We start from the raw sequence: 57,671 nt of genomic DNA on the forward strand, positions 1-57,671 counted from the left end.
ACTTTACGACTGCTGCGCAGCCGGACGCAGGCTTCGCCAGTTGCTACGGGGTATGTGTTGCTGCTGAATTTGCTTAACTGATCGGCATTATTCATTGCTGGAGCTCATTAATCGGATTCCAGATTGCTTACGAACGCCACGACGTTCGGCTGGTGGAAAGTTTGGGGGAGCGCCCTTGCTTGAACACATAAACATTCATTATCTGCTCGCCACTTATGGCTACTGGGCGGTGTTCTTTGGCTGTTTGCTGGAAGGTGAAACCATACTGATCCTGGGCGGCATGGCCGCTCACCAGCACCTGTTGCATTTATGGCCGGTGATTGCCTGGGCCAGTTTGGGAGGGATGTTGGGCGATCAATTGTTGTTCTGGAGCGGACGGTATTTCGGCGGACGACTATTGCCGCGGCTGAGTAAAAATCAAGCTGCCATCGATCGCGTGACAAGACTGATAGCGCGCTACCCGTCGACCGCGATTTTTGCGGTGCGTTTTCTGTATGGCATGCGCTTGGTGGGACCGGTGGTGATTGGAGCCAGCGGCCTGTCGCCGCTACGGTTCACGGTGTTGAATGCCTTGGGCGCGGTGGTTTGGGCGACACTGTTTGCCAGCGCTGGTTACTGGGTCGGCCAGGCGCTTGAAAGTTTGCTGGGGAACCTGAAACCTTATCGTTTGCCAATTGCGCTGGCGGTTTTGGTGTTAGGCGTAACGGTTGCGTTAATCCGGCATTTTCGCGCCAAAGCCAAAGCACGTTGAGGGTAAGTAGATGGCAGGAACAACCCGCTGGTTGAGAGCGCACTATCGCGATAGGCCGATGGGGGTCACAACGCACAAGATCTGTGGGGACGGGATAGAAAAACTTGGAGGCAGAGAGATGGCATGAGTATCGGATTGGGACTACATCAGTCACGGAAACGTCTCGACGAACCTTCACCGATACTCAGTACAAACGCAGATGCACCGTCTGCGTAACGACCATTCGTAGGTATCGCCTTGTCATCCTGTACTCATTTCTGTACGTTCTTTGCATCGAGCGAGGACTACAACATGCAAACCATTAACTACACCACCGCACGCGCACACCTTGCCGAAACCATGGATCGGGTCAATGAAGACCGCGCTCCATTGTTGGTCACTCGCCAGAAAGGCGAACCCGTGGTGATGATGTCGCTGGCGGAGTACAACGCCCTCGAAGAGACTGCCTACCTACTCCGCTCACCCGCCAATGCTGAACGGCTGATCAAATCGATCAGCCATTTGCGGGCAGGGAAAACCAAATCCAGGCAACTCATCGAAGAATGAATATCGAGTTCACTCCTGAAGGTTGGGAAGACTATTTGTGGTTCCAACAAAACGATAAGGCCGGGCTCAAACGAATCAATCTGCTTATTAAATCCATCCAGCGTGAACCGTTCGGCGGACTCGGAAAGCCAGAACCGCTCAAACACAACTTGAGCGGCTTCTGGTCACGTCGAGTGACCGGCGAGCATCGGTTGGTCTATGCAGTTGAGGACGATGAGATACGCGTCGTGATGTGTAGATATCATTACTGAGTAAACACTCAGGCCGCACTCACCGCCCGACAAACCCCTCTGACAATCATTGCCACCTCCCGCTCATCGATGGTCAGCGGTGGCAGCAACCGGACGGTTTTGCCCCGGGTCACGTTGATCAGCAAGCCGTGATCCCTTGCAGCGATCAAGGTCAGGTCGCGAATCGCTTGCTTGAGTTCGATGCCGATCATTAACCCCTGCCCGCGGATCGCCAATACGTTCGGATGGTCCGCCAACTCCGTGCGCAATCTGGCGAGCAGGCGTTCGCCCTGGAGCCTGGCGTTGTCCAGCAGGCCTTGTTCTTCGATGATCTCCAGCACGGTGCAACCGACCCGGCAGGCCAGTGGATTACCACCGAAGGTGCTGCCGTGGCTGCCGGGTGTAAACAGGCCCGCTGCTTTGCCCCGCGCCAGGCAGGCGCCGATGGGGATGCCGTTGCCCAGGCCTTTGGCCAGGGTCATGACGTCCGGGACGATGCCTTCGTGCTGGAACGCAAACCAATGTCCGGTGCGGCCGATGCCGGTCTGGATTTCGTCGAGCATCAGCAACCATGCGCGCCGGTTGCACAGTTCACGGACAGCGTTGAGGTAACCGGACGGCGCCAGGTGTACGCCGCTTTCGCCCTGAATCGGCTCCATCAGGATTGCCACGATCCGTGGGCCGTGAGCCTGCTGGACCTTGTCCAGAGCCTTGAGGTCGCCGAACGGTACTTTGACGAAATCCCCCGGCAGCTCATTGAAACCCAGGCGTACCGCCGGGCCATCGCTGGCGGACAACGTACCGAGCGTCCGGCCATGGAAAGCGCCCTCCATGACCACCACCAACGGTTGCTCAATGCCTTTGTGCCAGCCGTAAAGCCGCGCCAGTTTCAGTGCAGTCTCATTGGCCTCGGCGCCGGAGTTGTTGAAAAACGCCCGCTCCATGCCCGCCAACTGCGTCAGTTTCTGCGCCAGCCTTTGCTGCCAGTCGATGCTGTAAAGGTTGGAGGTGTGCAACAGCAACCCGGCCTGTTCGCTGATGGCCGAGACGATTTTAGGATGGGAGTGACCGACGTTGGTCACGGCCACGCCCGCCACCGCGTCCAGGTATTCGCGACCGTCCTGATCCCACAGACGCGTGCCCAGGCCTTTGCTGAAACTCAGGGCCAGTGGTTGGTAAGTGCTCATCAGGCAGGCGGCGGTCATGACATCAAGCTCCATCAATTGTCGGTGTTTTTGCAGTATGGTTAGCCATCTGAACTGGATAAACACGGCAACACTTCAATCATTTTAAAGCTGGGCTTGATAATGGATTTGTTCCAGGCAATGACTGTGTACGTCAAAGTGGTAGAGGCTGGCAGCATGACCGCGGCGGCTCTTCAATGCGAAATGTCCACCACCATGGTGGGTAATCACTTGCGGGCGCTGGAGCAACGGCTGGGTGTGCGCTTGCTCAACCGAACGACGCGGCGCCAGCGACTGACGGAATTCGGTAGCGCGTACTATCAACGCTGTCTCGAAGTCCTGGGGTTGGTGGCCGATTCCGAACGCTTGGCCGAACAGGTACTCGACGAGCCGAGCGGCACCTTGCGCATCACCGCACCGCTGACGTTCGGCACGGAAAAACTGGCGCCGGCGCTGAGTGAATTTGCCCTGCTGTGTCCGCGAGTCAAACTGGACGTGGTCCTCACCAATCGGCGCCCGGACCTGCTGGAAAACGGTTTCGACGTGGCGTTTCGCTTGGGCAATACCGAGGAGCCCAACCTGATCGCCCGCCCCCTCGTCACCTACACCCTGACCATGTGCGCATCGCGTGAGTATTTGCTTCGCCGGGGCACCCCGCTAATACCGGCAGATCTGCAACACCACGACTGCCTGTCTTTTGCCTATCCGGCAGGAGATGACTGGCAGTCAGTGGAAAAGGCATGGCGCCTGACCGGGCCCGACGGCGAAGTGGCTGTCGCGGTCAGTGGACCGATGTTGATCAACAGCTCTGCGGCATTGCATCAAGCGGCACGAACCGGCATGGGCATTGTTTTGTTGCCCGATGCGTTGGTAGAGCAAGACCTCAAGGACGCAAAATTGCTGGCCTTGATGCCGGATTATCTACCGCCGAGCCGGCCGATGAACCTGATGTACGCCCAGGATCGCTACCGCCTGCCAAAATTACGCAGCTTCGTCGACTTCGCCCTGCAAATGTGGGGCAAACACTAGCCGGCCCAATACGCCATCGACTAATCTGCGCGACAAGCAGGTCACTTTGATTCAGGGCGAGTTCATCATGATTCTGCCCGATACCCCACTGGACGATGCCCGAACCCTCGCCGGGAATATCCGCGCCGGCCTCTCAAGCTTGCTGCCGGTAGGGGACTTTCAAGTGACCATGAGTTTTGGCGTGGTTCAGCGCTTCGACGAAGAACAGCAGACCGGACTGCTGGCCAGGGCCGACCGAGCGCTGTATCGGTTGAAGATCGCGGGCAAGAACGTGATTTCGGGGTGAGAGCCATGCCCTCCCCGCCGGCTCACGTCCCCGCCTTCACCAATACCGGTTTCTCCTGATACCGATCCGGATACAGCTGTTTCAGCTGCGCGACTTTCGGTAGATCGTTGATCACGATGTACGGATAAGTCGGATGCTCGGTCAGAAAGTCCTGATGTTCCTCCTCCGCCGGGTAGAAGCCGTTGTAGGTTTCCAGCTTGGTCACAATCGGTTTTTTGAACGAATGCGCGGCGTCGAGCTGGGCTATGTAGGCCTGAGCGACACGTTTCTGTTCGTTGTTTTCCGGAAAAATCGCCGAGCGATACTGAGTGCCGCTGTCAGGGCCCTGGCGGTTGAGTTCGGTAGGGTTATGGGCCACCGAGAAGTAAATTTGCAGCAACGTGCCGTAGCTGACTTGCGTGGGATCGAACGTGACTTCGACAGACTCGGCATGACCGGTATCGCCCTCGCTGACCCGTTCATATTGAGCGGTGTTGGCCGCGCCACCGGCATAACCGGACACCGCTTTCTTCACGCCTTTTACATGTTGGAACACCCCTTGTACGCCCCAGAAACAACCACCGGCAAAGACTGCGGTTTCGCTGTGGGCCTGGGTGGTTTCGTCGAGGGCGGGCGGCGCGATCGCAACCGCCTCTTCGGCGCCGAAAGAGAACGCCGAACAGTGGCCTATAACGCTGGCGGCAGCCAGGCCCAGCAGGGTACGGCGCCAGGTGAACGGGGTTTTCATGGGGCTGACTCCTTGGACAATGAGATGATTTTCAACCAAAGGTAAAGGCATACGCCGACACGCCCGGATCGAGAAACTCGATGCTGAACGTGCGGTCCGTGACATCGCCGGACTGGCGCACCAACTGATACAAGCGTTGTTCGGTCACGCGGCCACTGCCGTCGGGGGCCACGTCGGTACCGTGGTTATCGCCGGGAGCTTTTCCGTCAAGCAGCACTTTGAAACGCACCGGTTTACCATCAGCACCCGGTCCCAGGACCAGATGCAGATCGCGAGCGTGGAAGCGGTAGACGATACGACTGGCGGGGGCGTTTGCCGTCGCCCGCTCCGAGCCGACAGTCCACTGCCCGCCGAGGCTCCAGTCGTTGAGTGCCAAGTGCGTCGGCGAGTTGTAGGCCGATACCTTGTCCGGCACCAGGCCGGTTTCAGGGACGAAATGCTCCGCGCGCTGGTAGCCGACGTAGGTTTCCGGCGATTGCACCTCGTTCATGTCCGGTGCGAGTTGAACGCCCTCGGCGCTGGCATTGATCAGGCCGTCCGCCACCTTCGCGGCACCCGCTTCACGCAGCAGTTGCTGAATCACCCGTTCCGATTCGGCGTATTCACCCTCGCCAAAGTGGTGATAGCGAATCCGACCTTGAGCGTCGGCAAAATAGTGGGCCGGCCAGTATTCGTTGTTGAAGGCACGCCAGATCTTGAAGTCGTTATCGATGGCCACCGGGTAATTGATGCCCAGGTCTTTCATGGCTTTGGTGACATTGCCCACGTTCCGTTCGAAGGCAAACTCGGGCGCATGGACGCCGATCACCACCAGCCCCTGATCGCGATATTTCTCGGCCCAGGCTTTTACATACGGCAGCGTGCGCAGGCAGTTGATGCAGGAGTAGGTCCAGAAATCCACCAGCACGACTTTGCCTTTCAACGCCTGGGCATCGAGTGGCGGTGAGTTAAGCCATTGCACGGCGCCGTCCAGCGCGGGAAGGTTGCCCTCGACCGGTAGCGTGGCCGATGGTTTGTCAGCGACCTTCACTGCACTGTCGGAGACGGGGTTCTGCGCCATCATCGTTGCGCTGCCGCTTGGTGATTTACCCGCCAGTCGCCCGACAAGGGCCTGCTCAATGCCACCGGTAGACGCCGTCGAAAACCGCGCCAGAATTCCGGTGTCCAGCCCCAGGGCAATCGCTGCCACACCGGCCAGCATCGCCGCGCCCAGGCCGCGACGGACCCACTCGCCAGCACCGATGGAACGCTTCATCGCCGCAAAGACTTTTCCGCCCAGCAGCAGCGCCACGGCAAGCGACGTTGCGGCACCCGCCGCGTAGGCCAGCAGCAACAATGTGGTGGCGATACTCGCCCCTTGCAGCGCTGCACCGGTCAGCAACAGCCCCAAAATGGGCCCGGCACATGGCGCCCAGAGCAGGCCCGTGGCGACACCGATCAGGAAAGAGGCGCCGGGACGCGGCCGGGCATCGGCACCTGCCACTTCCGACAACCGACTGCCAGCCGCCACCAGCGGGCGGGTCAGACGCTCCGCCAATCGCGGCAACAACAGCGTCAACCCGAACAGTGCGACAAACACCAACGCGAGCCAGCGACCGTACTGATTGAGTTGCACCACCCAACCGCCACCGACGGCCGCCAACGTGGCGACGAGCGCGAAGGTCATGGCCATGCCCACCAGCAGCGGCAGGCCGCTCTTGATGAACGGCTGGCCGGTGCGGGCAAAGACGAAGGGCAGTACCGGCAGAATGCACGGGCTGACAATCGTCAGCACACCACCGAGATAAGCGAGTACCAGAAGCCACATAACGTCGACCTGCAAAAAAGTGAGGGAAAGGATCAGGCCGCCAGCGGCTTGAATGTCATGGCCAGACCATTCATGCAGTAGCGCAGACCGGTGGGTTTGGGCCCATCGTCGAACACATGGCCCAAATGACCGCCACAGCGTCGGCAATGAACCTCTTCACGCACCACCCCGAAAGACCGGTCCTGACGCGTGGCCACTGCCTTATCCAGCGGTGCCCAGAAGCTCGGCCAACCGGTATGGCTATCGAACTTGGTGGCGGACGAAAACAGCGGCAGGGCGCAACCGGCACAGGCGAACGTGCCGTTGCGGTGCTCGTTGTTCAGTGCGCTGCTGTAGGCCCGTTCGGTGCCCTCCTCACGGAGGATGTCGTACTGCTCGTCGCTGAGCAGGGCATGCCATTCGCTGTCGCTGTGAGTCACCTCGAACACCTCCGCCGCGCTGGCCTCACTGACCAATGCCGCACTCGTCGAAAATTTTGGCAATACACCGATCACCAGGGCTGCAGCCCCCAGCCCACCGCTTGCGAAAAGAAATTGTCGCCGTGAAAACATGGCCGTCTCCAAAAAACCAGGGTGCCTTTCATGGAACACAGCCTAGGCTTTGGTTGATCGCCAAATCCTCACGGAGAATTAAACAATTCGTGATAACTCAGCCCCCGGAAAACCCGCACAATGCGCTCATTGCATTGAAGGATTGAGCTTGATGGAACAGACCAAACGCGTCCTCGTGGTCGAAGACGATCTGCATATCGCCGACCTTATCTGCCTGCATCTGCGCGACGAACAGTTCGAGGTGGTGCATTGCGCCGATGGCGATGAAGGCATGCGACTGCTGCAGCAAGGCACCTGGGACGCACTGATCCTCGACCTGATGCTGCCGGGCGTCGACGGCCTGGAAATCTGCCGTCGCGCCCGTGCCATGGCTCGCTATACACCGATCATCATCACCAGTGCGCGCTCCAGCGAAATGCACCGGATTGTCGGGCTTGAACTCGGCGCCGACGATTACCTGGCCAAACCGTTTTCCATGCTCGAGCTCGTGGCCCGGGTCAAAGCACTGCTGCGCCGGGTCGACGCCATGGCCCGCAACCTGAAAATGGACGCTGGCAGCCTGCTCTCGGACGGCCTCTCCATCGACCCGATCACCCGCGACGTGTCCCTCGATGGTCGCCGCCTGGACCTCACGCCACGGGAATTCGACCTGTTGTATTTCTTCGCCCGCCAGCCCGGCAAAGTGTTCTCGCGCATGGACCTCCTGAACGCCGTGTGGGGTTACAGCCACGAAGGCTACGAACACACGGTCAATACCCACATCAACCGTCTGCGGGCGAAGATCGAGACCGACCCGGCACAACCGGTGCGCATCCTCACGGTGTGGGGTCGAGGCTACAAATTCGCGGCCAAGGAGGAGCAGCCATGAGGTTGACCCTGACCCAGCGCCTGTCCCTGGTTTTCGCCGTGCTACTGCTGGTGTGTTGCGGCACCTCGGCGTGGCTGCAGGTGCGCTCCAACCAGATGCATGAGCAAGAAGTGGTGCAAGGGTTGTCGCGGGATCTGGCGCAACACATCGCCCACGACACGGTGCTGATGGACAGCAAAGGCCTGATGCCCAATGCGGTGCGCGATCTGTTCAGCCAACTGATGCTGGTCAACCCCAGCGTCGAGGTCTACCTGCTCGACGTCGAGGGCAAGATTGTCGGGAGCGCCGCGCCTGAGGGCCGGATTCACCGGGAACGGGTTGACCTGGCGCCGATCCAGCGCCTGCTCAAGGGCGATGCGTTGCCGATTCTCGGCGACGACCCACGCAGCGTCGATGCCCGCAAAGTCTTCAGCGCCGCGCCGTTGAAGGTCGACGGCAAACCGGCAGGCTATCTCTATGTGGTATTGCTCGGTGAAGACCACGACCGCTTCGCCGAACGCGGTGCCACCAGCGCCGCCCTCAATACCGCCCTGTGGTCCATCGGTCTGGTCGCGATGCTGTGCCTGATCGCCGGTCTCACGGCATTTGCCCTGATCACCCGCCCGTTGCGCCGCTTGACCGATACCGTCAGCCACTTCGACATTGACGGTGTCCCGGTCACGCCGCCGCCACCAGTTCCGGCAGAAAAAGCCGCCAGCCACGATGAAATCGCCGTACTCGACGCCACCTTCCGGCAGATGCAGGCGCGCCTCGGTGAACAGTGGCGCTCGTTGACCCGCCAGGATCAGGAACGCCGTGAGCTGGTGGCCAATATTTCCCACGACCTGCGCACCCCGCTGGCTTCGCTGCACGGCTATCTGGAAACCCTGTCGCTCAAGGACGCTACGCTGTCCCCCGCCGACCGTCGCCGCTACTTGGGCATCGCGCTGGATCAAAGCCGCAAGGTCGGCGGCCTGGCGCAATCGCTTTTGGAACTGGTGCGGCTGGAACACGGCTTCGTGCAACCGGTGCTGGAGCGCTTCTCCCTGACCGATCTGGTGCAGGACATCTTCCAGAAATTCGAGCTGACGGCCGAGGCACGGCACGTACAACTCAGGGCCCACTTCGCGCCAACGGTATCCGCTGTGTACGCCGACCTTGGCCTGATCGAGCGCGTGCTGACCAACCTCTTTGACAACGCCTTGCGTCACACCCCGCAGGGCGGAGCCATTGATATCAGCCTGGTGCCGCAAGGCCGGTTCGTCGAGATCATCGTCAGTGACAGCGGCCCGGGCATCGCCGCCGAACTGCGTGACGGCTTGTTCCTGCGCCCGTTCAACATTGGCGGCGCACGGCGCGACGGCGGACTGGGGCTGCGCATCGTGCATCGAATCCTGCAGCTGCATGGCCGCGAGATCCGCCTGGTGGATGTGCCGGGGCAAGGTGCAACGTTCAGCTTTTCGCTGCCTGTGGATGAAGGCACGGCGACGGCCCTGGCCGAGCGATCAATGAACCTGAACACACCGGGGCAAGCCTGATAGACCGCGGCGCTTGCTTCGCGAGCAGGCTCGCTCCCACATTGGATCTGCGACTCACCGCAAATCACCTGCGGGAGCGAGCTTGCTCGCGAAGAGGCCAGCCCACTCACAGAAAAATCTGGATCAATCCCGGTAGCCCGGAGCGACGCGGCCAACTCATCACGTAACCATTAAGTCCGGGCGTCCTCGCTCACCTTGCAGGCGTCCAACCCTCGCCCCAATGCTTCCCAGCCGTCGAAGCCACGACCCGCAATGAACACCAGCCGTGTCGCGTTAGCCTGTGCTTCATCGGTGGCGGGCAGAAACTGACTGCGGGTGCCGACGTGTTGCAGCCAGTGCGCCTTGCCGCTCTGTGCCAGCACCACCAAACCCTTGACCCGGAATACCTCGCTGGGCAGTGCCTGCAGCCAGCTACGCAAACGTTCGACGTCAAGCGCGGCAGTGGTCCGCCACAGCCAACTGCTGAACATTTCACTGTGATCGTCGGTCGACACTCGAGTCATTGGTTTCAGCGCGCGTGGCTCAAGGTCCAGCTCCGAATCCAGCCAAAGGGCATCCGGCAGCTGCGCCTGCACACTGGCGTGAACGCGAGTCCTGGCGCCCAGCGCCTCGCGCAGCGTCTGCAACTGCGGGTCGTCGACCAGATCGGTTTTGTTCAACAGCAATAAATCCGCCGCGGCCACCTGGGCCCTTGCCAGTCGAGCGTATTCACCCTCGAGCTGCAGATGCCGGGTGGCGTCGACCACGGTGATTACCATGTCCAATTGCATCTGGCTGCGCAGTTGCGGGTAAGCCAGGGTTTGCACGATCCGCTGCGGATCGGACACGCCACTGCATTCAATGACGATGCGTTCAAGCCTGGGTTGCAGCTGCGCCATACTGGTCAGTTGCGCCAACAGGTCTTCTTGCACCGTGCAGCAAATGCAACCGTTTTGCAGGCTGACCACCGCGTCCGTGACTTCGGAAACGATGGCCGCATCGATATTCAGCTCGCCGAAATCGTTGACAATCACCGCGAGTCGCCGGCCTTCCGCACGGCGCACCATGCGGTTGAGCAAGGTGGTTTTACCGGCACCGAGAAACCCTGAAACAACGGTCACTGCGATCCGTGAGGTGGTCATTTCGCCTTACCTTCCAGCACCGGTGGTTCACCCTGCCAAACCGCGTTCAAGCCGGCCGCCGCCAGCGTTGAATGTCGGTCGTAGACCAACTGCCCTTCGACAAAGGTCAGCAGCACGTTGGTGCGATGGATGTAGTTGCGCGCAGGTTCGGCAAACAGGTCGCGGTCGATGACGATCAAGTCCGCCGACTTGCCGACTTCCAGGCTACCGGTGCTCTGTTCCAGGCCCATGGCCACGGCACCGTTGCGCGTGACCACGTTCAGCGCCTGTTCGAGGCTGATCGGCTCGCCGAAGCAGGCCGGATCGTCGTTCCACGGGTTCTGGCGGGTGACCATGGTTTCCAGCGCCAGCCACGGGTCAATCGATGCCACCGGCCAGTCAGTGCCCATGACCGCGGTGCCACCGGCTTCGAGCACGCCTTTGAAATCGTAGATGCGCTTGAGTCGTTCCTGACCGTAGCCCGAACGTGCACCACTGGCGAACGGTGTCGGGTACCAGGCGGCCGGGGAAAATTCGGCGATGACGTTCAGTTCCTTGAAGCGCGGCAGGTTGCCCGGATGCAGCAACGTGCTGTGGGCGCACTGGTGGCGTACACCACTGAAACCGTTACGACGACGGGCTTCGGCCACGGCATCGAGGAACACGTCGGACGCGCCGTCACCGGTGCAATGAGCGATTACGCGGATGCCTTTGCTGTCCATGTCCACCACCATGTCGGTGATGTGCTCGGGCGTCAGGTTGAGCTTGCCGCGCCAGCTCGACTCTTGCGGCCATGGCGTCAGCAAGTACGAAGACTTGGGCTCGACCGTGCCGTCAAAGTGAAACTTCACCGCGTTGGCACTCAGGCGTGCGCTGCGGTAGTAATGACGTTCACCACTGAGCAATTCCCAACGACGGCGTACCGGGAAAATATCGTCCTGCCAACTGATGGCGGCTTCGATTCGAACGGTCAGTTCACCGCTGTCGTCGAGTTCTTTCAACGCCTGCAAGCGTTGTTCGCAGACGTGCACGTATTTGCTCGCGGTTACGCCACGGGAGCTCTGAAAGTGCACGCCATCGCGGTAGGCGCGACGCAGTACGCTGACCGGGGTGGGTGGCATGGCGGCATGGATCATCGCGTAGGCGCCGTCGATCATCAGGCCGTTGGGCTCGCCCGTCAGTTCATCACGCTCCAGATAGCCGTTACGCGGGTCTGCAGTGTGACGATCGATGCCGGCCAGTTCCAAGGCCTTGGAGTTGACCATCATCGTGCCCCACATCCGGTCGAGCAGCGCCACCGGGCGGTCCGGCATGACGCTGTCGAGCCACGCCCGCCCCGGCGTCAATCCGGCTTCGCGGAAGGTGTAACGCACCCAATACTGCCCATAAATCCAGCCGTCGCCCGGGTGGGAATCGGCGTAGGCGAGGATGCTGTCGCGCAGTTGCTCCGGCGTCGGGTCTTCGATGCCGACATCCAGGTCATCGCTGTAGCGTGGCGCCAGTGCCAGGTCGGGGTGCGTGTGCATATCGTGCAGGCCCGGCATGCAGAACGCGCCTTGCAGATCATGCAGCACGGTGTTCGGGCCCTTGAACGCTTCAAGCGCGCTCAGGCTGGCGACACCGATCAACTTGCCGCCGCGGATCGCCACGGCCTCGGCCCACGGATTCAAAGGATCCTGGGTATAGATGCGACCGTTAGCGAGGATCAGATCGGCGTAGGTTCCTTGCGCGGAATGGGTCGAGGAAAAGTTGTCGGACTCAGCCATGTAAGCCACCTTTTGAGTTCAGTTCGATAGGAAGGTCCACCGCGCGTCTTGCGCTTCGGCGACCTGGAAATTTTTATTGTTGTAACCCGCGACCCGGTGCTTACACCGCTAGAAAAGCCCCGGCGTCCAGTTCGAGCATCACCGGTGTCTCCGTGCTGCCGAGCTGGCCCAGCAGCTCGCGCAAGTTGTGTAGATTGCTCACCCGGTGATGAGGCACGTGGCAGCTTTGCGCCAGCGCGGCGAAGTCCGGCGTGAGGATGTCGACACCCAGCAACGGCACCGCTTTGGCATTCATGTAATCGCGAATCTCGGCGTAGCTTGAGTTATTCCAGAGCAGCAGAATCACCCCGGCACCGGCCTCTTTGGCAGCGATCAGTTCGGCGCTGGAAAACTGCAAGCCACCGTCCCCCACCAACGCCACCACCGGTCGCAGCGGCTGTGCGAGTTTGGCGCCGATGGCCGCCGGCAATGCGTAGCCGAGGGTTCCGTATCCGGTGCCGGCGTTGAACCAACTGTTGGGTGTAGGTGCCCGATAACCCAAGGCGCCCTGGTACACCGGTTGGGTCGAATCACCGACGATCAGCGGTTGCGGCAAGGTGTCACGAACCGTATCGAGCACCTCCTGCAAGCGACACTGTTTGGGGTTCCAGCCGGCGTGTTCGAGTGCATTGACCTGCATCACCCGGACACTGGCCCAGGTTTGATCGGCCTGGCGTTGCGGCAGTTGTGCCAACAGCGCACGCATCCCCTGCTCGGCGTCCCCCAACAAACCGACCTCGGCCGGTTGAGCGCCCAGCACTTGCATTGGATCGATGTCCAGACGAATCAATGGCGCGGTGAACGCCAAAGGCCCCAAACCGAAAAAGTCGTAGTCGGTTTCGCCCAGCTCGGTGCCGATGGCCAGCACCACATCGGCCTCGGCAAACAGCTCACGACCGTGAGCCGACGACTGCACGCCATCGAGCAACAGCGGATGTTCGGGCGGGAGCAAGCCTCGGGCATTGGTGGTCAGTGCGACCGGTGCCTGCAAACGTTCAGCGAGTAAGGTCAGGGCCTCACTGGCTCGACGCGCGCCGCCACCGGCCAGGATCAATGGGCGCTGCGCGTTATTGATCAACCTGACGGCGGCGTCTATCGCAACGGCCGCCGGTGCAGGTGCCACCGGCAAGGTGCGCGGGCGTACGTCGAGACCGGCCGCTGACATCTCCAGCACATCCAGCGGAATTTCGATGTGCACTGGTCGAGGTCGCGTACAGCCAAACACGGCAAAGGCTCGTGCCAGCACTTCCGGCAATTGATCCGGGTGCTGCACGGTATGGCTGAACGCGCAGACGCCGGCGACCATGGCGCGCTGGTCAGGCAGTTCATGCAGGTGACCATGGCCCAGGCGCAGGTGTTCGCGGCGGTTGCAGGTGGAGATCACCAGCATCGGCACTGAGTCCGCATAGGCTTGGCCCATCGCGGTGAGAATATTGGTCATGCCAGGGCCGGTAATGATGAAACAGACTCCGGGCTTGCCGCTGGCGCGGGCATAACCGTCGGCCATGAACCCGGCCCCCTGCTCATGGCGCGGGCTGACGTGCTTCAGGCGACTGCCATGCAAGCCCCGATAAAGCTCCACGGTGTGCACGCCGGGAATGCCGAAGACGGTTTCAACGCCATAGCCTTCCAGCAACTGAACGAGCGCCTGGGCACAACGGGTCATGCAGCACCTCTTTGATGGTGGGCCAGCAGGGCCCGATGACGAGTTACGCTAGTATTGTTGAACCAACCGATACAACAATCGATTTTTTTTGGCCTGACTGTTCAATTTACGTCACCATAAGTAGTCAGTCATGAACAGGATTAGCGTTCGATCAAAGACTGCACGCGGCCCTGTTCTTCCAATTTTTCAGCGGGATGATTTATGCGTTTTCCATCGATGACCGCCCTTCGTGCCCTCGACGCCGTCGCCCGCCTGGGCAGCGTGTCGGTCGCCGCCCGTGAACTGAACCTGACCCGCAGCGCCATCAGCCACCAGATCAGCAAGCTGGAGGAATGTGTCGGTTTCGCACTCACCGAGCGAATGGGTCGGGGCATCGGCCTGACGTATCAAGGCGAGCGCTATGCGCGTGAGGTGCACGGGATTCTGTTGAACTTGCTGGACGCGGGTCAGTTGGTCGACGACCAAGAGATCTCTGGCCGGCTGTGCGTCAGTTGCGCGCCGGGGTTTGCCACGTATTGGTTGTGCCACCACATCGGGGCGTTCTTGCGTCAGTACCCGCAAGTGCAATTGCAGTTGATGTCCCCCAAGGCACCGGACGACATCAATACCCCGAACGTCGACCTGTTCATCACCTACGGCATTGGCGACTGGCCGGATAGGGTCGTCGAGGAGCTTGTTGCACTGCGCTTTTTCCCGGTGTGCAGCCCGCGCCTGATCAACGCGTTGGGCGGCCTGAAAAACCCGCAGGAACTCAGTAGCTATCCATTGCTGCACATGACAGACCACTCGGACTGGCGCGTCTGGCTGACCGCCGCCGGTGCGTCGGGCGTCAATGCAGCGAGCGGCATTCTGTTCTCCGATGCGCATTGCGCGCAGTCGGCGTGCATTGCCGGACAGGGCATCGCCATCGGCGACAACCTGATCAGCGGCGATGCCTTGTCCAAAGGCTTATTGGTGCGCCCGTTCGATATCACCGTCGACCTGCATCGCGGGTATTACCTGGCTGCCGACCCGCAAAAAGCCGAACGCGCGGTGGTCCAGGCCTTCAGCAACTGGGTCAAGACCCAACTCCAGTCGTCCCGCCAAACCTGGCAAGACCCCCTCTGACCCGCCATTAGCTCGCGCCTACATGCACATTGGAATTGACTCGAGTGAATCGACTGGCCGCCAGTTTCAGCCTCGGCATCTGGTGCCGCTGGCGCTGGCCATTCCACCGGTGATCTCGGCGCTGGTGCTGTACTTCAATGCGGCTATTATCCCCGCACCCTTTTCGGCACGGACGCTACGCGATGCTCAACATTCTGCAAAACACCCCGCTGTGGGTTTACGCGGTCTTTCTGCTGCTCTGCTATTTCGGCGTCAAAGCCCTCTCCCCTACCCGCGAAAGCAAAACCTCATTACTGGTCATACCACCCATTTGGCTGGGCTGGTCGCTGTATTCGCTGAACCTGACGCTCAATCCACCGCTGACCATGGGTTGCTGGCTGGCGGCCGTGATGTTCGGCGGCGTCGTCGCGCTGATGATTTTTTCGCGCAAGGGTGTGGAACGGGATGAAGCAGGAACCGGACTGATCGTGCCGGGTACGATTAAGACGTTGGCGCTCTATTTGCTGTTTTTTGCCATTAATTACTACTTTGGCTATCAGGCCGAGGTTGCCCCGGAGCACTCGGCGGGGTTGCCGATGGTCTTGCTCAAAGCGTGTGCATCAGGCTTTGCCAGTGGTTTGTTTTGCGGACGTTCGCTCAGCTTTTACCAGATGTTCCGCTCCCTGAAGACCGCCCCCCTGTAGGAGCGAGCTTGCTCGCGATGGCCTTGAAAGCAACGCGTTCATTCAGGACGAACGCGTTATCGTTAACGTCCTTCGCGAGCAAGCTCGCTCCCACAAGGAATCAAGGTAGATCTTTCGCCCGTTGGCCCGTTGGGCCGTGACAACGCTGCCTCGGTCCAATAGATTAGGCGGCCTGAAAAAGCCCTGTGCTTTCTCGCCTCAATTCAAGTTAAAAGAAGTAGTGAAATTTCAATGTCCGATTCCAATACCGCTGAATCCGTAGCCACCTTGTCGTCCAAAGCGGAATACGAAAACTCCATCAATCTTTCACAGCACGTGCCACAGGCCAAGACCATTAGCGAGATGGTCCTGGACGCTTTTCAATCCACCCGGGAAAGCGACCAGATCCGCGAGCTGCGCGCCGCGATTCGCCAGGCTCACGACAGTTTCGATGATGATAAAGCCTACGAACTGATGGGCGAACTCAAGCAACTCAAGGATGCCGAGGCTGCTGATATTGCGGCCCTCGAGGACCTGAGCAGCAAATTCCCGATCAGCCGCATTCTCTCCAGTTTCAAGGATGATCCGGCGTTTCAGGAATTGGTTTATGGGTTGGCGTTGAAGGTGTTGAACCAGACCCATCAAGCCATCAGCAATCCAAGCAGTGGCAAGAGCAAGGCTGCACGGGTCAAGAAAGACGTTGAGGTGTTTACCATTAGCAAGGATGGCATGAGTGTCACGCTGCCGCTGCGTACTCCGCGTTCGCGCCTGAATGTTGACCGTGAAGCGCTGGAGTTTCTGGGCTTTACCTTTGTTGGTGAAGGCGAGGAAGCGGAGCTGGACGGTGAGACGTTCCTGGACAATGCCGGGGTTGAGCTGGCGATTAATCGTAAGAACATTATTACTGCGCTTCAGCAGCAGACTGCGTTTGATGGTTACAGCATCGCCGCTCAGTAACGCTGCCTTCCTGCGGGGCTCGCTAGGCTTTGATTCGGTGCATATCCATTTCTTTGGTAGCGGCGGCTAGCGGTTCCGCCCTTACGGCGGGTCACTTTGAAAAGCGCAAAGTAACCAAACGCTTCTGCCCCTTTCGTTCGGTGCCTCGCTTAGGCTCGGCATGCCCTCGCTCCGGTCCTGCTCCGTGGGCCCGCCGCCATCGGCCATCCATGGCCGGGGGCGGCTAACCCGGCATCCATGCCGGGTTGCCCACTGCGCAGAACCTCCACTCGGCCTCTCGAGGGGGCGGTGCGTCAAGATCAAAAGCTGAAGGCGAGCTAACGCTCGGCCTGATGAGTGGTGAGAATCAAAAGCCATACGCCGAGCCATTGTGGGGGGGTGAAAAACAATTGCTGTACACCGATCCAATGTGTGCGAGCCTGCTCGCGAAGCTGTTGATCTTGCCGTTGCTTTGCTTCGGCTCCAGATCTGCCGCCCCTTTCCCAGAGGCCGAACGCAGGCGTTGCGCAGGGGGCACCGCGGCAAGGATGCCGCGGTAGCCGCCCCCGGCCATGGATGGCCGATGGCGGCGGGCCCCCGGAGCAATGCCGGAGTGAGGGCATGCCGAGCCTTAGCGAGGCACCGAATGGAGGGGCAAAGCCTTTTGGTTACTTTTCGGCGTCTGGAAAAGTGACTCGCTGTAAAAGCGAAACCGCCAGCCGCCGCTACCGCAGCAACGGATATGTCCCCCATCCCCCCCAACAAAACGCCCCCGCAGAAAACACTCCCCCCTCACCAAAAATTACAGCCCCCCCTCAAACATTTCCCCTCTGTGAACCGCATCACACCCCGGACCAGGGCTTTTTATTGCCCGTAGCTCCAGCAAAAGCGCGATTACTCTCTCTGTATCGACACCAGAACATACACATCCCTTAACCCTTGAGCACCACGGGTCCGTCTGCAGGGATCGTCAACTCACTTTCCAGCCCACGACCTCAGTGGTGCGATTGCTGAGGTCATCATGCACACGACGCCCCTTTACCGTCAGTTAGCCAACCACTACCTCAACGCGATCCGCAGCGGCACCCTGAAAACCGGTGAACGGTTTCCCTCCATTCGGCTAATGATGGAAAAACATGCTGTCAGCCTGTCGACCGCGGTGCAGGTCTGCCGGGAACTGGAGGACTACGGCGTGCTGGAAGCCCGTCCGCGCTCCGGCAACTACATTCGCCAGCCCGACACATTGCCCAAACCCACCCCGATCACGCCGCCCACACCGTTGGATACCGGCGTCTATGTCGGCATTCACGAACAGGTTTCGTCGGTACTCAAGGCCAGTCAGCGCGCGACGATCAAAGTCAACTTCGCCAGCGCCTACTGCGCGCCGGAGCTCTATCCGCTGAAAATCCTGCAGGATCATATGATCAAGGCGTTGCGCCAGAATCACCATTTACTGGGTGCGCCAGGCTCTACCTGCGGCAACCTGGCATTGCGCAATATCCTTGCCCGCCGAGCACTGACGGCCAAAACCAATCTCGCCGCCGAGCGAATTGTGATCACCAACGGCGCAACTGAAGCGATCAACCTCGCCTTGCGCGCGGTCACTCACCCCGGCGACACCGTGGCCGTGGAGTCGCCAACCTTTTACGGTTTGCTGCAAACGCTCGAAAGCCTCAACCTGCGAGTACTCGAAGTCCCGGCGACAGCCCACTCGGGGATCAACCTGTTCGCGCTCGAACAGGTATTGCGGGGTCCCGAGCGGATTCAGGCGCTGATCGTCATCCCCAATCTGCAAAATCCGCTGGGCAGCATCATGCCCGACGTCAACAAGGCGCGACTGGTGCAACTGTGCGCCGAACACGACACTGTACTGATCGAGGACGACACCTACGGCGACCTGGTCGACACGGAACAACCGTTGTCCACCCTCAAACACTGGGACCGCGCCGATAACCTGATCTATTGCGCCTCGCTGAACAAAACCCTGGCACCGGGCATGCGCCTGGGCTGGATCAGCGCGGGGAAATGGCACGACCGCGTGGAGATGCTCAAACACACTCAGTCCCGTGGCTGCGAAGCGTTGTCGCAACTGGCGGTCAGTGCGTTCATGAAGACACCTTCCTACGAACGCTACCTGCGCCGTTTGAGAAAAATCCTCACGCAACAACGCCAGCAAATGAGCACGGCGATTACCCGCTACTTTCCCGAGGGTACCCGCGTGACCAACCCTCAGGGCGGTACGTTGTTATGGGTTGAACTGCCGCGCCACCATTCATCGATGGTGCTTTTCCATGAGGCGTTGAAGGTCGGCATCCAGATTTCGCCTGGGGATATCTTTTCAAACGCCAAGCGTTTCAATCACTTTGTGCGCATCGGTTGTGGTGCGCCGTATTCCCCACGGATCGATGAAGCCATGGCGACCCTCGGCCAACTCCTCAAACATCAGAATTAACACACACCGTTGTAGCAGCTGCCGAGCTTGCGAGGCTGCGTTCGGCTGCAAGGCAGTCGTTAATCCTGCCACTTCGGTCTATCTGAAACACTGCGCAGAATGGTTTTGCGACTGCTTTGCAGCCGAACGCAGCCTCGCAAGCTCGGCAGCTGCTACAGGGTTCAAGGTTGGGTTTAGAGAGGGTTCTGGTGCAGGCAGATGATGTGTGGGTCGTCGTTCCAGTGGGGGAATCGTTCGGCGATCAGCGGGTCATGGCCGGGGATCACATGGTCTTCACCGTCGGCCAGGTGATCGATCAAGCTGAATGCCTCAAGCGTCTGCGCCAGGTCATCCAGTATCGGAAACGGGCTGCGCTGCCGAATGTTCGCCCACAAATGCGCCGCATCCGAGGCCAGCACAATCCACCCGCGCGCGGTCGCCACCCGCACCACCTGGCTGCCCGGCGTATGACCACCCACCGGGTGCAGGGTCACGCCGGGCATCACTTCGACGGTGCCGGTGTGCAAATGCATCCGACCTTCGAACAGCGGCGGCAGCGCCGACATCACGTCATCGACCTCGTAGGTTTTGTTCACCGTGCGATGGGCCATTTTCGGGCCGGTGCAGAAGCGCAGTTCCGCTTCCTGCAAATGCACCGTGGCCCTCGGAAACAGCCCCAGGTTGCCGGCATGATCCCAGTGCAAATGCGTGAGGATCAGATGCTCGACGTGTGCCGGATCGATATCCAGTTGGCGCAGGGATTCCTCCGGCAAGCGATACATCTGACGGTTGCGTCGATCCGCCGTGGCCGGTTGAAAACAGGTATCGACCACGATCACCTGCTGTTCATTGCGGATGACCCAGAAGTAGTAGTCCAACGGCATCGACGCATCCGGATCGCCACAGCAGGCGTCGTAAAGAAAGTTCTCCCTGGCCGTGCGCTGGGCATTGGCACCGACACGGATGGCGAACACTTCGTACACAGGAACGGACATATTCACCTCCTGATCAGGCCACGGCGGCAGCTTTGAGGGTCGGACGGAAGTCAAAATCAATCTCGTCGCAAATGCCCAGATCCTGCGCCAGACGATGCAGACCGCTGTAATCGCGCATGATGGTCGCGTTCATGTTGCGCTCCTGAGTGTCGGCGATGATCAGGACCGCGTCCTCGACCCCCAGCTGCGTGAGAATCGCCTCCCACATCGAGTAATCCTGGGCGATAAAGGCACTCAGTGCCACCGACAACGTGCGTGCGAAAAACGTTCGCTGAGTCGGCTGCATGTTCGCGTACATGACCTTCGCCACTTCGGCGAGCACCTTGCTGTGAGCATATTCGTCGCGGTTATGCAGCTCGGCCACGCGACGGTTTTGCGGTTGAATCGTCTGATCGTCAGCCAGCAAATCCAGATAGGCGTTGACGCTGATCTCCGCCACCACCGCAAAGGTGATCGCCGCCAGGTCTCGCTGCCACTGCTCGGGCAGTGTTTCGCGTAGCGCCGCCAGTCGCAAATACGTGACCGATGGCGGCAAATCCAGATCCTGATCCAGTGCCCGCTCGACCTTGGTCCGTTCGATAGCCCGCAGGTGCATGAGCGTGTGGTAGTGCTCGTCGATCAAGGTTTGCTGCATCGCCTCGCGGAAATGCCAGTCGTCCTTGCCCAGGTACTGATTGGCAATGACGCTCAGCGCCGGGTTCACCACGTGTTCTTCAGCGGTCACCGTGCGCAGGTTGTAGCCGATCCAGCCCCAGGTCACCACAGTGCTTTTGAGTTCATCGCTCAGGGCCTGGAACTTCGGGTGATGGAAAAACGGCACCATGCACTCGGGATAATCCGGGCGTGCCGGATCGAACGCTTCGCTGATGTCAGCCCTGTCCGGCGCACAGACCGTGGCTCGTTTGGTCCACGCCTGATTCAGACGTATCACCAGTTGATGATCGACCTTGGCGATCTCGATTGCTGTTTGCATGACGCGATACCTGTAAAGCGCATACCCGCTACGGGGTACGCCGATGGAAGAATGGGCGACGGATCAATCAGGCCAGCCAGTAGCGGGTCAGGTTTCGCGCCGGGTCAGTGTATCGGCTGCGGGCGTGAATCATTCGCCAGTTGTCCCAAATCAGCATGCAGCCGTCGGAAATCAGCACCGGCGTGTTGTGCCGCACGAAATACTCCTCACCCAGCACCGCAAACCGGGCCAGTGGCGACGAGCTGTTGGCAACCAGCGATTGCTGCAGATCTTCCTTGGATGGATTCACATCGCCGTAGTGAAACTGGTTGTAGCTGAAGCGGAAAATATCCCCCGCTTCTGTAGGCGTCAGGATGTATTCCCTGACCCGGCGCTGCGCAGCTTCCCCTGGTTTGGCGGTGGCCACGAATTCCACGGGGTTTTCATCGATCCACTTGCGCAGCTCGGGCTCGGTGCGCTCCAGAAACGCCAGGAACTCATAACCGTCCACCAGTCCTGTATGCCCTCCCCCGCATGTCGCCTGCTGATGACAATGCAACGCCAAATAGCGCGGTGGCGGCCCGTAAACCGGCGCTTCGGTGTGTGGGCCGATGCCGTTCATGCTCTGGGAGTAAGGCAAGTCTTCGTAACCCGGCTTGCGGGTGATGGCAAAGGCCATTTGCCCGTTGAACTGCGGAATGATCGGGCCGAACTCATGCAACGTGCCTACAACGTCATTGGCGAATTCGTCCGGTGTCAGCACCGTCCAGCCGCGTGCCGACAACTCTTCATGGCGATGGCCCAGCGCTACGTAAGGTTTAGACGCAACAATCCCTTGATCTGACATGGTGAGGTTCCTGGCGGTTTATCAGGCGTTGACGGTTGAGGTGTAAGCTGCAATGAGTTCGCTGCAGACCGTGCCCGGTTGATAGCGTTGTTCATCGATGCTCTGCACGGGCGTGATTTCGGCGGCGGTGCCTGTCAGAAAACACTCGTCAAAGTCGCCAAGTTCTGTAGGAACAACGGTTCTTTCAACCACCTGATAGTCCAGTGCCTTGGCCAGTTCGATGACGGTCTGGCGGGTAATGCCATTGAGAAAACAGTCCGGCACCGGGGTGTGCAATGTCCGGCCTTTGACGAAGAACACGTTGGCGCTGGTGGCTTCGGCGACGTTGCCGCGCCAGTCGAGCATCAACGCATCGTGATAGCCGGTGTTTTCAGCATCGTGCTTGCTGAGTGTGGCGATCTGATAATGGCCAGACGCCTTGGCTTCGAAGGGGCTGCTGTTCGGCGGCGGACGGCGCCACTGGGCAGTTTTCAAACGGATCCCGGCCATGCGCGCCGCCGGGTCGAAATAGCTCGGCCATTGCCAGCAGGCGATCGCCATATGCACACTGTTGAAGCGGGCCGAGGTGGAAATCATTTCGCTGCCGCGCCAGGCCACCGGCCGCAGGTAACCGTCGACCACGTTGTTGCGGCGCAGCAGTTCATGACTGGCGGCTTCCAGTTCGGCAAGCTCAAAGGGAATGACAAAATCCATCAACGTCGCCGAGCGATACAGACGCTCGCTGTGTTCGCGCAGCTTGAAGATCTTGCCGTTGTAGACGCGCTCCCCTTCGTACACCGTGCTCGCGTAATGCAGGCCATGGGTCAGCACATGCAGTTGCGCCTGGGACCACTCGACGAACTTGCCGTCGAGCCAGATAACGCCTTCTCGCTGATCAAATGGAATACTGCTCATGTCCTTATCTCCTGATGAATCGTCCTACGCCGTTTCCAGCAGGACCGGTATTAATTCGGGGGCGGCCACCGGCTCGGTCTGAAAGAAGAACGAGCGCTCACCAAACGCCGGCCGCAACTCATCGAACCAGGTCGCCTGCGGATCGAATCGCGCAAAAAACGTTCGCAATACCCATTGCGGATCGCGGGCCTGGAGAAACTGCAGCACAAAGACTTTTTCTCCTGCGACGGTCTCGATACCGTTGATCAATACCTTGCCGTAGAAGGTGCTCATGGAAGGCCCGCGAACCGTGCGTGCCAGCCCCGATACGGTTCGATAGGCCGCCTGAAAGATCTCGAACGTGCGAGCCAGCGGCATCGCGAAGTAATGGCTGGGGCCGGTATCGCGCTCGACGAACAGGTAATAGGGCACCGCGCCGAGTCGAACGCCTTCGGTCCAGAGCGCAGCCCAATCGGCGGGGTTTTCGTTGATGTGCCGAATCAGGGGGGCCTGCATGCGCAAGGTCGCACCGGTGGAACGAATGCGTTCGACGGCCTGGCGAGCGATGTCCTGACGGATCTCTATCGGGTGGTTGTAGTGGCCCATGATCGAGAGGTTTTTCCCCGCCGCAACGATCCGTTTAAACAGTTCAAGCAGTTCGGGCGCGTCCTTGTCGCTGACAAACCGTTGCGGCCAATACGCCACGGATTTGGTGCCGATGCGGATGCTTTTCAGGTGGGGCAGTTCCAGCAGCGGCTCGATGTACCCGGCCAGTGAGCGGGTGTTCATGATCATCGGATCGCCACCGGTGATCAGCACATCGGTCACTTCGGTGTGTACCCCCAGATAATTCACCAGCTCCTGGGATTCACGCGCGTTGAACTTGAGTTCTTCCTCACCGATGAACTGCGCCCAGCGGAAACAGAACGTGCAGTAGGCGTGACAGGTCTGACCGGCACCGGGGAAAAACAGCACGGTTTCGCGGTACTTGTGCTGAATGCCCAAAAGGACTTTTCCGTCGAGCGTCACGCCGTTGTGCGTCAGCTGGCCGGCCGGATGCGGGTTCATGCGCAGCCAGATCGCCTCGATCTGACGCTTGATGGCGATGGTGTCGTCCCGTTCGATCAGGCGCTTGAGCGAGGCGTACTCGTCCGGCAGCAACATGTCCTGGTGGGGGAAGGTCATGCGGAAAATCGGATCGTCCGGGATGTTGTTCCAGTCGATCAGCGTCCCCAGGACATATTCATTGGTGCGAAACGGCATGACGCGAGCAACGACGGTCATGGCTTCCTGCAACGCCGGCGTGAGTTTGTGCCAGTACGGCGTGTCGCGAATGGTGCGTGAGTTATAGGGCTTGTATCTTTCCTGCTCCGACATTCCTTGCATGGCAGCGCTCCTGGTGATGTCCTGGCGGGGTTACTGGATGGCAGGCGCTGCGCGCTCTATGTCCATCCATGCCCGAACGCTGTCGCGGTCCCACTGCCGGCGCACATAAGCGGCCAGTCGCGCGGGAACTTGATCGCCATTGGCGACCAGGCGGTTGAGCATGATCGCCAGGTCCGTGTCGGCAATGCTCCAGTCACCGAACAGATTCTCCGCGCCTCCCTCCAACAACCGATCGGCGACAAAGAACAGCCTGTCTACGGCCGCCAGGGCTTCCTCGGACAGTGGGTTATCTTTTTTACCGAAGTAAATAAGATCCGCCGGACGCTCTTTGCGAATGACCAACAGATCGCTGCGCAACCAGGCTTGCAGTTGACGGGCGCGGGCACGCTGCTTGATGTCCAGCGGTAATAGTCTTTTATGACCGGGAGAGAGTTCATCGAGATACTCAGCGATGGCCGATGATTCCGACAATGTAAAATCATCATGAACTAATGTTGGAACTTTGCACGTTAACGACACATCGCGATAAGGCGCTAGATAGTTATCACGCCCTTTCAAATTCACCGTAACCAGATCAAACGAAAGTTGCTTCTCCTTCAGCGCAACAAACGCCGACATCGCAAACGCACTGACAAAATCCACACCGACATAGAGTTTAAGTTTCGTGCTTTCCATAGACCACTCCATTTCATTAACTGCACTGGTTAACAGGCATTGAAGTGATCGTAATTAGTTGGCTGGAAGCTGAATAGATACAGAAATTGCCTGTTTCTATCGATACAGAAAGTACCCACAGGCAAACCGACAGACAGGTCGGGAGCGCTCCACAGAAATGAAAAAAGGGAGTCCGCGGACGCCGACTCCCTTGGGCAAAACGAAGGACATTACGCTTGAGTGATCAGCCCGTGGCTGTCGGCAAAGTTCGAAAGTAGCGCCATTTGCGGCATGTTGCTCATGTTCAACATCGCCAGCGGCTCGACGGCGCTGGTGTTGACGAACCCGTGTTTCGTCCAGGCCGGCACCAAAAGGACGTCGCCAAGGCTGACGGTCACTTCATCAGCATCGCCCAGGGTCAAGGCACCGCAGCCGGACTGAATGACGAACAGGTGCCACCAGGAATGCACGTGCCCGTTCAGCACAGCGCCCGGTTTCAACCATTGCATGGCCATGGCCATTCCCGGTGTCACTTCGCACCCCTTGATGCTTTTGTCGTGGGCCAGGGCGACGATATCCACCTCACTGCCCTCGAGGGTTTGACGCATATCCGCTAGTTCAGCACCTTTCCACACCCGAGGACTGGCGGTTTGATAGTGCAAACTTTTACGAAATTCATCATATGAAAAAAACGCACCTTGAAAGTTATCCATTCGCACGCTCCGCGTTGTTCTTCCCACTTAAGCGCCGAACCTTAGGTTAACCATTCGGCACTGTAAAGCCGTGCGAATTTATTTATAACACCGAAGGCCGCAAGGCCACGATCATGTCCACTTCTATCGCAGCGTTTTTTGGCAGTTGATAAACCCCCACCGTTGTTCGCGTATGTTTACCGGCATCGCCCAGCACATGACTGAAGACATCCGAAGCCCCATTCGCGACTTCACTGAGATCGACAAAGTCTGCCGTTGATTTCACATAAACAGTGACCCGTATCAACGATTTTATTTTATCCAGTGAGCCGATGGCATCCACGATCAATGCCAGCCCGCGCATGGCGCTGATACTGGCTGCCGCTTGCGCATCGGACAGACTGAGCTCCTGCCCCACTCGGCCGGGGTACTGGATTTTGCCGTTCATGCGCGGCACCAGCCCACTGACGTATAGCTCATCGTGGTGCCGAATCAGCGGCGCGTAATGCCCGCCCGCCGTGTTTTCACCGTAGATGTCGTAGCCGAGTTCTTTTGCCAGCATGATGAAGCGCTCATCACAGCTCATTTGCTCAATCATTTATCCAGCCCTCTTAATCAATACTGCAAAAAACATTGATCCCGGTGACTCAACCCACGGCTCTCGCCGGGGCGGCCAGGCAGGCCACTTCGACGCGAGACTCGATCGCCTCGGCCAGGCGCAGCAGGTTGTCGCTGAGCTGCCCGTAGTCCTCGCAGAACAGCACGATGTGGCCGATGAACGAGGTGTTGTCTTGCACCAGCGCCGTGACCGAATCACCGACGCGCTTGGCATATACCGCTTCCACCAGTTCGATGTTCAGTTCCCGGGCCAGCGACTCGATGTCCGGTGCGCCGCGCAATAGGCCCCCCGCCGGGGCTCTGAGCAAACGGATGCCGCAATAGCCCCTTGCGACAGGATCGAGATGCTCGGTCTTGCCTTCCACCGCCCACCTGACCCAGCGCTCCCACGGATCGAAATCGACAAATGCCAGACGGGCCAGATCCCAGATGTGCATGCCCCCAGGGCGCATGTTGGTTTCCACCGCCGAGGTCAGGCCATCGCGGCGCAGGAAAATTTCGTTGTGATAGGCGCCGTTATCCAGCGAGACCAACCCGGACATGTGCCGACCGGCAGCCGACAATCGAGCCTGGACGTCCGCGGCCAATGGCGCGGGTACCACTTGCTGGATTTCCGCGCGATAGGCGCCTTCAGTGGTGGTTTTCTCGGTGACCCACGTGCTGCCGGCGACGTAATCCCAACTGTATTCCCGTGCGTTCTGGATCAGTTCTTCAAGGACGATGCCGCCATCGCGATACGGCTTGAGCGCCTGCCAGGCTTCATCGCATTCCGAGGGATGATGGATCACCCTGCAACCTCTGCTCGCGCCTTCGCAGGCCGGTTTGATGAAGGCTCTGCCACCCAGTTCGACGACTCGCTGGCGCAGTTCGCAGAGGCTCTCGATGCGTGTGGAAAAGACCGGGCGATAGTCATCCGGCGACGTGTCGGCAGTCGCCTCCAGCCGGCGAAAAATCTGCTTGTCCAACCCGGCCCGCGCCTCGCCCGGCGCAATGCCCGGCAGGCCGTAATGCGTGGCGAGCGCCGCGCCGAGCAGCACGCCACGGTCGGAAAACGGTAGCACTCCGATCAGCTTCCAGCTGTCGGCATTCAGGCAACCCGCCACCAGTTCCAGGGAGGCAGCAACGTCTTGCGCTGCCAGCGAGGTGCTGCACACGTGGTCCGCTACCTGATCGTCACCGGGCTGAATCTTCTCGACCAGCAGGATCAGGCGGGCGTTGTAGAGCTCCTTGCAGAGATCGCGCAATTTATGGATATCGTGTACCCGATTGCCGTTGTACCCAACCACTACTACGCAAGATGTCGTATTCATGAAGCACCCGACCTATGAAGAGAAAACTGAAAACCGATGGCTCATTCGTGCAACGAAGCGTTGGATTTACGGTTGAGCCAGTACCAGGCCAGAATCCCGCCCGCGCCAATGGCAGCCAGCACCAGAGCGTTGTAGGGCGGCGGCGCGACCCGCATGATCAGCACCGTCAGCCCGGCACCGACGCCAAGGGAGACTTCCTTGACGAACATGTTGTTTTGTTTGACCGAGAAGTAATCGAGGTAGCTGAACGCGCACTCGGCGAGGGACAGCAGCGCCACCCAGATCAGCGCACCGGCGAGGGTTTCGACGTGGAAGGCCGCCGGGGACGAGAGCACCGCAAATCCGCCGATGATGATCCCGATCACGGCGACCACCTTGAAGCGCCCGGTGCACTCGATCAGTTTCATCACCGGCACTTGGGCGAACACCACCACGGCACTGTTGAGGATCAGCATCAAGCCATACCAGGCCGGCAGTTCACCGGTTTGGAGGAGGATGGCTTGCGGCAGGATCGAGAACACGCCAAATAACTTGATGCCCATGATGATGCCCGCGATCACCCACGGCAGTTTGTTGCGCCAGCCACTGCCGTCCCGGGTTGCCGGGCTGGCTACCACCGGTTGTGTGGTGAATGTCGCGCCCATGGCGATGGGCAGGCACAGCAGGACGAAACTGGCGGCACCGAGGAAGAACATCGTCGGGGTCAGCAGCGGCGATAGCAGGATCAAACCGGCCACCAGGCTGCCCATGTTCATTGCCACCCGGTTGTAGGCCGCGCCCTCTTTGGTCTGGGCCGCTTCGCTCTTGATCAGGTAACCGGCAATCGCAATGCCGTAGGCGAACAACGCGGCGGCGAACATCACCATGCCCTGGTTGCTGGTGACCGCGAGCAATACCAGCCCGAGCGCCGCGCACAGCAGCGTGACGCTCAGGGAACGCCGGCCCAACACCAACAAAGTCAGTGGCAACAGCAACAACAAGGCCCGATAACCGAGGGCGAGGATGCTGTTGGTGGCGGTATCGAGCCAGACGTTGGCCTTGCCCAGTACCGCGAACAGCGACACGGCGGTAATGATCCGGATCGTGAACAGGCGGATGTTGATTACCGGCTTGGCCAGGGCGACCGTTGTCTCGACACTCATGCAACACCTCTTGAACCGTGCGATTGCGCGAACGCCAGCCGCGCGCGCGCAGAAAAGTCTGTAAGTTGATGGTAGAGAGAGAGGCTTGTTCTGATCAGAGCAAGTTCGTATAGAATCAAACGAACTTTACTGCTGGAGAGACCAGTAAAATGCAGGCTCAGCGAGCAGTGATCGCCGCCATCGAGTTCCAGCCTGGAGTGCCGCTGGTCCAGCAGATCGTCGATCAGTTGTCTGTAGCGATCAGCCAGGGCGGCTTGCCTCACGGGGCCAAACTGCCACCGATTCGCGAACTCTCCGACTTGATGAACGTGGGCAAATCGACGGTGGTCGACGCTCTGGACCGCTTGCGGGCCAAGGGCCTGGTGGTTTCACGCCAGGGTTCGGGGCATTACGTGCACCGCGCCAGCGCCACGAGCCCGACTAACGCAGCTCCGGACCTGCAGCCTCAAGACACCCTCAGCGTGGTCCGCCGCGCCCTGTTGCTGGACAACGGCGCACTGCGCCCCGGCTGCGGATTCCTGCCGACCTCGTGGCTGCCGGCTGACGAATTGCTCAAAGCGGTGCGCGGCACCTTGCGCGCGACAAGTCTGCGGATGGGCGAATACGGTGTCGCGGGGGGGTACCTGCCACTGCGTCAGGCATTGCGGGTGAAACTGTCGACCTTCGGTATTGAAGTCCCGGTGGACCAGATCATCACCACCGCCAACACCATGCAGGCCATCGACCTGCTGATGCGACTGTTGATCAAGCCCGGCGACACGGTGCTGCTCGATGATCCGTGCTACTTCAACATGCACGCCAATCTGGCGCTGCACGGCGCGAAGGTGATTACCATCGCCCGGGACTGCGACGGCATGGATCTGGAGGCGTTCGAGCAGTTGTTGATTGCTCACAAGCCCGTGCTCTACATGACCAACAGCACATTGCATAACCCGACCGGGCACTCGTTCTCCCCGGCGCAGGTGTATCGCTTGCTGGAGCTGAGCCACCGGTACGGTTTCCATATCCTCGAAGACGACTTGTACTGCGACATTCAACAACGCCGCACGCCGCGTCTGGCGGCGAGCGGGTTGGACAATGTCAGTTACATCTCCGGTTTCTCCAAGACACTGACCGCCAACAGTCGCGTCAGTTATGCGGTGTTGTCACCGCAACTGGCGGCGCGGCTGGTCGCCCTGAAAATGGCCTGCGGCGGTGTGACCTCGGAGCTGGCGGAGCAGATTACGTGCACCATGCTCAGTGACGGCAGCTACACCAAACATGCGCGGCGCACGGTGGATCGGCTGTATGAGTCGAGCAGTCGGGTGGCGCGCTGGCTGGAAGAGGCTGGGTGTTCGGTGTCCTCGCTGCCGGGTGAAGGGCTGTTTATCTGGACGAGATTGCCAGAGGGATTGCACGCTGAAACCCTGGCCAGAAAAGGCCTGGAAAATAACCTGGTGCTGGCTCCCGGCACCCTACTCAGCAAAGCGCACGATGCCAGTCACTTCCTGCGTTTCAATGTGGCGCACAGCGATAGCCTGCAGGTTCGCGAACGGTTCTTCCGATTGCTCGACAACTAAGCACACCGATCCCTGTAGCAGCTGCCGAAGGCTGCGTTCGGCTGCGCAGCAGTCGTAAAACAACACTGCTATCTTTCAGTCAAACCGTGTCGCCCGAATTGGCGACTGCTGCGCAGCCGAACGCAGCCTTCGGCAGCTACTACATGGATCGCGTTCGGCGAGGCATCCCGGTGCGGCCATTGCTCGCAGGCCCGCTCCCACAGGGAAGCAGCGTCGTACTCTAAATTTGCGGCAACACCGATCCACTGTGGGAGCGAGCCTGCTCGCGAAGAGGCCGTCACATCCAGCATCAATGTTGCCTGACACACCGCTTTCGCGAGCAAGCGCGCTCCCACAGGGATTGCAGTGTCCAAATGCATGCCGCTGACCTCCCCGGCCAGCAGATCGCTACGATTGTGCAATCCGGTATCCACACGCTAACTTCGCCCCGTCGCTGCCAATTCAGCGACCGGGCCTGATAACCCGGGTAACATATAGGCGCCTCAGCGCCCCTCACGATTGTCGGCGTTTTTTTATGCCTGCAAAATCGTGCAATGGCGGCTGTGCGCGGGAGACCTTCGGGTCTGCCGGGTGCCTATGACCGGTTTATCAGCCTGTGCACAGCTGCCACCCATTCGCCTGATAACGAATGTGGCAGCTCTACTGATCCATAGGAGTTGCTAATGAACGCTACTAATCCATCTGCTTTATCGGTCATCCCTCACCACCGCGCAACCAACGGAAGGTGAACCCCAATGACCAACCCCAAGGACCTGAAAACCATCGGCCTCACCCCCTTCTCCTATCACGCCAACGAGCCACTGTTCCGCATCAACGCAGGGGTCCCGATTATCGCCGCTCTGTCCCACGCCTCTGACCTGCTCCACGTCGCCAAACTACTCGCCACCGATGCAGCCATGGTGCGCGACAGCGATCGACACGCCTGGGCCTCGCACTTCCTGCAGGAGATGAGCAAAGCAGTGATCGATGATGTGGTGAAAGTACTCGAAGCACCGTGTAACAACCGTATTTGAATGAAAAAGCCCCGTTTCTCTCGAAACTCGGGGCTCTTTATTCCGTTTTACAGGCTCAAAAAGACATCTACCTACTTATATGCAGTTATAGCCTTTTCTCACTATAACTATTTATAACTTCCTATTGCCCGATACACCGCGGCGCGGCCTTCGCGAGCAAGCCCGCTCCCACACTTGATCGGCGTTGCCAGCACTTTTGTGACCGACGCCAATCAAGTGTGGGAGCGGGCTTGCTCGCGAAAGGGGCGACTCGGCCCACCAGAAAACACCCAACAAAAAGCCCCGCGCTTCTCTCAAAGGCGGGGCTTTTTTTGCATCGTCCGACGCTTAAGGCGCGTAAGTCAGCAACAACTCACTCGGCACTTTGAAGTCCAGGGACATCATCACGCTCAACGCGGTAATGGTGAAGATCGAGAACACGAACAGCTTGCGTGCCCAGACCGTGTCATCCACTGCCTTGTAGCCGGTCCAGGCCATGTACAACCAGTACATGCCCATGGCCGCGGCGACGGCGAGGTAGCTCATGCCGGCGTAGCCGCTGAAGGTCAGCATCAAGGTCGCCACGAGGAACGCCAGGATGTAGAGCAGGATGTGCTTCTTGGCCACTTCGATTCCGCGCTTCACGGGCAACACCGGGATCGATGCGGCCAGGTAATCGTTGAAGCGGAAAATCGCGATGGCGTAGGAATGCGGCATCTGCCACAGGCTGAACATCACCAGCAACGTCAGTGCGGCCATATCGAAGCTGTTGGTGACCGCCACGTAGCCGATCACCGGCGGCATCGCGCCCGACAGACTGCCCACCAGCGTGCCGTGAACCGACTTGCGCTTGAGGTACAGGCTGTAGAAGCCGACGTAGATGACAAAACCGATCACCGCGAACAGTGCGGCCAGCGGGTTGGCCACCTTGTACAACAAGGCAACGCCGGCAACACCGAGGACGGTCGCGTACACCAGCGCCAGTTTCAGGGAGATCAAGCCCTGGACCAGCACCCGGTTTTTTGTGCGTTCCATCTTCAGGTCGATGTCGCGGTCGATGCAGTTGTTGAACACGCAACCAGAGGCGACGACCAGGGACGTGCCGATCATCGCAGCCAGGAAAATGGCCAGATCGACATGCCCTTTCGAGGCCAGGAAAAATCCGCCTGCCACAGAAAGCACGTTACCGAAAATGATCCCCGGTTTGGTGATTTGGATAAAGTGCTTAAAGGACATCCGGACTTTCCTCAGTGCGCCATCATGACGGTGTGGATGCTGAACATGATCCACAGCGACAAGCCAACCAACAGGACGATGACCAGTGCCGCGAAGATAAACGCGATCACGTTGTTACGCTGGGCAGCGGAACGGTCCAGGTGGAGGAAGTACACCAGGTGAACGAGCACCTGGATGACTGCGAAGGCCAATACGATCCACAGCGTCCAGACTTTCGGCAGCGATGGGTACATCACCAGGCCGAAAGGAATGATCGTCAGGATCACCGACAGGATGAAACCGATGGCATAGGACTTGACGCTGCCGTGGCTGTCGTCGTGACTGTCGTGGCCATGGTGTGAGTGAGCTGCATTAGCCATTACAGAGTCCCCATCAGGTAAACAACGGTGAATACGCAGATCCACACCACGTCCAGGAAGTGCCAGAACAGGCTCAGGCAGCTCAGGCGGGTCTTGTTGGTCGACGTCAGGCCATGTTTGTTGACCTGATACATCATGATCGCCATCCAGATCAGACCGCTGGTTACGTGCACACCGTGGGTACCGACCAGGGTGAAGAACCCGGACAGGAAACCGCTGCGGTTAGGACCGTAGCCTTCGGAAATCAATGCGTGGAACTCGTTGATCTCCATGCCGATGAAGCCCAGGCCGAACAGGAAGGTAATCGCCAACCAGCCCAATACAGCCTTCTTGTTGCCCTTGAACAACGCCAGCATGGCGAAGCCGTAGGTAATCGAGCTGAGCAACAGGCAGGCGGTTTCGCCCAACACGTAAGGCAGTTCGAAGATGTCGTGGCCCGACGGGCCACCCGCTACGTTGTTAACCAGTACCGCGTACACCGCGAAGATCGACGCAAACAAAATGCAGTCGGTCATCAGGTAGAGCCAGAAACCGAATACGGTCATCTCGCCCGAGTCGTGGTGATGGTCATCATGCCCATGTCCATCGACATGGGTGTGTCCAGCATTGGTCACTAAGTTCGACATGGTTTAAGCCTGTTCCAACGAGGTTTCAACACGGGTGGCGGTGGCCGGAATTGCTTTGGCCGCTACCAGACGCTTGTGCTGCTCGGCTTCGATGCGCTCGATCACGTCGACCGGCACCATATAGCCCTGGTCATCACGGGCAGCATGGATAACGAAGTAGATCACGGTACCGGCGAGGCCGAAGATGGCCATCCACCAGATGTGCCAGATCATCGCGAAACCGAACACGGTCAACAGAGCACCCATGACCAGGCCGGTCGCGGTGTTGTTTGGCATGTGGATCGGCTCGTACCTGGCTGGCGCCCGGTACGCAGTACCGTTTTCCTTGGCTTCGGTGAACGGGTCGATACCTTCGGCTTTCGGCAGTACGGCAAAGTTGTAGAACGGTGGTGGCGAGGAGGTCGACCACTCCAGCGTGTGGGCATTCCACGGGTCGCCGGCTTCGCACATGTTCTCTGGCTTTTTGCGGTCACGCACACTGACGTACAGCTGGATCAACTGGCAGGCAATACCGACCGCGATCAGGATCGCACCGAACATTGCAACGTGCAGGTACGGGGTCCACTCAGGGTTGGTGGTGCTGTTCAGACGACGGGTCATGCCCATGAAGCCCAGTACATAGAGCGGCATGAATGCGACGAAGAAGCCGGTGATCCAGAACCAGAACGCTGCCTTGCCCCAACCTTCGTGCAGCTTGAAGCCGAACGCTTTAGGGAAGTAGAAGCTGAAGCCTGCGATGTAGCCGAAGACCGCGCCGCCGATGATCACGTTGTGGAAGTGAGCGATCACGAACAGGCTGTTGTGCAGAACGAAGTCCGCACCCGGAATGGCCAGCAATACGCCGGTCATGCCGCCGATAGCGAAGGTCACCATGAAGCCCAGGGTCCATAGAACCTGGCTGGTCATGCGCAGACGGCCCTGATAGATGGTGAACAGCCAGTTGAATAGCTTCACCCCTGTCGGAATCGAAATCAGCATCGTCGCCAGGCCGAAGAAGGCGTTGACGTTGGCACCCGACCCCATGGTGAAGAAGTGGTGCAGCCAGACCATGAAGCCCAGGATCGAGATCGCGCCGCTGGCGTAGACCATCGAGTGGTGGCCGAACAGACGCTTGCCGGAGAAGGTCGAGATGACTTCGGAGAAGATCCCGAACGCCGGCAGAATCAGGATGTAAACCTCGGGGTGACCCCAGGCCCAGAACATATTGACGTACATCATCGGATTGCCACCAAGTTCATTGGTGAAAATGTGGAAATCCATGTAACGGTCAAGCGTCAGCAATGCCAGGGTAGCGGTCAGGATCGGGAAGGAAGCGACGATCAGAACGTTGGCCCAGGTGCAGGTCCAGGTGAAGATTGGCATGTCCATCAGTTTCATGCCCGGGGTACGCATTTTCAGCACGGTGGCCAGGAAGTTGACCCCCGTCAGCGTTGTCCCTAGACCCGATAGCTGTAGCGCCCAGATGTAGTAGTCCACACCCACGCCCGGGCTGTAGCCCAGTTCCGACAGCGGTGGATACGCAACCCAACCGGTACGGGCGAATTCGCCGACACCCAGGGACACGTTGACCAACACAACGCCGGACACCAGCAGCCAGAAGCTCAGGGAGTTCAGGAACGGGTAGGCAACGTCACGGGCGCCGATCTGCAGCGGCACTGCAAGGTTCATCAGGCCGGTGAAGAATGGCATCGCCATGAAGATGATCATGATCACACCGTGAGCGGTGAAGATCTGGTCATAGTGTTCAGGTGGCAGGTAGCCAGGCGAACCTTCGGTGGCCAGGGCCAACTGGGAACGCATCATGATGGCGTCGGCAAAACCACGCAGCAGCATGACCATGGCAACGATGATGTACATCACGCCGATTTTCTTGTGGTCGACCGACGTCAGCCACTCGGTCCACAAGTAGGTCCACTTCTTGAAATAGGTGATTGCAGCGAACACCGCCAGACCACCGAGCGCGATCATGGCGATGGTAATCATCACAATCGGCTCGTGGAACGGAATCGCTTCCCAACTTAATTTACCAAACATCGTTTACTCCTCTGCCCCGGCAGCTGAATGCGAACTCATGTCCATCCCTTCCATGGCGGCCATTTCGTGCTCTTTCTTCTCGTGGTGCATTGGCTTGCCCGGTTGCATGCCTTCGTACTTGTCGACGATGGTCTGGAACAGGTTCGGCGTGAACGAGGAGTAGAGCTCTACTGGATTGTTCTGGCTTGGTTTGGAAAGGGCTTCGTATTCAGCTTTTTCAAGCTGTTTAGGTGCCTTCTTGACATCACTGACCCAGGCATCGAAATCCGCCTGAGAAGTGGAGATAGCTTTGAACTTCATGCCGGTGAAACCTGCGCCGCTGTAGTTGGCGGAGATACCGTCCATTTCAGCGTTCTTGTTGGCAATCAGGTGCAGCTTGGTTTCCATGCCGGCCATTGCGTAGATCTGGCCGCCCAGCCCCGGGATGAAGAACGAGTTCATCACGGTGTCGGAAGTAATTTTGAAGTTGATTGGCGTGTTGGCCGGGAACACGAGCTTGTTGACCGTGGCGATGCCTTGTTCCGGGTAGATGAACAGCCACTTCCAGTCCATCGCGACCACTTCAACGGTGATCGGCTTGACGTCGGATTCCAGCGGACGATACGGGTCAAGCGCGTGGGTCGACTTGTAGGTGACGTAACCCAGGGCAATGATGATCAGGATTGGAACAGCCCACACCGCGACTTCGATCTTGGTGGAGTGGGACCACTTCGGCGTGTAGGTGGCGCTCGTGTTGGACGCACGATATTTCCACGCAAACAGGAAGGTCATGACGATGACTGGCACGACGACCAACAGCATCAGCAGCGTTGCGGTGATGATCAGGTTTCGTTCATCCAGGCCCACCTGGCCCGTGGGATCAAGCAAGGTCATGTTGCAGCCTCCCAGCAACAATGTGCCGAGCAGCGGCAATAAGCCTAGTAATCTGGGGTACCTGTTTTTACTCATCTCACGACCTCTAAAGCAGCTTGCGCAATGCAGTTGGGTTTTGATCGCCAACACTTCACCCTGCCAAGGGTTGGCATTTTTCTTGGATTGAATAAGGGCTGCCCGTCGCGCGTCAGACGCTGTTCGACAAATCCTGGGCCAGCGTTAAGTACTTATTCGAATTCGTGGTCAAAGGCCTTGTTACAGACCAATTCCATTTGGTGCGGATAGTCGGAAGGCTCCGACACCAGGGAGTCGCATGAAGCCAACCGGCCTCTCGACACCCTATTGCTGCTCATGCACCTGAGTCAGGATGAGCAGTGCCGGGTATTCGGTGCGGGCGATTGTAGATATGTAGCGATTCATAAACCATGTCTCATCCCGAAATAATTTTTATCCATTCCAGCAACAATCATTAACGGGTTTCGCAAAAGTCCGGCATCTTATCGAAATTGATTCGCAACAAAAACACCAAAATAAGTAGGGCTACCTCGCCCAGTTCAGACAGTATCGACGGCGCTTCGGCCTCCCTCGACCCTGGCCGAGCCCCCATATGGCAAGGGTTCTGGCAATTCGCCAGGGCCTGTTAAAACTGCCTGTTCCGGTTTTCCAGGGCAGAAGGACTCAGTCGCTTGAAAAGACCAATTTCATTGCGTAATCGGGTACCAATGCACCACCTCGAAATGCCTTGCGACACTCCTACTGTGACAACGTGTCGCACATGTGCCACACCCTTGGTTGTCGCGCATCACGGTGTATTGACCTGGCCTCTGAAATGCAAAAACGCCCCGGCCCTCTCATCGAGGACCGGGGCGTTTTTTTGGGTAACGCAACGGTGCAGCGGATAGCCTCAGAGCAGCGCTTTACGGTTACGCGAAGTGAGCAGCGGCACCAGTATCACGACCAGCACAAAGGCGACCAGCGCCCACTGGGCGAGGGACAGACCGAGAATCGGCGGATACGGTGTGGAGCAGAAACCGTCCACCTGGAAACCCAGCGGAAAGATCTTCGCCAAAGGCAAACCATCGACAATCGGCTGCAGCACATCAATGCCGCAGCTAACCTCAGGGTAGAACTGCGTATAGACGTGATGCCCGGCCACCGCAACGCCGGCCAGGGCGCTGATCACCACCAGGGTTTCAAAAACCGTGATACTGCGACGGGTACGCATGGCGGCACCGATGAAGGCAAAGAGCGCGATCAGCAGCAACGCATAACGCTGCAGGATGCACAGCGGGCATGGCGCCTCACCCAGAACCACTTGCATGTACAGCGCGCCGCCGATCAGCGCCAGGCAAATGATGCCCAGCAACACCAGGTAGCGTCGCTCACGTCCCAACCGCATTGTTTCCTCGCTCATCGCGTTTCCCTTCCAGATATCGATTGTCCCGAAGTCTACACGCTGGCCCCGAGCTTTGAGAGCCCGGAGCACGTGGATAGATTGGGGGAAATAAACGATAAGCCGGTTAAGAAGGGATTAACGTCAGGTCGATCAGTCGCCGTAGATATCAGACTTGAAGTACTTGCCTGAGATCTTCTGGTATTCGCCATTGGCGCGAATGCCGTCGATGGCAGTGTTCAGCTCGGTGACCAACTCAGCGTTGCCCTTGCGCACTGCAATCCCGGCGCCCTCGCCCACGTATTTCGGATCCTTGAGCTCTGGCCCGACAAACGCATAGCCTTTGCCACGAGGCATCGACAAGAAGTCATTCAGCGGGATGGTATCGGCAAAAATGGCATCGAGGCGACCGGCCGCCAGGTCCATGTAGATCTCTTCGTTGTTGCCGTAACGCTTGACGTTGATGCCCTTGGGTTCAAAAACCTCAGTGGCGTAGCGATCAGTGGTGGTTGCGCGCTGCACCCCGACAGTCTTGCCCTTGAGGCTGGCGTACTGGTCATCCACGACTGCGCCGTCCTTCATCACCAGGCGCGATGAGGTGAAGTAGTACTTGTGAGTGAAGTCCACCGACTTCTTGCGGTCTTCATTGATGGTCATGGACGACAGCGCCATGTCGATTTTCTTCACTTTCAGGGAAGGAATCAGACCGTCGAACTCACCTTCGACCCAGACGCACTTGGCCTTCATCTGCGCACACAGGGCATTGCCGATGTCGTAGTCGAAACCAACAATCTCGCCTTGATCGGTTTTGGACGCGAACGGCGGATAAGCCGCTTCGATCCCGATGCGCAAGGTTTTTTCGGCGGCGAACAGGCTGCTGCACGCCAACAGGCTCAGGGCCAGACCGGTGATGAGGGGGAATTTCTTCATGTTCATTTTCTCGCGGTTTGTTGTTGGTTTGGCAAGACAGAAGAAAAAGCTGAAGCGGAGAAGACTTTTTTGTACTTGGAATTCCATACTGGACTTTTATGTATTGGCCGTCAATTGGGGCAAATGAAGTTATGCCGGCCGATGGCCGGGAGGGGAGTCGGTGGGATTTTTGGTGTTGCGGATGGCCCCATCGCGAGCAGGTTCGCTCCCACAGGGATTTACACCGTCCATGTGGGAGCGAGCTTGCTCGCGATGGGGCCAAAGCAGCTAACCAAGAAACAACAGGCTGCAAGCTACTTCCAGCGATCCGCCGCCGCATGATCGCTGTCACGCCCTTCAACCCAACGCGGTCCATCACTGGTGTTTTCTTTCTTCCAGAACGGCGCACGGGTTTTCAGGTAATCCATGACAAAGGCACAGGCGTCGAACGCCGCCTGGCGGTGGGCGCTGGCGGCGCCGACGAAGACAATCGGCTCGCCCGGCTCAAGGGCGCCGATGCGATGCAGCACTTCAAGCTTGAGCAGCGGCCAGCGCTGCTCGGCCTCGCTGGCAATCTTGCCAAGGGCTTTTTCAGTCATGCCCGGATAGTGCTCCAGGAACATCCCGGCAACGTCGAGACCGTCATTGAAGTCGCGCACGTAGCCAACAAAACTCACCACCGCGCCGACGCCCACATTGGCAGCGTGCATGGCGTTGACTTCAGCACCCGGATCGAACGCCATGGACTGCACGCGAATCGCCATGGCTCAGCCCCCGGTTACGGTCGGAAAAAACGCCACTTCATCGCCTTCGACCACTGGCTCGTCGAGCTGGCAGAGGTCTTCGTTGCGCGCGCACATCAGGTTCTGCTCACGCAACACCTCGCTGCCGTCGCGCTGTGCCAGCAACGCACGCACGTCGTCGACGGTGGCGAAGTCGCCTTCGACCTTCACCGAGTCCACACCCAGCGCTTCACGGTAACGGGCAAAAAATTTCACGGTGACGTTCATGGCTGATCCGCCAGGAAATGGCCGCTCTTGCCGCCGACTTTCTCCAGCAGGCGCACGCTTTCGATGGTCATGCCACGATCAACGGCCTTGCACATGTCATAGATAGTCAGCGCGGCGACACTGGCGGCGGTCAACGCCTCCATCTCGACGCCGGTCTGTCCGGACAACTTGCAACGCGCGACGATGCGCACGGTGTCGTCGCCTTCGGCACTCAGCTCGACTTTGACCCCGGTGAGCATCAGCGGATGGCACAACGGAATCAGGTCGCTGGTTTTCTTCGCGGCCTGGATGCCGGCGATCCGTGCCACGGCGAACACATCACCCTTGGGGTGGCCGCCGCTGACGATCATCTGCAGGGTTTCGGGCAGCATGCGCACTAACGCTTGGGCCGTCGCCTCACGGAACGTCACGGCTTTTTCGGTGACGTCGACCATGTTGGCGCGACCTTGAGAATCGAGATGAGTCAGCACAGGTTTACTCCTGATCAGGAGTCCCGATTGTAAACCTGCGGGTCAATTTTTCGCACGTTTGATTGCTATGTCTTTGTAGGAGCGAGGCTTGCCCGCGAATGCGGCGCGTCAGGCAGATTGATGTTGGATGTGCAGCCGTCTTCGCGGGCAAGCCTCGCTCCTACAGGGGTTTTGTGTCGGGCATAAAAAACCGGGCGGCTTTCAGGCCGCCCGGTTTTGGTGAGGCGTTTACAAATGCGATTCGGCGTATTCGGCCAGAATCGAACGTGGCACCCCTTGCAGGGTGATGTGGACACCGTTCGGGAAGTCTTTGAAGCGTTCGGTCAGGTACGTCAGCCCGGAGCTGGTCGCGGACAGGTAAGGGGTGTCGATTTGCGCCAGGTTGCCCAGGCACACCACTTTGGAACCGGCACCGGCACGGGTGATGATGGTTTTCATCTGGTGCGGCGTGAGGTTCTGGCATTCATCGATCAGGATCAGGCTCTGCTGGAAGCTGCGCCCCCTGATGTAGTTGAGGGATTTGAACTGCAACGGCACCTTGCTAAGGATGTAGTCGACACTGCCATGGGTGTTTTCGTCATCCATGTGCAAGGCTTCGAGGTTGTCGGTGATAGCGCCCAGCCAAGGCTCCATTTTTTCTGCTTCGGTGCCGGGCAGGAAACCGATTTCCTGGTCCAGGCCCTGCACACTGCGAGTAGCGATGATCCGGCGATAACGTTTGCTGACCATGGTCTGCTCGATCGCCGCCGCCAGCGCCAGGATGGTTTTACCGGAACCGGCAGCGCCCGTCAGGTTGACCAGGTGGATGTCTGGATCGAGCAAGGCGTACAGCGCCAGGCTCTGATAGATGTCACGCGGTTTCAGGCCCCAGGCTTCCTGGTGCAACAGGGGCTCCTGATGCAGGTCGAGAATCAACAGTTTGTCGCTCTGGATTTCCTTGATCCAGCCAACGAATCCCTGTTCATCGATGATGAACTCATTGACATGCACCGCCGGCAGGTTGTCGATCAACTGCACCTGGTGCCAGGTGCGGCCATGGTCCTGACGGGTTTCGACATTCCTCACCCGGTCCCAGAAGGAGCCGGTCATGTTGTGATAACCGTTGGGCAGCAGCGAAACGTCATCGACCAGTTGGTCGGTGCTGTAGTCCTCGGCCGCGATCCCGCACGCCCGGGCCTTGAGGCGCATGTTGATGTCTTTGGTGACCAGCACGACGGGCAGCTTTGGTTCGCGCGCGTGCAAGTCAATCAACTGGTTGATGATGATGTTGTCGTTCAGGTGTTCGGGAAGAATGATGTTTGGTTCGGCACGCTTGCTCATCAGAATTGACAGCAAGCCCTTGGGCCCACTTTTGCCACGCTGGATCGGCACACCCAGTTCAACGTCTTCGGGGCTGGCATCGCCCAGCGTCTTGTCGATCAGGCGAATCGCCTGACGGCATTCCGCAGCCACGCTGTGATGCCCGCTCTTGAGCTTGTCCAGCTCTTCAAGCACGGTCATCGGGATCGCGACGTGGTGTTCTTCGAAGTTAAGCAGGGCGTTTGGATCGTGAATCAATACGTTGGTATCGAGTACATAAAGGATTGGCTGGTTGGAGGAAGAACTACGTCCGTGATCATCCATACTCGGTCACCTTTGTGGGAGCCAGTCGACGCAATACCGTTACAGTGCTGCGCCTCGAAGTGGCCACCGAATTCACCTGCGAGGAGTCAAGTGAACTGCACACAAACTGGGTCTTGGGAGACGCCACCTGTGTTGCAGGTTTCGGCGGTCTGTCTTCGTAATACTCCAAAACCCATGACAGAAAAAAGTACTTTGACGTTTTTTTGAAGTTTATTTTTCAGAATGACCAATAGCACTAGGCGGATGGCCATCACCCCGTTAAAGTCGGAAGTCCGCCTGCATCGAAATCCCGCCTGAAATCGCCCCATCCCCAACGTTTGTTGGCTTTCCCCGTTTCAGCGAAACGCATCCTGACAGTCTTCCCATCCGATCCCGCTTGGCGCCGTTTGCGTGATAAGCCAGGGCATCGCCGTTTTCACTGCATCCTGCTTCGCATTGAAGTTGATCACCCCATGGCGCCACAGCAACATCAGGGTCAACACCCGTTGCCCACTCTGTTTGCCTTTGAGCTTGCCCGCACCGTCCTGTGCATCGATATCCCACAGCGCCACTTGCAATCCCTGAGACTTGAAGAAGCCTTCGGCGTCCGAACGGCGCTGGCCATCGGGCGGACGAAACAGCGGGACGTAGTTTTCCGGCAGTTTGCTTTTAACCAGCTCGACGCTGCGTCGCACCGAATCCTGCCAGTCCTGCCAGTGGCTGTGGGAGCGGAACTCCCAACCCTGCACGCCGATGCACTGTTGTGAGTAAGTCGCCTGCAGGCTGGCCACCGAGTGTTCTGCCAGGCGGGCCTGGATGTCCTTGCCCAGGACGAAGAACGTGCCGTTCATGTTCGACTTGCGCAGGTACTCCGCAATCCAGGCCGTGTTGTCCGGCGAGGCATTCGCCGCACTGTCGAAGCTCAGCAAAAACAGCCGGTCATTCATCCCATCGCCATTACGCTCGTAGTCGCCAAAACGATCGACTTCGCTGCTGGTTTGCGGAAACAGCGCCGCTTTGCGCAATTGCTCGTCCAGGTACTGGGCGTGGAACAGCCGGCTCGGCTCGGCCCACTTTATGTAGTAGCTGTCATCGCTGACCTTAAACTTGGCGGCCTGCCCACGCAGGGTCTCCATGTCTTCGACCAGGAAACAGAAAGAAGCATCCTGATCGCAGCTCTGCTGCGCGAAGTTGTAATTGACCAACAGGCGCTGCCACATGCGCTGGCGCAGGTGGTTGATCGACTCCAGATTGATCGTGCGCAAGCCTAACCGCTGGGCCAGGGTCGCTTCGTCCAGGGATTCACTGGCCAGCAGGACACGGGCGAACATGAGTATTTCGGCCCGTGATGCAACGTCGAACAGGGTCGGGCTGCCGAGCTGTTCAGGCCAGGCAGCGCGGTCAAACGTTGCCACATCGTTTGGCGCCGCCAGGGCACCGAAGCTCAACAGCCAGGCCGACAATAGAAAAACGATACGCAAAGGGGCGTCTCCATAACAAAACCCGCGCGGCACTATAGCTGATCGCGCCCACATTCCCGCAGCAGCACCGATCTCCTGTAGGAGCGAGGCTTGCCCGCGAATACGGTGTATCAGTTACCGATGATGTTGACTGACACACCGTATTCGCGGGCAAGCCTCGCTCCTACAAGTGTTGCAGATTGCCGCCGATCATCACCTATGGACTTGATAGCTGGAGTCAACACGGACAACCCCCTAGAATCGCCCCCACGAAAAAAGGAGACGACTTCATGCTGATGGTGATTTCCCCCGCCAAGACCCTCGATTACGAAACACCGCCGGCGATCCAGCGCTTTACCCAACCGCAATACCTCGATCACTCCCAAGAGCTGATCATGCAATTGCGCGATCTGACACCTGCGCAAATCAGTGAATTGATGCACGTCTCCGACAAGATCGGCGGGCTCAATGCCGCGCGTTTCGGTAGCTGGACGCCAGCATTCACCCCGGAAAACGCCAAGCAGGCACTGTTGGCGTTCAAGGGAGACGTGTACACCGGGTTGAACGCTCAGACGTTCAGCGAAGCCGATTTCGACTATGCCCAGCAGCACCTGCGCATGCTGTCCGGCCTGTACGGCCTGTTGCGCCCACTGGACCTGATGCAGCCATATCGACTGGAGATGGGCACTAAACTGTCGAATGCCCGCGGTAAGGACCTGTATGCCTTCTGGGGCACGCGGATCAGCGAATGGCTGAACGAAGCCCTGGTTGATCAAGGGGATGACGTGCTGCTGAACCTGGCGTCCAACGAGTACTTCTCCGCGGTCAAGCGCAACGCCTTGAACGCTCGCATCATTAACACCGAGTTCAAGGACCTGAAGAACGGCCAGTACAAAATCATCAGTTTCTACGCGAAAAAAGCGCGCGGCATGATGAGCCGCTTCGTCATCGAAGAGCGTATCAACGACCCGGCACACCTCAAGCAATTCGATGTACAAGGCTATCGCTACAGCGCCGAACAGTCCAAACCGGACAATTTGGTTTTCCTGCGCGATCACGCCCCCGAGTAACTCGATCGTCGGCGCACGATCTCAAGAAATCGTCGTGCGCCATCGCTTGATTGTCGACCCAATCTCCGCCCTAATCGCCATTTTTATGGCGTCAAATTTCAAGCACTCAATTTCTTAACTTTTGTTTCACTCGACTTCTGTGATTTTTTTCAGTAGTGGCACTGAAAAATTTTATCGGTAGTGGCACAAAACCATCTAATTCGATAATTAGCCTATATATAAAGGGCCAAACGGCAAGTGCTATCAATATGAAAGCAGTGCCATCTTTCTCGATATTTCAAGAAATTTCATAATTCGTGATGGGCGGGCAGGAACTATGTCCAAATGCGTCGCTCATACCATCGGTAACGATTCTCACAGTGCTTGTACGAGATAACTTACGCAGATAAGAGATTCACGCAGCGAAGTTGTCACATTAACTTCAGTTGATTAATCCCTGATTTGGGCAACACATGAAGGACAGGAGATAACGCATTAACACTATCCCCTACAAGGCCAAGGCTGCGCCCCTATAAACGTGCTCATCTGAGCACCCAACCGCTTGATTTACGGGCTTACGGCCTGGCATTGAGCGCGCAAGACCTTTGCACGAACGTCCTCTGACTAGAGGATGCGCTGCATAACAGGGCAAGCCATAACAATAAAGCCTAGTTACGCATACCTTGAGTGCGCTTATTTCGACACTCGGAACTTTGTATGCCTGCACACGGCATTGTGGCGTCTGTCATGCCGCACTTCGTAGTGCACTATGACCGCTGAACACTATTAACTCCAGCCATGTAATGGCTTGATAATCACAGAGGTAAATGCGATGCGCATCAGCATATTTGGTTTGGGTTACGTCGGTGCAGTATGTGCCGGTTGCCTGTCTGCACGGGGCCACGACGTCGTTGGCGTCGATGTTGCCAAAGACAAGATCGATATGATCAATGCCGGCAAATCGCCGATCGTTGAACCGGGTCTGGGCGAACTTCTGCAGAAGGGTATTGAGACCGGCCGTCTGCGCGGTACGACCAACTTCGCCGAGGCGATTCGCGACACCGACTTGTCGATGATCTGCGTCGGTACGCCGAGCAAGAAGAACGGCGACCTGGAACTGAACTACATCGAAGCAGTGTGCCGCGAGATCGGTTTTGTCCTGCGTGACAAGACCTCCCGCCACACCATCGTGGTTCGCAGCACCGTGCTGCCGGGTACCGTCGCCAACGTGGTGATCCCGATCCTCGAAGATTGCTCCGGCAAGAAAGCAGGCGTCGACTTCGGCGTGGCGGTCAACCCGGAGTTCCTGCGTGAAAGTACTGCGATCGCGGATTACGACCTGCCACCGATGACCGTTATCGGCGAGTTCGACAAGGCTAGCGGCGACGTTCTGCAATCACTGTACGAAGAGCTCGACGCACCGATCATCCGCAAGGACATCGCTGTCGCCGAGATGATCAAGTACACCTGCAACGTGTGGCACGCCACCAAGGTGACCTTCGCCAACGAGATCGGCAACATCGCCAAGGCTGTCGGCGTCGATGGTCGCGAAGTGATGGAAGTGGTCTGCCAGGACAAAACCCTGAACCTGTCGCAGTACTACATGCGCCCTGGCTTCGCATTCGGCGGTTCATGCCTGCCCAAAGATGTGCGCGCCCTGACCTTCCGCGCTGGTTCGCTGGACGTCGATGCGCCGCTGCTGAACTCGCTGATGCGCAGTAACGAATCGCAAGTGCAGAACGCCTTCGACATCGTTTCCAGCCACGACAAACGCAAAGTTGCCCTGCTGGGACTGAGCTTCAAGGCCGGCACCGACGACCTGCGCGAAAGCCCGCTGGTTGATCTGGCGGAAATGCTGATCGGCAAGGGTTACGACCTGAGCATCTACGACAGCAACGTCGAATACGCCCGCGTTCACGGTGCGAACAAGGATTACATCGAGTCGAAGATTCCTCACGTCTCGTCCTTGCTCAACGCTGACTTCGACGACGTGATCAACAACTCCGACGTGATCATCCTCGGCAACCGTGACGAGAAATTCCGCGCCCTGGCGCTGGAAGCACCGCACGGCAAGCAAGTGATCGACCTGGTCGGTTTCATGTCCAAAGCCACCAGCGTTACCGGTCGCACCGAAGGCATCTGCTGGTAACACACCGCCCTCTGTAGGAGCCAGGCTTGCCGGCGAACCAGGCGAGGCGATGTTTCAGGCACACCCTTCGCGGGCAAGCCTCGCTCCTACAGCTTTTTTGCCTGCCTTAACCCCATCGGGCCACCCCACAGGCTTGCCCGAGAACGAGACGGATGCAGACTATGCACAGGCTAAAGCACGGCCTACTTCAGGCCGCCGGTTGGCTGTTCTACCTAAGTTTATTGATGGGCATCGCCATGGCGTTGCCTGCGTCCACGTTCGACTCCGAGTCGAAGGACTTCATCTTCCTGATCGGTTTTATCGGGATCTGGCGTTACTCGATGGGTGCCACGCACTTTCTGCGCGGCATGCTGTTTCTGTACGTGGTCTACCCGCACCTGCGGCGCAAAGTGCGCAAGCTGGGCAAAGCGGCAAACCCGTCCCATGTCTATTTGATGGTGACGAGTTTCCGCATCGACGCGCTCACCACCGCGCAGGTGTACAGCTCGGTGATTCGCGAAGCGATCGACTGTGGCCTGCCGACCACCATGGTGTGCTCGATCGTGGAAATGTCCGATGAGCTGCTGGTGAAAAGCCTTTGGGCCCGGATGAATCCACCGGACCGCGTCAAACTCGACTTCGTGCGCATTCCCGGCACCGGTAAACGCGATGGTCTGGCCTACGGTTTCCGCGCCATCTCCCGCCACCTGCCGGACGACCGCGCCGTGGTTGCCGTGATCGATGGCGATACCGTGCTCGCCCCTGGCGTCGTGCTCAAGACCGTGCCGTGGTTCCAGTTGTTCGGCAACGTCGGCGGCCTGACCACCAACGAGTTCTGCGAAGTGCGCGGCGGTTACATCATGAGCGAGTGGCACAAACTGCGATTCGCCCAGCGCCACATCAACATGTGCTCAATGGCCCTGTCCAAGCGCGTGCTGACCATGACCGGTCGGATGTCGGTGTTCCGTGCGACGGTCGTGACCGACCCGGACTTCATCGCCGACGTGGAAAGCGACTCGCTGCAACACTGGCGCCTGGGCCGCTTCAAGTTCCTTACCGGTGATGACAAGTCGAGCTGGTTCAGCCTGATGCGCCTGGGCTACGACACGTTCTACGTGCCGGACGCCGCGATCCACACCGTGGAGCACCCGCCGGAAAAAAGCTTCATCAAGGCCAGTCGCAAACTGATGTTCCGCTGGTACGGCAACAACCTGCGCCAGAACTCCCGCGCCCTGGGCCTGGGGATGAAACGCCTCGGCCTGTTCACCTCGGTGGTGCTGTTCGACCAGCGTGTGTCGATGTGGACGTCGCTACTTGGCCTCACTGTCGCGCTCATCGCCAGCTTCAAGTACGGCACCGCGTTCATCCTGGTTTATCTGCTGTGGATTGGCATCACCCGCCTGATCCTGACGCTGCTGCTGTCTTGCTCCGGCCACCGGATCGGCCCGGCCTACCCGGCGATTCTCTATTACAACCAGATCGTCGGCGCGCTGGTGAAGATCTACGTGTTCTTCCGCCTCGACCAACAATCCTGGACTCGCCAGGACACCAAATTGACCCGTGATCTCGCCAGCTTTCAACGTTGGTTCAACACCTGGTCGTCTCGGACCATGACCTTCTCCGCAGGCAGCATTTTTGTCGCCGTGCTGCTGATGATGGTCTGACCGAACTCGCCTGAATTAACTAGGAAATCGCCCATATGAATACCGCCGTCAACGCCAACGTAGTGCATGAATCAGAAGCCCAGCGCCAACACGCCCGCGTGAAAATCCCGGCCAAACTGCGCTTCTTCGGTCCTGACCGGACCCCGGTTGAAGCTCGAGTGATCGACCTGTCCGCTGGCGGGCTGGCCTTCAATGCCGGTCAGTTGCCCCTCAAGATTGGCGATGTGTACAAGGCCCGCCTGCAATTCGTCATCGATAACCTCGGCCTGGCCATGGACGTGGAGATGCAGGTACGCTCCTTCGATCGCCCGACCGGTCGTGCCGGGTGCCAGTTCCAGAACCTGGAACCACAAGACATCTCGACCCTGCGTCACCTGATCACCTCTCACCTGGCCGGCGACATCGTCAGCATGGGTGAAGTGCTGGCCACGCTGCAGCGCGACAACTTCACCAAGGCACGCAAGGTCAAGGATGGTGGCCACGGCATGTCCCCGTTCGGTCGTCTGCGTGCAGTGACGTTCAGCCTGGCAATTTTCCTCGTCGGTCTTGCGGCGTTCGGTTTCATTTTCAAATCGGTGTACGGCATGTACTTCGTCAGCCACGCACAGGCTGGCCTGGTCACTGTGCCGGGCATGAACATCACCATGCCGCGTGACGGCACCGTGCAGAGCCTGATCAAAGCCGACGGCGTGGCCGCCAAAGGCGCACCGCTGGCGACATTCAGCACCAGCATGCTCGACGTGCTCAAGGGCCATCTGGACGAAGAGCAGCTGCAACCCGCCAAGGTTGAAGAACTGTTCGGCAAGCAAATGACCGGCACCCTGACCTCGCCGTGCGATTGCACCGTGGCGCAACAACTGGTCGCCAACGGTCAGTACGCCAGCAAAGGCGACGTGATCTTCCAACTGGTGCCGCGTAACACCCAAGCCAACGTTGAAGCACGCTTCTCCTATCGCCAGTTCGGCGACGTGCGTCCGGGCAGTCCGGTCCGCTTCCAGATCGCCGGTGAAGACAAATCCCGCACCGGCAAGATCGTCAGCAGCACCAGCCTGAAAAGCGCCGACCTGTCCTCCGACATCCGCGTGTTGATCCAGCCGGACGAGCCACTGGACAGCAAGCTCGCCGGTCGCCCGGTTGAAGTGAACAGTGACCGTGGCCCGAACCTGAACTGGCTGATCGACAAAGCCATGGCTTCCGGACTTTAAGCAGAGGACATGCCCGTGATGACTCCTATCCTCAACACACCGCAAACCCTGTGGGAGCGAGCCTGCTCGCGAAGGGGTCCGCTCGGTTTGTCTGATGCACCGAGCCGCAGCCTTCGCGAGCAGGCTCGCTCCCACATGGGCTCACTGTGTGCAGTAGCTTTGGCCGTCAGCCTGGCCGGTTGCGCCGGCCTGCCCGACCAGCGTCTGGCCAATGAAGCCTTAAAGCGCGGTGACACCGCGCTGGCAGCGCAGAACTACCAGCAACTGGCCGACCTGGGCTACAGCGAAGCACAAGTGGGCCTCGCCGACATCCAGGTCGACAGCCATGACCCGGCGCAGATGAAGCAGGCCGAGGCGACTTACCGCGCGGCTGCCGATGTTTCGCCACGGGCTCAGGCGCGCCTGGGTCGTTTGTTGGTGGCCAAACCCGGCTCCACCGAAGCCGAACAACACGAAGCCGAAGGCCTGTTGAAGAAAGCCTCCATCGCGGGTGAAGGCAACACCCTGATTCCGCTGGCGATGCTGTACCTGCAATACCCTCACAGTTTCCCGAACATCAACGCCCAGCAACAGATCAGCCAATGGCGCGCCGAAGGCAAACCGGAAGCGGGCCTGGCCCAAGTGCTGCTGTATCGCACCCAAGGCACTTACGACCAGCACCTGGACGAAGTGGAAAAGATCTGCAAAGCCGCGCTGAACACCACCGACATCTGCTACGTAGAACTGGCCACGGTCTATCAGAAAAAGGCCCAGCCGGAACAACAGGCCGGGCTGATCAAGCAGATGCAAGCCGCTCACGCCCGTGGCAGCGTTTCCGCTCGGCGGGTGGACAGTGTTGCTCGTGTACTCAGCGATGCAACCCTGGGCAAGACCGACGAAAAAACCGCCCAGTCGTTGCTCGAAGACATCGCCCCCGGCTACCCCGCTTCCTGGGTCAGCCTGGCGCAATTGCTCTACGACTTCCCGGAACTCGGTGACGTCGACACGATGATGAAGTACCTGGACAACGGCCGCGCCGCCGACCAACCCCGCGCCGAACTGTTGCTGGGCAAGCTCTACTACGAAGGTAAATGGGTGCCGGCCGACGCAAAAGTCGCCGAAGAACACTTCCAGAAAGCCGTCGGCAAGGAAGTCGCCGCCGATTATTACCTCGGCCAGATCTATCGCCGGGGTTACCTGGGCAAGGTCTATTCGCAGAAAGCCCTGGATCACCTGCTCAAGGCTGCGCGTAACGGCCAGAACAGTGCCGACTTCGCCATCGCCCAACTGTTTTCCCAAGGCAAGGGCACCAAGCCCGACCCGCTCAATGCTTATGTCTTCAGCCAGCTGGCCAAGGCTCAGGACACCCCGCAAGCCACTGAGCTTGCGCAAACAATCGAAACCCAACTGCCGCCTGCCCAGCTCGCCGAGGCCCAACGCCTGTTGAAACAAGAACAGGCCGTTCGCGCAACCTTGAGCAAGAACACGCTGGAACTGCATGCCCTGCAAGAAGACGGCGAGGAATCCCTATGAAGTTGAATCCATTCGTTAAGGCCGGTATCGGCCTGACATGCGCCCTGCTGTGGTCGTGCCCGACCCTGGCAGCCCTGACCGAAAGCAAGAACTACGGCCTTGACGTGAAAGTCACTGCCCAGTCCGAAGGCGACACAGACCTGGGTACGCAAAGTGGCGGCGACGTCAACGGCATCGGCCTCGACCTGCGTCCCTGGGTCTATGGCGAAAGCGGCGCGTGGAGCGCCTACGCCATGGGGCAGGCCGTGACCGCCACTGACATCATTGAGACAGACACCCTGCAAGGGACCAACGGCGACGGCACCCAGACCACCAACAGCGGTGATCGCCAGACCAAGAGAAACTACCTGGCGATGCGCGAATTCTGGGTCGGCTACAGCGGCCTCACGCCGTACCCCGGCGAGATGCTCAAGCTCGGTCGCCAACGCCTGCGCAACGATGACGGCCAATGGCGCGACACCAACATCGAAGCCCTGAACTGGACCTTCGACACTACCCTGTTGCGCGCCAACGCCGGTGTCGCCGAACGCTTCAGCGAATACCGCACCGACCTGACAGAACTGTCCCCCAAAGACAAAGATCGCCAGCACGCCTATGCGGATGCAGCGTATCAATGGACACCGGGCAACTGGGTCGGCATTCGTGGTCATCACACCCACGATAACGGCAAGCTGGACTACCCAGAGCCGGGCGTGCCTGCCGATACCCTGGACAAGAAACAGAATGGCAACATCAGCTGGATCGGCCTCACCGCCGACAGCGATGCCTATAACTGGCGCAATACCAACACCGTCAATTATTGGGGCAGCGTCACCGGCATGAGCGGCGACATCGACAAGGTCAACCCGCTGAACGCCGACGGCACCGCACCGGCCCAAGCCAAAACCAGTGGCAGCGTCGATGGCTGGGCCACCGACCTGGGCGTGCGCCTGCGCCTTGATCCGCAATGGCAGGTCGGTGCAGCGTATGCCCGTGCCAGCCCCGATTACGAACAGAACGGCCTGGAAAGCAACCGCTCGAACTACACCGGTACTCGTTCGCGGGCGCACCGTTTCGGCGAAGCCTTCCGTGGCGAAATGCAGAACATGCAGAGCGGCACACTGTTCGGTTCCTGGATGCTCAACGACGAATACGACGCCAGCCTGATCTACCACAAATTCTGGCGTGTCGACGGCAACAAGCCTGTCGGCAGCAACGGTATCAATGCCGTTGAGAACAACACCGATGACGCTACCGGTGCGATTCTCTCCAGCACCTCCCTGCCGTTGAATGATGGCACCAAGGACCTCGGCCAGGAAATGGACGTGGTCGTCACCAAGTACTTCAAGCAAGGCCTGCTGCCTGCATCCATGAGCCAATCGATCGATGAGCCTTCGGCCCTGGTGCGTTTGCGTGGCGGTGTGTTCAAGCCCGGCGATGCCTACGGAAAAGGCGTCGACTCGTACATGCACCGCGCGTTTATCGACGTGATCTGGCGCTTCTGATGCGAACCGCGAAGGGAGTGCCCGACATGAACAGTCCGAAAAGAGGCTCACTGACCCTGTTGGCCGGCGCGATGCTGCTGGCAAGCTCGGCCGCCTTCGCGACGGCGGAGCCTGTCGCCAAACCGGTGACCATGGCCAAGGAACTGCAACAGGCCAAAACCTACACCGTCAGCAGCGCCCCAACCGCGCCGCTGGAGATTGCAAAGCCCACATTGCCGGACACCTCCGGCTACACCGCCGACGCCATCGCCGCGAAAATCGTGCGCACCAAAGCCGGTAAAATCAGCGTGCGCCGGATGATGCAGGAAGACGCTCTGAAGGACTTCATTGGCGGCGACAACAAGATGGCCGAATGGGTGGTGCGCCAGCACGGTATCCCGCAGGCGATTTTTGTCGACGACGGCTACATGAACCTCAAGGATCTGGCGAAAAAACTGCCCAAGCAGTACTTCAGCGAAACCTCGCCGGGCGTGTTCCTGGCGAAGTTGCCGATCGTGGTCGGTCGACACGGCATCCTCGAAATCGACAAGCAGACCCAGGAACTGCGCCTGTCCCAAGAAGCCGGTTCGTTCCTGGTCAACGACGGCCAGCTGTTTGTACGTGACACCAAAATCACTGGCTGGCGCGAGAAAGACAACGGCCCGGCGACGTTCACCTCGCCCAAGGAATTCCGTCCGTTCCTGCTGTCCTGGGGCGGCACTGAAACCTACATCGCCAACAGCAAGATCGCCAGTTTCGGCTACGCCAACAGTAAGTCCTACGGCGTGAGTATTTCCCAATACACGCCGAACATGGCCAAGGTCCTCAAGCGCCCTGAACCGACTGGCTGGATCATCGGCTCCGAATTCTCGGACATGTGGTATGGCTTCTACTGCTACGAAACCCGCGACTTCGTGGTCAAGGGCAACACCTACAAAGACAACATCGTCTACGGCATCGACCCGCACGACCGCTCCCACGGTCTGATCATCGCCGACAACACGGTGCACGGCACAAAGAAGAAGCACGGGATCATTATTTCCCGCGAGGTCAACGACAGCTTCATCTTCAACAACCGCAGCTACGACAACAAGTTGTCGGGCCTGGTGATCGACCGTAACAGCGTGAACAACCTGATCGCCTACAACGAGATCTACAAGAACCACACGGACGGCATCACCCTCTATGAGAGTGCCGACAACCTGTTGTATGCCAACAAGGTGATCAGCAACCGTCGCCACGGCATCCGCATTCGTAACAGCGTGAACATCCGTCTCTACGAAAACCTGTCACTGGCCAACGGCCTGACCGGCGTTTATGGCCACATCAAAGACCTGAGTGATACCGACCGCGACATCAAGCTCGACCCGTTCGACGCCGAGGTCTCGCTGATCGTGGTCGGTGGTGAACTGGCCGGCAACGGCAGCGGGCCGCTGTCCATCGACTCGCCGCTGAGCGTCGAGTTGTATCGCGTGTCCATGCTCGCCCCGACCAAATCCAGCGGCATCAGCTTCAACGGGATTCTTGGCGACCGTCAGGATGAAATTCTCGACCTGCTGGTGCGCCAGCAGAAAGCCGTGCTGATCGACCCTGTCGAACGCCAGACCAAACTGCGGGACTGAGGATAATTTTATGCACCCACACTTGATCAAATTACTCAGCCTCTCGGCCCTGACCGCCGGCATTCTTGCGGCCAGCGCGGGTGTTCGCGCCGATGAAGCTGCGGCACCAAAATTCAGTGCCGAACCGTGCTGCAACCTGTGCCCCGAAGCGCACGACGCGAAGAACTACACCACGCGCTACCAGCAGAACTTCACCACACTGGTGCAGGCTCAGGGCGACTGGTTGTTCCGGACTCAGGAAGACTTGCGCACCGAATTCGATACCTCGCCCGCCGGCTACAAACGCTTGAAAGAACTGCACGATGCGTTCAAGAGCAAAGGCGTGGAACTGGTCGTCGTTTACCAGCCGACCCGTGGCCTGGTGAACCGCAACAAGCTCAACCCGCAAGAGAAGGCCAAATTCGATTTCGACAAGGCGCTGAAGAACTACAAGACCATGCTCGGGCGTTTTGCCGCCATGGGCTACGTGGTACCGGACCTGTCGCCGCTGACCAACGAGTCGCTGCCCGACACCCTGCCCGCCCACGACTTCTACTTCCGCGGCGACCAGCACTGGACGCCGTATGGCGCCCAGCGCACAGCGAAAATCGTCGGCGAAAAAATCAAGCAAATGCCTGAGTTTGCGGGCATACCGAAACGCGAATTCGAGACCCATAGGTCGGGTCGCATGGGCAAGACCGGAACGTTACACAACATGGCCGGTCAACTCTGTGGCACCAGCTACGCGATCCAGTACATGGATCAGTTCACCACCGAGCCCAAAGGCGAAGCAGCCGATGGCGATCTGTTCAGTGACTCCGGTAACCCGCAGATCACCCTGGTCGGCACCAGCCACAGTGGCAAGAACTACAACTTCGCCGGTTTCCTCGAAGAGGCCATCGGCGCCGACATCCTCAACGTGGCGTTTCCCGGCGGTGGCCTGGAAGGTTCGATGCTGCAGTACCTGGGCAGCGAAGAGTTCCAGACCAAGCCGCCGAAGATACTGATCTGGGAATTCTCGCCGCTCTACCGCCTCGACCAGGAAACCATCTACCGCCAGATGATGGCGCTGCTGGACAACGGTTGCGAAGGCAAGGATGCACAAATGACCGGCAGCACCACATTGAAACCGGGCAAAAACGAATTGATGGTCAACAGCAAAAACCTGAACCTGCAAAACAGCAGTCATCAGGTCGACATCCGCTTCGCCGATCCGTCGGTGAAAACGCTGCAAGCCACCCTCTGGTACATGAACGGCCGCCACGAGGACATCAAGATCGATAAACCACAAACTTCCGATACTGACGGGCGTTTCGCCTTTGAGTTGCGCACGGACGAAGACTGGGCCACGCAGAACCTGCTGGCCGTCGAAATCCAGGGCCCTGAAGCCGGTGCCGCGCCACAGAAAGTCGAAGCGAAAATCTGCAAACGCAACGTATTCCCTGGCGCTGGGCAGCGTACCGCTCAGGCCGGGCAATGAGGTTACCTCCTATGACATGCCTGCAAACCCGAACTTTGAAAAAGCTACTCGTGCCGTCCCTGATGAGCCTGGCCTTGTTTGCCGGTGCGACCCGGGCCGCCGAGCCCTTGCGCCCTCCACAGGGTTATTTCGCGCCGATTGAAAAAGTCAAAGCCGGCGACAAGAGCGAAGGCTGTGATGCGATGCCGACGCCGTTCACCGGCTCGCTGCAATTTCGCAGCAAGTACGAAGGCTCCGACAAGGCGCGTTCGACCCTGAACGTGCAATCGGAAAAGGCCTTCCGCGACAGCACCGCCGACATCACCAAACTCGAGCGCGGTACCAGCAAGCGCGTGATGCAGTTCATGCGTGATGGCCGTCCGGAACAGCTCGAATGCACCCTGAACTGGTTGACCGCCTGGGCCAAGGCCGATGCGTTGATGTCCAAGGACTTCAACCACACCGGCAAGTCCATGCGCAAATGGGCATTGGGCAGCATGGCATCGTCCTATATCCGCCTGAAATTCTCCGACTCGCATCCATTGGCGAACCATCAGCAAGAGTCGCAGCTGATTGAAGCCTGGTTCAACAGAATGGCCGATCAGGTCGTCAGCGACTGGGACAACCTGCCGCTCGAGCAGAACAACAACCACTCGTACTGGGCCGCCTGGTCGGTGATGGCGACGTCCATCGCCACCAACCGCCGCGACCTGTTCGACTGGGCCGTGAAGGAATACAAGGTCGGTGCCCATCAAATCGACGCCGACGGCTACTTGCCGAACGAACTCAAGCGCCAGCAACGCGCCCTCGCCTATCACAACTACGCCCTGCCGCCGCTGGCAATGATCGCCAGTTTCGCCCAGGTCAACGGTGTGGATTTGCGTCAGGAAAACAACGGTGCCCTGAAACGCCTGGGTGATCGAGTGTTGGCCGGGATTAAAGACCCGGGCGAATTCGAGAAGAAAAACGGTAAAGAGCAGGACATGACCGACCTCAAAATCGACTCGAAATTTGCCTGGCTCGAACCGTACTGCACGCTCTACACCTGCCCGGCCGATGTGCTGGAGAAAAAGCATGGAATGCAGCCGTTCAAGTCTTTCCGACTGGGTGGCGATCTGACCAAGGTCTACGACCCTGCCAATGAAAAAGGCCACAAAGGTTCTTAGGACAGATGCAATCCCTGTAGGAGCGAGCGGTGCGGCGATCCGACTTGCCCGCGAAGAACGATGACACGGTTCATCAGTTCCATCGCGTAACGGCATTCGCGGGCAAGCCTCGCTCCTACAGGGTCAGTGAGTTGAGTGTATTCCCCCGGTTTTCGGTGGGGGGTTTGGGGGGGCCGTTGGCCCTTGACTGTTGGTTAAACAAGGAGAGATCGGGATGGTATTTTCGTCCAATGTGTTCCTGTTTTTATTCTTGCCGATCTTTCTCGGCTTGTATTACCTGAGCGGGATTCGCTATCGCAATCTGCTGCTGCTGATCGCCAGTTATGTGTTCTATGCCTGGTGGCGCGTGGACTTCCTTGCGCTGTTCGCTGCCGTCACGCTGTGGAACTACTGGATCGGCCTCAAAGTCGGCGCCGCCGGCGTGCGGACCAAGCCGGCCCAGCGCTGGTTACTCCTGGGTGTGGCCGTCGACCTGTGCATTCTCGGCTACTTCAAGTACGCCAACTTCGGCGTCGACAGCATCAACGCGATGATGACCTCGGTCGGTCTGTCACCGTTCATCCTGACCCACGTGCTGTTGCCGATCGGGATCTCGTTCTACATTTTCGAGTCCATCAGCTACATCATCGACGTCTACCGGGGAGACACCCCGGCGACCCGCAACCTGATCGACTTTGCCGCCTTCGTGGCGATCTTCCCGCACTTGATCGCAGGTCCGGTGTTGCGTTTCCGCGACCTCGCCGACCAGTTCAACAATCGCACCCACACCCTCGACAAGTTCTCCGAAGGTGCCACGCGGTTCATGCAGGGTTTCATCAAGAAGGTGTTCATCGCCGACACTCTCGCGGTAGTGGCCGACCATTGCTTCGCCTTGCAGCACCCGACCACGGGTGACGCCTGGCTCGGCGCCCTCGCCTACACCGCGCAGTTGTATTTCGACTTCTCCGGCTACAGCGACATGGCGATCGGTCTGGGCTTGATGATGGGTTTCCGCTTCATGGAAAACTTCAAACAGCCGTACATCAGCCAGTCGATCACCGAGTTCTGGCGTCGCTGGCACATCAGCCTGTCCACCTGGTTGCGTGACTACCTGTACATCACGCTGGGCGGTAACCGTAAAGGCACGCTGATGACGTATCGCAACCTGTTCCTGACCATGCTGCTCGGCGGTCTGTGGCACGGCGCGAACATCACCTACATCGTGTGGGGTGCGTGGCACGGCATGTGGC

The 57,671-nt window shown here is 58.9% G+C and carries 51 protein-coding genes and 1 pseudogene (1 of these 52 running past the window's edge); 23 read left to right on the plus strand and 29 right to left on the minus strand.

All coding sequences use genetic code 11. The features are described from left to right. Positions 1 to 175 precede the first annotated feature (175 nt). From ACM6IR_RS14575 to ACM6IR_RS14585, 3 genes are all read left to right on the plus strand, one after another. Positions 176 to 751, plus strand: coding sequence for a DedA family protein (locus ACM6IR_RS14575; protein WP_414908423.1), 576 nt, complete (start codon positions 176 to 178; stop codon positions 749 to 751). 291 nt (positions 752 to 1,042) lie between these two features. Continuing rightward, positions 1,043 to 1,297 carry a type II toxin-antitoxin system prevent-host-death family antitoxin gene (locus ACM6IR_RS14580; RefSeq protein WP_157710487.1) on the plus strand — a complete coding sequence of 85 codons (255 nt, stop codon included), beginning with the start codon at positions 1,043 to 1,045 and terminating at the stop codon, positions 1,295 to 1,297. Beyond that, positions 1,294 to 1,548 carry a Txe/YoeB family addiction module toxin gene (locus ACM6IR_RS14585; RefSeq protein WP_414908371.1) on the plus strand — a complete coding sequence of 85 codons (255 nt, stop codon included), beginning with the start codon at positions 1,294 to 1,296 and terminating at the stop codon, positions 1,546 to 1,548. Before ACM6IR_RS14580 ends, ACM6IR_RS14585 begins: the two co-directional genes overlap by 4 nt. A gap of 8 nt (positions 1,549 to 1,556) precedes the next feature. On the opposite strand, the gene ACM6IR_RS14590 is transcribed toward ACM6IR_RS14585, so the two are convergent. Beyond that, entirely contained in the window at positions 1,557 to 2,732 is a 1,176-nt protein-coding gene (locus ACM6IR_RS14590; protein WP_414908372.1) for an aspartate aminotransferase family protein, read from the minus strand. Between the two features lie 102 nt (positions 2,733 to 2,834). Here ACM6IR_RS14590 and ACM6IR_RS14595 point away from each other — a divergent pair, with 102 nt between their 5' ends. Together ACM6IR_RS14595 and ACM6IR_RS14600 are read left to right on the plus strand one after the other, a co-directional pair. Next, positions 2,835 to 3,740, plus strand: coding sequence for a LysR family transcriptional regulator (locus ACM6IR_RS14595; protein WP_414908373.1), 906 nt, complete (start codon positions 2,835 to 2,837; stop codon positions 3,738 to 3,740). Positions 3,741 to 3,798: 58 nt separating this feature from the next. Then, positions 3,799 to 4,026: pseudogene (locus ACM6IR_RS14600) on the plus strand (diguanylate cyclase domain-containing protein); the annotation flags it as partial. Positions 4,027 to 4,048: 22 nt separating this feature from the next. Here ACM6IR_RS14600 and msrA read toward each other — a convergent pair. Genes msrA through msrB form a run of 3 tightly spaced genes read right to left on the minus strand, consistent with a single transcriptional unit; the run spans position 4,049 to position 7,111 of the window. After that, complete coding sequence (msrA, locus tag ACM6IR_RS14605) at positions 4,049 to 4,753, minus strand: peptide-methionine (S)-S-oxide reductase MsrA (protein WP_414908374.1); 705 nt, start codon at positions 4,751 to 4,753, stop codon at positions 4,049 to 4,051. A gap of 31 nt (positions 4,754 to 4,784) precedes the next feature. Further along, positions 4,785 to 6,560 (minus strand): cytochrome c biogenesis protein DipZ, encoded by a 1,776-nt coding sequence (locus tag ACM6IR_RS14610; protein WP_414908375.1) that lies wholly within the window; start codon positions 6,558 to 6,560, stop codon positions 4,785 to 4,787. Positions 6,561 to 6,592: 32 nt separating this feature from the next. Next, the gene (msrB, locus tag ACM6IR_RS14615) at positions 6,593 to 7,111 is read right to left on the minus strand and encodes a peptide-methionine (R)-S-oxide reductase MsrB (protein ID WP_414908376.1); all 519 of its coding nucleotides are present in this window, start codon (positions 7,109 to 7,111) and stop codon (positions 6,593 to 6,595) included. A 151-nt stretch (positions 7,112 to 7,262) separates the two neighbouring features. Here msrB and ACM6IR_RS14620 point away from each other — a divergent pair, with 151 nt between their 5' ends. Next, the gene (locus tag ACM6IR_RS14620) at positions 7,263 to 7,979 is read left to right on the plus strand and encodes a response regulator transcription factor (protein ID WP_201114723.1); all 717 of its coding nucleotides are present in this window, start codon (positions 7,263 to 7,265) and stop codon (positions 7,977 to 7,979) included. After that, a complete protein-coding gene (locus ACM6IR_RS14625) occupies positions 7,976 to 9,496 on the plus strand; it encodes a sensor histidine kinase (protein ID WP_414908377.1) in 1,521 nt (506 codons plus the stop codon). The genes ACM6IR_RS14620 and ACM6IR_RS14625 overlap by 4 nt, the downstream gene beginning before the upstream one ends. Positions 9,497 to 9,666: 170 nt before the next feature. Here the strand turns inward: ACM6IR_RS14625 and ACM6IR_RS14630 are convergent, their stop codons facing one another. From ACM6IR_RS14630 to ACM6IR_RS14640, 3 genes are all read right to left on the minus strand, one after another. Beyond that, positions 9,667 to 10,617 (minus strand): CobW family GTP-binding protein, encoded by a 951-nt coding sequence (locus tag ACM6IR_RS14630; protein WP_414908378.1) that lies wholly within the window; start codon positions 10,615 to 10,617, stop codon positions 9,667 to 9,669. Beyond that, positions 10,614 to 12,362, minus strand: coding sequence for an amidohydrolase (locus tag ACM6IR_RS14635; protein ID WP_414908379.1), 1,749 nt, complete (start codon positions 12,360 to 12,362; stop codon positions 10,614 to 10,616). The genes ACM6IR_RS14630 and ACM6IR_RS14635 overlap by 4 nt, the downstream gene beginning before the upstream one ends. 100 nt (positions 12,363 to 12,462) lie before the next feature. Further along, entirely contained in the window at positions 12,463 to 14,067 is a 1,605-nt protein-coding gene (locus ACM6IR_RS14640; protein WP_414908380.1) for a 5-guanidino-2-oxopentanoate decarboxylase, read from the minus strand. Between the two features lie 201 nt (positions 14,068 to 14,268). On the opposite strand from ACM6IR_RS14640, the gene ACM6IR_RS14645 reads away from it, so the two are divergent. The 4 genes from ACM6IR_RS14645 to ACM6IR_RS14660 all read left to right on the plus strand — a co-directional run bounded on the left by ACM6IR_RS14645 (position 14,269) and on the right by ACM6IR_RS14660 (position 19,224). Beyond that, positions 14,269 to 15,174: a LysR substrate-binding domain-containing protein gene (locus ACM6IR_RS14645; RefSeq protein WP_414908381.1), complete on the plus strand. Its 906-nt coding sequence runs from the start codon at positions 14,269 to 14,271 to the stop codon at positions 15,172 to 15,174. 182 nt (positions 15,175 to 15,356) lie between these two features. Further along, positions 15,357 to 15,857, plus strand: a complete 501-nt coding sequence (locus ACM6IR_RS14650) for a hypothetical protein (protein WP_414908382.1) — start codon at positions 15,357 to 15,359, stop codon at positions 15,855 to 15,857. Positions 15,858 to 16,088: 231 nt separating this feature from the next. Continuing rightward, on the plus strand, positions 16,089 to 16,793 hold the full coding sequence (locus ACM6IR_RS14655) for a hypothetical protein (protein ID WP_414908383.1): 705 nt from the start codon (positions 16,089 to 16,091) through the stop codon (positions 16,791 to 16,793). A 1,000-nt stretch (positions 16,794 to 17,793) separates the two neighbouring features. Further along, entirely contained in the window at positions 17,794 to 19,224 is a 1,431-nt protein-coding gene (locus ACM6IR_RS14660) for a PLP-dependent aminotransferase family protein (protein ID WP_414908384.1), read from the plus strand. Positions 19,225 to 19,397: 173 nt separating this feature from the next. Here the strand turns inward: ACM6IR_RS14660 and ACM6IR_RS14665 are convergent, their stop codons facing one another. The 10 genes from ACM6IR_RS14665 to ACM6IR_RS14710 form a co-directional block, all read right to left on the minus strand. Beyond that, entirely contained in the window at positions 19,398 to 20,198 is an 801-nt protein-coding gene (locus ACM6IR_RS14665) for an N-acyl homoserine lactonase family protein (protein WP_414908385.1), read from the minus strand. 13 nt (positions 20,199 to 20,211) lie between these two features. Then, complete coding sequence (locus ACM6IR_RS14670) at positions 20,212 to 21,171, minus strand: diiron oxygenase (RefSeq protein ID WP_414908386.1); 960 nt, start codon at positions 21,169 to 21,171, stop codon at positions 20,212 to 20,214. A gap of 67 nt (positions 21,172 to 21,238) precedes the next feature. After that, positions 21,239 to 21,997: a TauD/TfdA family dioxygenase gene (locus ACM6IR_RS14675; protein ID WP_414908387.1), complete on the minus strand. Its 759-nt coding sequence runs from the start codon at positions 21,995 to 21,997 to the stop codon at positions 21,239 to 21,241. A gap of 21 nt (positions 21,998 to 22,018) precedes the next feature. Then, a complete protein-coding gene (locus tag ACM6IR_RS14680; RefSeq protein ID WP_414908388.1) occupies positions 22,019 to 22,891 on the minus strand; it encodes a branched-chain amino acid aminotransferase in 873 nt (290 codons plus the stop codon). Between the two features lie 24 nt (positions 22,892 to 22,915). Further along, positions 22,916 to 24,256: a KamA family radical SAM protein gene (locus ACM6IR_RS14685; protein WP_414908389.1), complete on the minus strand. Its 1,341-nt coding sequence runs from the start codon at positions 24,254 to 24,256 to the stop codon at positions 22,916 to 22,918. A 30-nt stretch (positions 24,257 to 24,286) separates the two neighbouring features. Next, on the minus strand, positions 24,287 to 24,931 hold the full coding sequence (gene yfcF, locus ACM6IR_RS14690) for a glutathione transferase (RefSeq protein ID WP_414908390.1): 645 nt from the start codon (positions 24,929 to 24,931) through the stop codon (positions 24,287 to 24,289). Between the two features lie 209 nt (positions 24,932 to 25,140). After that, entirely contained in the window at positions 25,141 to 25,623 is a 483-nt protein-coding gene (locus ACM6IR_RS14695) for a cupin domain-containing protein (RefSeq protein WP_414908391.1), read from the minus strand. 82 nt (positions 25,624 to 25,705) lie between these two features. Further along, positions 25,706 to 26,200 (minus strand): RidA family protein, encoded by a 495-nt coding sequence (locus tag ACM6IR_RS14700; RefSeq protein ID WP_414908392.1) that lies wholly within the window; start codon positions 26,198 to 26,200, stop codon positions 25,706 to 25,708. A gap of 49 nt (positions 26,201 to 26,249) precedes the next feature. Further along, positions 26,250 to 27,530: a biotin carboxylase gene (locus ACM6IR_RS14705; protein ID WP_414908393.1), complete on the minus strand. Its 1,281-nt coding sequence runs from the start codon at positions 27,528 to 27,530 to the stop codon at positions 26,250 to 26,252. Positions 27,531 to 27,571: 41 nt separating this feature from the next. Then, positions 27,572 to 28,672, minus strand: a complete 1,101-nt coding sequence (locus ACM6IR_RS14710; protein WP_414908394.1) for a hypothetical protein — start codon at positions 28,670 to 28,672, stop codon at positions 27,572 to 27,574. A gap of 149 nt (positions 28,673 to 28,821) precedes the next feature. Here ACM6IR_RS14710 and ACM6IR_RS14715 point away from each other — a divergent pair, with 149 nt between their 5' ends. After that, complete coding sequence (locus ACM6IR_RS14715) at positions 28,822 to 30,231, plus strand: PLP-dependent aminotransferase family protein (RefSeq protein ID WP_414908395.1); 1,410 nt, start codon at positions 28,822 to 28,824, stop codon at positions 30,229 to 30,231. Positions 30,232 to 30,965: 734 nt separating this feature from the next. Then, positions 30,966 to 31,244 (plus strand): DUF3077 domain-containing protein, encoded by a 279-nt coding sequence (locus ACM6IR_RS14720; RefSeq protein ID WP_414908396.1) that lies wholly within the window; start codon positions 30,966 to 30,968, stop codon positions 31,242 to 31,244. A gap of 327 nt (positions 31,245 to 31,571) precedes the next feature. Here the strand turns inward: ACM6IR_RS14720 and cyoE are convergent, their stop codons facing one another. The 12 genes from cyoE to ACM6IR_RS14780 all read right to left on the minus strand — a co-directional run bounded on the left by cyoE (position 31,572) and on the right by ACM6IR_RS14780 (position 43,216). Further along, a complete protein-coding gene (gene cyoE / locus ACM6IR_RS14725; RefSeq protein WP_414908397.1) occupies positions 31,572 to 32,459 on the minus strand; it encodes a heme o synthase in 888 nt (295 codons plus the stop codon). 11 nt (positions 32,460 to 32,470) lie between these two features. Continuing rightward, a complete protein-coding gene (cyoD, locus tag ACM6IR_RS14730) occupies positions 32,471 to 32,818 on the minus strand; it encodes a cytochrome o ubiquinol oxidase subunit IV (protein ID WP_414908398.1) in 348 nt (115 codons plus the stop codon). Then, entirely contained in the window at positions 32,818 to 33,444 is a 627-nt protein-coding gene (locus ACM6IR_RS14735; protein WP_201114770.1) for a cytochrome o ubiquinol oxidase subunit III, read from the minus strand. Before ACM6IR_RS14735 ends, cyoD begins: the two co-directional genes overlap by 1 nt. A gap of 3 nt (positions 33,445 to 33,447) precedes the next feature. Further along, a complete protein-coding gene (gene cyoB, locus ACM6IR_RS14740) occupies positions 33,448 to 35,478 on the minus strand; it encodes a cytochrome o ubiquinol oxidase subunit I (RefSeq protein WP_414908399.1) in 2,031 nt (676 codons plus the stop codon). Positions 35,479 to 35,481: 3 nt separating this feature from the next. Next, positions 35,482 to 36,426 (minus strand): ubiquinol oxidase subunit II, encoded by a 945-nt coding sequence (gene cyoA, locus ACM6IR_RS14745; RefSeq protein ID WP_414908400.1) that lies wholly within the window; start codon positions 36,424 to 36,426, stop codon positions 35,482 to 35,484. Between the two features lie 829 nt (positions 36,427 to 37,255). Further along, positions 37,256 to 37,765, minus strand: coding sequence for a disulfide bond formation protein B (locus tag ACM6IR_RS14750; protein ID WP_414908401.1), 510 nt, complete (start codon positions 37,763 to 37,765; stop codon positions 37,256 to 37,258). Positions 37,766 to 37,897: 132 nt separating this feature from the next. Continuing rightward, positions 37,898 to 38,674 carry an ABC transporter substrate-binding protein gene (locus tag ACM6IR_RS14755; protein WP_414908402.1) on the minus strand — a complete coding sequence of 259 codons (777 nt, stop codon included), beginning with the start codon at positions 38,672 to 38,674 and terminating at the stop codon, positions 37,898 to 37,900. A gap of 293 nt (positions 38,675 to 38,967) precedes the next feature. Continuing rightward, positions 38,968 to 39,417 (minus strand): molybdopterin synthase catalytic subunit MoaE, encoded by a 450-nt coding sequence (gene moaE / locus ACM6IR_RS14760; protein ID WP_414908403.1) that lies wholly within the window; start codon positions 39,415 to 39,417, stop codon positions 38,968 to 38,970. A gap of 3 nt (positions 39,418 to 39,420) precedes the next feature. Then, positions 39,421 to 39,663: a molybdopterin converting factor subunit 1 gene (gene moaD, locus ACM6IR_RS14765; protein WP_414908404.1), complete on the minus strand. Its 243-nt coding sequence runs from the start codon at positions 39,661 to 39,663 to the stop codon at positions 39,421 to 39,423. Further along, positions 39,660 to 40,133 carry a cyclic pyranopterin monophosphate synthase MoaC gene (moaC, locus tag ACM6IR_RS14770; RefSeq protein ID WP_414908405.1) on the minus strand — a complete coding sequence of 158 codons (474 nt, stop codon included), beginning with the start codon at positions 40,131 to 40,133 and terminating at the stop codon, positions 39,660 to 39,662. Before moaC ends, moaD begins: the two co-directional genes overlap by 4 nt. A gap of 228 nt (positions 40,134 to 40,361) precedes the next feature. Next, positions 40,362 to 41,756, minus strand: a complete 1,395-nt coding sequence (locus ACM6IR_RS14775) for a PhoH family protein (protein WP_414908406.1) — start codon at positions 41,754 to 41,756, stop codon at positions 40,362 to 40,364. 335 nt (positions 41,757 to 42,091) lie between these two features. Then, positions 42,092 to 43,216 (minus strand): polysaccharide deacetylase family protein, encoded by a 1,125-nt coding sequence (locus ACM6IR_RS14780; RefSeq protein WP_414908407.1) that lies wholly within the window; start codon positions 43,214 to 43,216, stop codon positions 42,092 to 42,094. Between the two features lie 269 nt (positions 43,217 to 43,485). Here ACM6IR_RS14780 and yaaA point away from each other — a divergent pair, with 269 nt between their 5' ends. The 10 genes from yaaA to ACM6IR_RS14830 form a co-directional block, all read left to right on the plus strand. Then, positions 43,486 to 44,265: a peroxide stress protein YaaA gene (yaaA, locus tag ACM6IR_RS14785; protein ID WP_414908408.1), complete on the plus strand. Its 780-nt coding sequence runs from the start codon at positions 43,486 to 43,488 to the stop codon at positions 44,263 to 44,265. 811 nt (positions 44,266 to 45,076) lie between these two features. Then, positions 45,077 to 46,393 carry a nucleotide sugar dehydrogenase gene (locus tag ACM6IR_RS14790; protein WP_414908409.1) on the plus strand — a complete coding sequence of 439 codons (1,317 nt, stop codon included), beginning with the start codon at positions 45,077 to 45,079 and terminating at the stop codon, positions 46,391 to 46,393. Positions 46,394 to 46,554: 161 nt separating this feature from the next. Continuing rightward, positions 46,555 to 48,036: a mannuronan synthase gene (gene alg8, locus ACM6IR_RS14795; RefSeq protein ID WP_414908410.1), complete on the plus strand. Its 1,482-nt coding sequence runs from the start codon at positions 46,555 to 46,557 to the stop codon at positions 48,034 to 48,036. Positions 48,037 to 48,071: 35 nt separating this feature from the next. Then, positions 48,072 to 49,241, plus strand: coding sequence for a PilZ domain-containing protein (locus ACM6IR_RS14800; RefSeq protein WP_414908411.1), 1,170 nt, complete (start codon positions 48,072 to 48,074; stop codon positions 49,239 to 49,241). A 15-nt stretch (positions 49,242 to 49,256) separates the two neighbouring features. Further along, positions 49,257 to 50,753 carry an alginate biosynthesis TPR repeat lipoprotein AlgK gene (gene algK / locus ACM6IR_RS14805; RefSeq protein ID WP_414908412.1) on the plus strand — a complete coding sequence of 499 codons (1,497 nt, stop codon included), beginning with the start codon at positions 49,257 to 49,259 and terminating at the stop codon, positions 50,751 to 50,753. Continuing rightward, a complete protein-coding gene (locus ACM6IR_RS14810; protein WP_414908413.1) occupies positions 50,750 to 52,237 on the plus strand; it encodes an alginate export family protein in 1,488 nt (495 codons plus the stop codon). Before algK ends, ACM6IR_RS14810 begins: the two co-directional genes overlap by 4 nt. A gap of 26 nt (positions 52,238 to 52,263) precedes the next feature. Continuing rightward, the gene (algG, locus tag ACM6IR_RS14815) at positions 52,264 to 53,838 is read left to right on the plus strand and encodes a mannuronan 5-epimerase AlgG (RefSeq protein ID WP_414908414.1); all 1,575 of its coding nucleotides are present in this window, start codon (positions 52,264 to 52,266) and stop codon (positions 53,836 to 53,838) included. A gap of 10 nt (positions 53,839 to 53,848) precedes the next feature. Next, entirely contained in the window at positions 53,849 to 55,297 is a 1,449-nt protein-coding gene (locus tag ACM6IR_RS14820; RefSeq protein WP_414908415.1) for an alginate O-acetyltransferase, read from the plus strand. 11 nt (positions 55,298 to 55,308) lie between these two features. Beyond that, the gene (locus ACM6IR_RS14825) at positions 55,309 to 56,442 is read left to right on the plus strand and encodes a mannuronate-specific alginate lyase (RefSeq protein WP_414908416.1); all 1,134 of its coding nucleotides are present in this window, start codon (positions 55,309 to 55,311) and stop codon (positions 56,440 to 56,442) included. A gap of 214 nt (positions 56,443 to 56,656) precedes the next feature. Further along, a protein-coding gene (locus ACM6IR_RS14830) for an MBOAT family O-acyltransferase (RefSeq protein WP_414908417.1) crosses the window boundary here: on the plus strand, positions 56,657 to 57,671 show its 5' portion. 551 nt of this gene lie beyond the right edge of the window; 1,015 of the gene's 1,566 nt are visible here — the first part of the coding sequence; its start codon is at positions 56,657 to 56,659; its stop codon lies off the right edge, out of view.

The sequence above is a fragment of the Pseudomonas sp. IT-P253 genome (assembly GCF_949768125.1).
GTDB lineage: Bacteria > Pseudomonadota > Gammaproteobacteria > Pseudomonadales > Pseudomonadaceae > Aquipseudomonas.

Bases quoted from the DNA above. Each gene is read 5' to 3' on its own strand.
- ACM6IR_RS14580 (WP_157710487.1), top strand. From the start codon at position 1,043: ATGCAAACCATTAACTACACCACCGCACGCGCACACCTTGCCGAAACC.
- ACM6IR_RS14585 (WP_414908371.1), top strand. From the start codon at position 1,294: ATGAATATCGAGTTCACTCCTGAAGGTTGGGAAGACTATTTGTGGTTC.
- ACM6IR_RS14590 (WP_414908372.1), bottom strand. From the start codon at position 2,732: ATGACCGCCGCCTGCCTGATGAGCACTTACCAACCACTGGCCCTGAGT.
- ACM6IR_RS14595 (WP_414908373.1), top strand. From the start codon at position 2,835: ATGGATTTGTTCCAGGCAATGACTGTGTACGTCAAAGTGGTAGAGGCT.
- msrA (WP_414908374.1), bottom strand. From the start codon at position 4,753: ATGAAAACCCCGTTCACCTGGCGCCGTACCCTGCTGGGCCTGGCTGCC.
- ACM6IR_RS14610 (WP_414908375.1), bottom strand. From the start codon at position 6,560: ATGTGGCTTCTGGTACTCGCTTATCTCGGTGGTGTGCTGACGATTGTC.
- msrB (WP_414908376.1), bottom strand. From the start codon at position 7,111: ATGTTTTCACGGCGACAATTTCTTTTCGCAAGCGGTGGGCTGGGGGCT.
- ACM6IR_RS14620 (WP_201114723.1), top strand. From the start codon at position 7,263: ATGGAACAGACCAAACGCGTCCTCGTGGTCGAAGACGATCTGCATATC.
- ACM6IR_RS14625 (WP_414908377.1), top strand. From the start codon at position 7,976: ATGAGGTTGACCCTGACCCAGCGCCTGTCCCTGGTTTTCGCCGTGCTA.
- ACM6IR_RS14630 (WP_414908378.1), bottom strand. From the start codon at position 10,617: ATGACCACCTCACGGATCGCAGTGACCGTTGTTTCAGGGTTTCTCGGT.
- ACM6IR_RS14635 (WP_414908379.1), bottom strand. From the start codon at position 12,362: ATGGCTGAGTCCGACAACTTTTCCTCGACCCATTCCGCGCAAGGAACC.
- ACM6IR_RS14640 (WP_414908380.1), bottom strand. From the start codon at position 14,067: ATGACCCGTTGTGCCCAGGCGCTCGTTCAGTTGCTGGAAGGCTATGGC.
- ACM6IR_RS14645 (WP_414908381.1), top strand. From the start codon at position 14,269: ATGCGTTTTCCATCGATGACCGCCCTTCGTGCCCTCGACGCCGTCGCC.
- ACM6IR_RS14650 (WP_414908382.1), top strand. From the start codon at position 15,357: ATGCTCAACATTCTGCAAAACACCCCGCTGTGGGTTTACGCGGTCTTT.
- ACM6IR_RS14655 (WP_414908383.1), top strand. From the start codon at position 16,089: ATGTCCGATTCCAATACCGCTGAATCCGTAGCCACCTTGTCGTCCAAA.
- ACM6IR_RS14660 (WP_414908384.1), top strand. From the start codon at position 17,794: ATGCACACGACGCCCCTTTACCGTCAGTTAGCCAACCACTACCTCAAC.
- ACM6IR_RS14665 (WP_414908385.1), bottom strand. From the start codon at position 20,198: ATGTCCGTTCCTGTGTACGAAGTGTTCGCCATCCGTGTCGGTGCCAAT.
- ACM6IR_RS14670 (WP_414908386.1), bottom strand. From the start codon at position 21,171: ATGCAAACAGCAATCGAGATCGCCAAGGTCGATCATCAACTGGTGATA.
- ACM6IR_RS14675 (WP_414908387.1), bottom strand. From the start codon at position 21,997: ATGTCAGATCAAGGGATTGTTGCGTCTAAACCTTACGTAGCGCTGGGC.
- ACM6IR_RS14680 (WP_414908388.1), bottom strand. From the start codon at position 22,891: ATGAGCAGTATTCCATTTGATCAGCGAGAAGGCGTTATCTGGCTCGAC.
- ACM6IR_RS14685 (WP_414908389.1), bottom strand. From the start codon at position 24,256: ATGCAAGGAATGTCGGAGCAGGAAAGATACAAGCCCTATAACTCACGC.
- yfcF (WP_414908390.1), bottom strand. From the start codon at position 24,931: ATGGAAAGCACGAAACTTAAACTCTATGTCGGTGTGGATTTTGTCAGT.
- ACM6IR_RS14695 (WP_414908391.1), bottom strand. From the start codon at position 25,623: ATGGATAACTTTCAAGGTGCGTTTTTTTCATATGATGAATTTCGTAAA.
- ACM6IR_RS14700 (WP_414908392.1), bottom strand. From the start codon at position 26,200: ATGATTGAGCAAATGAGCTGTGATGAGCGCTTCATCATGCTGGCAAAA.
- ACM6IR_RS14705 (WP_414908393.1), bottom strand. From the start codon at position 27,530: ATGAATACGACATCTTGCGTAGTAGTGGTTGGGTACAACGGCAATCGG.
- ACM6IR_RS14710 (WP_414908394.1), bottom strand. From the start codon at position 28,672: ATGAGTGTCGAGACAACGGTCGCCCTGGCCAAGCCGGTAATCAACATC.
- ACM6IR_RS14715 (WP_414908395.1), top strand. From the start codon at position 28,822: ATGCAGGCTCAGCGAGCAGTGATCGCCGCCATCGAGTTCCAGCCTGGA.
- ACM6IR_RS14720 (WP_414908396.1), top strand. From the start codon at position 30,966: ATGACCAACCCCAAGGACCTGAAAACCATCGGCCTCACCCCCTTCTCC.
- cyoE (WP_414908397.1), bottom strand. From the start codon at position 32,459: ATGTCCTTTAAGCACTTTATCCAAATCACCAAACCGGGGATCATTTTC.
- cyoD (WP_414908398.1), bottom strand. From the start codon at position 32,818: ATGGCTAATGCAGCTCACTCACACCATGGCCACGACAGTCACGACGAC.
- ACM6IR_RS14735 (WP_201114770.1), bottom strand. From the start codon at position 33,444: ATGTCGAACTTAGTGACCAATGCTGGACACACCCATGTCGATGGACAT.
- cyoB (WP_414908399.1), bottom strand. From the start codon at position 35,478: ATGTTTGGTAAATTAAGTTGGGAAGCGATTCCGTTCCACGAGCCGATT.
- cyoA (WP_414908400.1), bottom strand. From the start codon at position 36,426: ATGAGTAAAAACAGGTACCCCAGATTACTAGGCTTATTGCCGCTGCTC.
- ACM6IR_RS14750 (WP_414908401.1), bottom strand. From the start codon at position 37,765: ATGAGCGAGGAAACAATGCGGTTGGGACGTGAGCGACGCTACCTGGTG.
- ACM6IR_RS14755 (WP_414908402.1), bottom strand. From the start codon at position 38,674: ATGAAGAAATTCCCCCTCATCACCGGTCTGGCCCTGAGCCTGTTGGCG.
- moaE (WP_414908403.1), bottom strand. From the start codon at position 39,417: ATGGCGATTCGCGTGCAGTCCATGGCGTTCGATCCGGGTGCTGAAGTC.
- moaD (WP_414908404.1), bottom strand. From the start codon at position 39,663: ATGAACGTCACCGTGAAATTTTTTGCCCGTTACCGTGAAGCGCTGGGT.
- ACM6IR_RS14775 (WP_414908406.1), bottom strand. From the start codon at position 41,756: ATGGATGATCACGGACGTAGTTCTTCCTCCAACCAGCCAATCCTTTAT.
- yaaA (WP_414908408.1), top strand. From the start codon at position 43,486: ATGCTGATGGTGATTTCCCCCGCCAAGACCCTCGATTACGAAACACCG.
- ACM6IR_RS14790 (WP_414908409.1), top strand. From the start codon at position 45,077: ATGCGCATCAGCATATTTGGTTTGGGTTACGTCGGTGCAGTATGTGCC.
- alg8 (WP_414908410.1), top strand. From the start codon at position 46,555: ATGCACAGGCTAAAGCACGGCCTACTTCAGGCCGCCGGTTGGCTGTTC.
- ACM6IR_RS14800 (WP_414908411.1), top strand. From the start codon at position 48,072: ATGAATACCGCCGTCAACGCCAACGTAGTGCATGAATCAGAAGCCCAG.
- ACM6IR_RS14810 (WP_414908413.1), top strand. From the start codon at position 50,750: ATGAAGTTGAATCCATTCGTTAAGGCCGGTATCGGCCTGACATGCGCC.
- algG (WP_414908414.1), top strand. From the start codon at position 52,264: ATGAACAGTCCGAAAAGAGGCTCACTGACCCTGTTGGCCGGCGCGATG.
- ACM6IR_RS14820 (WP_414908415.1), top strand. From the start codon at position 53,849: ATGCACCCACACTTGATCAAATTACTCAGCCTCTCGGCCCTGACCGCC.
- ACM6IR_RS14825 (WP_414908416.1), top strand. From the start codon at position 55,309: ATGACATGCCTGCAAACCCGAACTTTGAAAAAGCTACTCGTGCCGTCC.